Below are 57,671 nucleotides of genomic sequence, written 5' to 3'. Positions count from 1 at the left end.
GTTATTCGGCGACACAAGTAACGTCTCAAGCGTTAACAAGACACGTTTCACCATGGTTCGTTTCGGTAACGTTCTCGGTTCATCCGGATCCGTCATTCCACTCTTCCATAGGCAGATCAAAGCTGGGGGACCATTGACCGTTACGCATCCAAAAATCACACGCTACTTTATGACTATTCCCGAAGCGGCCCAACTGGTTATACAGGCAGGCTCTATGGGACTTGGCGGTGATGTTTTTGTTCTGGATATGGGGGAGCCCGTTAAAATCATCGAATTAGCACAAAAGATGATTCACTTGTCCGGTATGAGTATTCGCTCGGAAACCAATCCGCATGGGGACATTGCTATCGAATTCACCGGTCTGAGGCCAGGCGAAAAGCTCTACGAGGAACTGTTAATTGGTGATGATGTCGTGGCTACCGAACATCCGATGATCCTGAGTGCCAATGAGGACTATGTCGCTTGGGACCATCTCAAGGCTAAGCTTGTAGAGTTGAATTCAGCGGTTGTTGCGGATGACTATACTAGAGTTCGCCAACTGCTCCGTGAAACCGTAAGCGGTTATACCCCTGATGGGGAAATCGTAGACTGGATCTACCAGCAACGACGCCTGGATCCGTAATTACGTATCAATGATGCTCTGCGCGCTCGCTATGATGCGCGCCTTGAGCTCTTTCTATCATTAAATGAGTGTGTTCGCGAACAGAAACACCTGACTTCAGCGGATTACGGCCTCGAAATTCTCATAATACGGTGGGCCGTCGGGACATCATTCAATGATCCCGATCAAATTGATTTTACGATAAAAAAGACGAGAGATCGTACAGATGAAATCGTTCTGCATATTGTTTTTTACTTTTAATTTAACTTTTATTTTTTCATCGGTTTCGGCGGCGGAGCAGGAGCGTCCGGTGGGTATAGAAGGATCGGTCAAGCTGTTTAAGCTTGCGCCCGTCAAGGTGGACATTGGCGAGAGCAAAATCACTGTTGATTATGGAAAAGTATATTTTTCAAAGGTGACAATTACCCCCAACTCGGAGAATGTGGGTAAGACGATAACAATCAAGTTAAGAGAAAGCAGTCAGCCAGACCCGCTTCCGAGTACAGGTCAGGAAAAAATAGGCGTTCGCTATCTGGAAGAAAATATTACCTTGCGTAAAGGTCCACAGGAACTACCGCTTCCTGTCGCGGACAAGAGGTTGATGCCTGTCAGTATTGGGGCTGTAATGCCGTTTCGTTACGTCGATATTTATGGATGGAAGGGGGAGTTTTCGGAAAAATTCATCAGTGTCGAGTTTTCTCGTTCATCGAAATATGAGAACCGAGGCGTAATCAATTTCTCCGGTGGTCAAACGGCCAATGAGTTAAACAGAATCCTTGATTTGGCGAACCATACGATCGAAACCACCAGCTTTGCGGGTATATTCGTGGATGGTGACAGAGAGCGGCTGCCTTATGAGGCTGACGCTTACATCAACATGCTTGGCTGGTTTGCCAACGTGGGTGACGTTACCGTACCTCGAAGAACCTTCGAATACCTGGTTGATCATCCAAGTTGGCCCACGGAATGGCAGGCACACATGATATTCATGGCGTGGGCCGATTATTTACAGACCGGCGACTCCAAATTCTTGCGCAAGCATTATGACTGGCTCAAAACGATGAGCCTAGAGGAGGCTATCTCCGAAACCGGGATGGTGGATGTCACGAAAATTTCTCAGGAGTTCAAAGAAAAGCTCAAAGTAACCTACCCGCTAGGGGACATCGTTGATTGGCCACCCAATCAACGGGACGGTCACGAAATGCTTGCAAACAACACAGTTACCAACGCATTTGTCTACATGGGCTTCATGCGCATGGCTGATATCGCTCGTGTTTTGGGAGAGGAATCGGATCGTAGTAGATTCAGCGTTCTGGCCAGCAGTCTGAAAAATGTCATGGATGCTAAAGTGAGGGGGCAGGACGGGTTGTATGTCGATGGTATTGGCTCCACGCACACATCTGCCCACAGCTTGTTTATCCCCTTGGCGTTCGGCATGGTTGATAACAATCAGCGCAGCGGTGTCTTGAAGATGCTGGCCACGAAAGTCGGAAATTATGGTGGTGGTTTCCCTGGTTCGGTTTTCACGGCTCAGTATCTGTTGGAAGCGTTATTTGAATCGGGTGAAGACGATCTGGCTCTCGCGCTGATGTTGAACAAGACTGAGCGCGGCTGGATGAACATGTTAAACAAATATGATGCCACCATTACCCATGAGGCATGGGATGTTCAGTTTAAGGATAACGAAGACTGGACCCATCCTTGGGGAGCTGCTCCGGCTAATATCATTCCACGGTTCATCTTGGGTATTAATGCGACAGCGCCTGGCTGGAAAAATTGGGAAATAAAACCGTCTAAGGTATTGACATTTTCCGCGAAGGCGAAGATACCAACACCTCATGGATTGATCGATATCACATACGACTACCCAAAACGGAAAATAGTATTCAATGTGCCAGAAGGTACAGTGGCCAAATTAAACTTCAGCCAACGCTCGCTGCAATTCAAGCCCGGTCGGCACGAAGCCGTATGGGACGTCCAATGAGTAGATGACTCTTTGCGAGAAAAGCGCCGAAGCTGGTTTCGGCGCTTTTAAAGCTTCTGTATTGATCTTGTTACGGGTAGGATGGATACCAATCAAGGTTGAGAATACTGCGGTTTGGATGACAGGGACGCCCTAAGCTTAAGGGAACCATGGTGGAGTAAATTTTGTATCGGTACCTAGCACCTTCAGACGCCTAGTCATGACGATTGATGCAGTGATTCATCTCAGCCTGTTTTAACGCAGACTCAGAAACCAGATAAAGAACTTACCAGTGATAGATACCGATATAGTTTCTAAAGTGTTGGCAATAATATTCAGCTTCGGGATTTTTGGAGCCGCGCTGCTGTTCAAGTCATATACAAGATCTTGGTCGTCGCCACCTGTTATATTTGCATTGTTCTGGTTTTTGTTTACATTTTTCCCGCTGGTTGTAATGTTCTCGATACCGATCGACCCCTACTCAATACTGTTTATATTGTGCTGCGTAATACTTTTCGGAATTTCGTGTATGTTTTTTCCTTGGGGATTTGCTATAGCAGCAAATAAGTTGAAGCTTAAAGAATCCCCAACTCTTTACTCCGGAAAGCTTTTTTCATTGACCTTCTACTGCATGCAGACATCAGTTGTCGCCTGCATACTCGCCAACCTCTCCATACAAGGTTTTTCACCAGCTGACTTTTTTAGCGATCTGCTCGGGACAGCTAACAAATATCTTGTTGCAAGATACGATGGTAAAATAACTCCGAACATATACGCTCAGTTAGGTGTGGCTCTTAATTACACGGGCGTGTGTATTGGAGGGATGATAGTAGGCAATCGGAAAAATATTTTTAGAAAGCTGATTGTGTTTGCAATGAGCTTTATTCCGTCCGCTCTACACATGCTCATTTATGCCGACAAAGGAACGTTATTTTTATGTGCTGCACTATTCTATGGTGGAGTAATTATCGCAAGGACGCACGCGGGCGACACTGACCTAACAAACAAAAAAACCAACAGAATTGCACTTGTCTCAGTGTTAGTGCTGTTCCCGATTTTACTGGCATCCTTTATGGCAAGGGGGATTGGTGATGGAACCACAAGTCAGACCATAGAGCGACTACAGTATTATATGTCTTCCTATGCATTCGGTCATCTGTATGCATTTTCCGATTGGTTTTCAAGTATTACTTCGGGCGAATCGCGCAGCATTTTTTACAATTCAAGTGGCTATACGTATGGCCTGTATACTTTTATGGCGATTTTTAAGTTTTTCGGCGATACAACTTATATACCGGACGGTTATTATGAAGAGTACTATAACTTCAATGATTTAATTCAAACGAATATTTACACAATGTATCGTGGGCTAATTCAAGATTTTAGCTTTGTTGGGGCGCTCGTTTATATGGCGTGTAGTGGGATTTTATTTAATCTCGCATATTATCGACTGTTAACAAGTAAAAAGCCAGTGTTCTCTGCAGCGCTGTATATTTGTATGATTGGCTATATATACTCTACGTTTCTTATAAGTATCATGACTTGGAATAGTATTTTTGCGGTATTTGTTGTTCTGTCACTTATTTTTATGGCAAATTGCATTTTTAATGAACTAGGTAAAAGAAGTTCGATCGCAACATAAATATCATGACTCGGCCACTTATCATCGCAGTGTCAGCACTTTCAATAGTTGAAATTGGGCTGTCGACCATGAACAGGAGTCGGTAGAGGTAGCTTCTGGGCCAGTCTATCAAACAATTCGATCTGGCCCGATCTAGCCTTTTACATTCAGTAGTTGTAAAAGCCGGAACCTGTTTTCCGCCCAAGTCGATTAGCCCTAACCATTTTTCTTAGTAGTGGGTGAGCTCTGTATTTGGAGTCGCCGGTTTCGTTATGTAGTGTTTCCATGATCGATAGGTTGACGTCGTTGCCAATAAGGTCTGCCAGGGCTAGCGGTCCTATCGGATGGTTCGCTCCAAGCTTCATAGCCTTGTCTATTTCTTCCGCGCTGGCTACACCCTCTGCTAATATTCCGATGGCTTCATTGATCATCGGAATCAGCATTCTATTGACTATGAATCCCGGCGCCTCATTAACCAGTACCGGATCTTTACCTAATGACTTAGCAAGATTCATCGCCCAGATTTCGGTTTCTTTTGATGTTGAAAGCCCGACGATTACTTCAATCAGTTTCATTACTGGCGCGGGGTTGAAGAAATGCAAGCCAATAACGTTTTGTGGGTTTTTTGTCAGGCTTGCCAGTTCTGTTATCGAAAGAGAAGACGTGTTGGATGCTATTACTGCGTTAGGGTTTGCGGTCGTTGCAATTTCCTTGAATATGCAGTGCTTGATATTCATATCTTCAGACACAGCTTCTATGATTAAGCCGCAATCTGAGATTTCTTTATATTCGCTCGTGATAGAGATTTTTCTGGAGAAGTTAGATACGTCTTCTGATGATAGTTTTTTTTTGTTAACCATTCGGTCCCACTGAGTATTAAGATCCTCCAGTGGTAGAGCGCAAGCTAGCGCAGATCGGCCAACCCACACTATCGAAGAAACACATTTCGATTGTGCAAGGACCTGAACAATACCCTTTCCCATAGTTCCTGAACCAATAACAGCAACCTTGATTTTTTCCATTGCTAATTTAATCCTTTACTTCGAATCTTTGCGGAGTGGCTTTGCCGGGTTTCCAAAAACCGTTGTGTATGGAGCAACGCTTTTTGTAACTACGGAACCCATGCCGACAATAGCGCCCTTTCCTATAGTTATTGGTCTGTCCGGGGTGCCCTGTCTAATCATTGCGCCTGTCCCTATATAAGCGTGATCTTCAATCACTACACTTCCATTGCATTGAACGTTAGGGGCGAATGTGACAAAGTCACCAATTACACAGTCGTGCGCGACGTATGAATAAATATTTGCGTGAAAAAAATTACCAATTTTTGTATTTGCTGTGACCGTAGTGAATGGGCAAAAAACGGCACCAGCGCCTATTGAGTTATTAGTTAGGTTTACTGAGTTCATGGCTGATATAGAAAAAGGCTGTATGTTCAGTAGTATTAGTTTTTCAGAAATAGATTGTCGTAGCTGGCTGTTGGCTATCGTTATGTTGAAAAACTTATCGCCTTTCATTTCTATAAAGGATTCAGTGTTTATGACACTATATCCATTAATTGTTTTTTCTTGAGCGTTGTCATCCACGAAGACAATTTTAAACTCGTCCTGAGTGATCATGCCTAGCATTTCAGTTGCGAGAGGTGCTACTTCTCGCCCAAAACCACCAGCTCCAACAATTGCATAAATTTTCATTTTCAATCCTTAATTTCTATCTGGAGGCAGCTGTAACCTGAAAGATTTTGAGACGCGCAGGACCGCTGAGTTCATGGATGCGGCAGGATTCTACAGGCGAAAGAGTCTTGTGTCAGGGGCGGGAGATCGCTGCAGAGGTCGTGTTCGGTCGGCAGGTAATCACCAACGCGCTAGGCTATTAGAGGGGGGAGGCGCTGCTTGAGGTAATCGCTGGCAGTCTCAATGCCAGAAAGATCTTCGTCGAAGTGGAGGCGATCGCGGTATTTGGCTATGCCGTCACCCGCCTGCCGTTGAGCAGGATGACTATGCCCGGGTCCGTCAATTACTGCGCGCCACAGTCAGCGGCTATGCTCCAGACGGCGAGATCGTCGACTGGATCTACCAGCAACGCCGCCTCGAACCCTGATCTCACATATGTTGTAACTCAGCCATTTTTGACATACGCATGACATCGCCTAGGTTTGGAAGGCAGCTTCGGAAAAGCTGCTTCTCCCCTATCGATGTCATGGAGTGTGTCTCTTATGCGTACTACCTACCTCTCGTCCCTGGTCTTTGCTTTGCTGGCCAGTGCCTCTCTTGCCGTCAATGCCGCACCTGCCAAATCGGAACCCGCTGCGCCTGTCGCGGTGCAAGTGGCGTCTGCCGGGCAGGCCTCCAGAATTAATCTCAATGCGGCCGATGCCGCGACCTTGCAACGTGAACTCTCCGGGATCGGCGAGGCCAAGGCGAAGGCGATTGTGGCTTACCGTGAAAGCAACGGGCCATACACTTCGGTGGATGAGTTGTTGGAGGTTAAGGGGATCGGCAAGGCGATTCTGGACAAGAACCGCGACATGCTTGAAATCAAGTAAACACGATTCGTTCGTAGCAGCTAAGGCCGGTCATTGACCGGTCTTTTTTTTGGTGGGCTGGAGTCGTATCGAACGCCTGTGAGTACAGACGCACTATGCCCAGCCTCGGCCGAGAACGATCACGGGAGCAGATCGACCTCTTGCAGGGTTTTGCCTGCCTGGTCCTTGGTCGAGAGCTGTGGCGCTTCACTGAGCTGCCAGTCGATGGCCAGCGTCGGGTCGTTCCAGAGAATGCAGCGCTCAGCCTCTGGCGTGTAGTAGTTGGTGGTTTTGTAGAGAAATTCCGCGTAGTCGCTCAGCACTACGAAACCGTGGGCGAAGCCTTCCGGGACCCAGAGCTGGCGATGGTTTTCAGCCGACAAACGCACCGCAACCCAATGGCCGAAATTCGGCGAGCTGCGGCGGACGTCCACTGCTACGTCGAGTACTTCACCGGCGGTGACTCGCACCAGTTTTCCCTGAGTGTTTTCAAGCTGGTAGTGTAAACCGCGCAGCACACCTTTTTGCGAGCGGGAATGATTGTCCTGAACAAATTGCGTGTTCAGGCCGGTCGCCTCCGCGAAAGCCTTGGCATTGAAGCTTTCAAAGAAGAAGCCGCGCTCGTCACCAAATACCTTGGGTTCGATGATCAGAACACCGGGCAGGTCGGTGGTGACTACATTCATTGGTTTTCTCCAGCGATAGTGAACGGGTAATGGCCGTGGCCAGTATTGCCCAAAAAAAGGGCATATTAGAGCAATGGCTTGATCAGGCAAATCAGATCTTTGAAATCAGTGAATCCCAGGCGTTCGCCTTGATTGCTCCCTCCGGGACCAGTTGGCACCGCTCCAGGTTTTCCAGATGCCACTGCACGGTTTTGCGCAGCCTGCTCGATTCCGCTGGCAACGATGACGTGACGAAAAATCCGCGGACCAAGCCGATGTTTTGCTGCTCGTTATAGCCGTCGATGTTATAGGTCAAGCGACCTCACCTTCGGTCACCACTTCGACTCTGGATTCTACGAATGACGTTCAGGTCGCAGCACAAAGTCAGAAACCTACATTCTGCTCCCTCGCCCCTGTAGGTCGGCGCTCCGGGAGGGCAGAGGTCACCCCGCTTCCTACTGGATTTTTTCTCGCCTCGGGCATTCGTCCATACATCGCCGCTATGTTTGATAAGTCGCAAACCCACGCAGAACCGTGAGGAGCCGACCCATGGTGATTGTTCGAGCCATTAAATTATGGCTATCATATTAACTTGAAATTATGCCTATAATAAAACCCTCTCCGGTCTGAGCCTTCCCCACCGGACACTCAGGCTCCCCCAGCATTCCCCAGGAGTACAGCTATGAACCCTGTCCAATCCAAAGGTACGGCCCTCATCACCGGCGCTTCCTCCGGCATCGGAGCAATCTACGCCGAGCGGCTGGCAAAACGTGGTTACGACCTGCTGTTGGTGGCTCGCGACGAGCAGCGTCTAGAGTCGGCCGCGACTCGGTTGCGGGCTGAGTATGGTGTGCAGGTTGAGGTGTTGAAGGCGGATCTGACGCTCAAGTCGGATCTGTTGAACGTCGAACAGCGCTTACGCAGCGATTCCAACATCAGCCTGCTGATGAACAATGCCGGTATCGCCGCCGATGGTCCGTTGGCCAGTGCCGATATGGATCAGCTGGAGCGGATGATTCAGCTCAATGTGGTGGCGGTCACGCGTTTGGCTTCGGCTGGCGCGCAGAGTTTTTCGGCTGCCGGGCGGGGGGCGATTATCAACGTGGGGTCGGTGGTGGCGTTGATTCCGGAGCGATTCAATGCGACGTATGCGGCGACCAAGGCTTATGTGTTGAGTCTGACCCAGTCGTTGAACACCGAGCTGGAGGGTTCGGGTGTGCAGGTGCAGGCGGTGTTGCCGGGTGTGACGCGCACCGAGATCTGGGAGCGTTCGGGTATTGATGCCAATGCGATTCCGGCGCAGATGGTGATGGAGGCCGATGAGATGGTCAGTGCGGCGTTGGCCGGTTTTGATCAGGGTGAGTTGATCACTATTCCGTCGCTGCCGGATGCGGCGGATTGGCAGGCGATGACGGCTGCGCGGCATGCCCTGGGTCCAAATTTGTCGAAGAGCAGTGCGGCTGCCCGCTATAAGTAATGGGCGGGTCCATGAATGAATTTGAGGTGGTGAAGTTATGAGCGGACGTCGAGTGGTAGTGACCGGCATGGGTTTGGTGTCGCCGTTGGGTTGCGGTGTCGAGCCGGTCTGGGAGCGTTTGCTCGCCGGTCGTTCGGGCCTGCGCCAGTTGCCGGACGCGGTGGTGGCTGATTTGTCGGCCAGGGTTGGCGGTGTGGTGCCTACTCTGGCGGAGGATAGCGAGGCGGGGTTTGATCCGGATCGGGCGACGTCACCCAAAGAGCAGAAGAAGATGGACCGCTTCATTCTGTTCGCCATGGCGGCTGCGCAGCAGGCGCTGGAGCAGGCGGGTTGGGTGGCGGGCGATGCTCGGGCGCAGGAGCGTACGGCGACGATCATTGGATCGGGGGTGGGTGGTTTCGGCGCGATTGCCGATGCGGTACGAACCACCGACAGCAAGGGCCCGCGACGTTTGTCGCCGTTCACCATTCCGTCATTCCTGGTCAATCTGGCGGCGGGTCATGTGTCGATCCAGCACGGTTTCAAAGGCCCGCTGGGTGCGCCGGTAACCGCTTGTGCCGCAGGCGTTCAGGCGATTGGTGATGCGGCACGCTTGATTCGGTGTGGCGAGGCGGATATTGCGGTCTGTGGTGGCGCGGAAGCGGCCATCGATCGAGTCAGTCTTGCCGGGTTCGCGGCGGCCAGGGCCTTGTCCAGTGGTTATAACGAGACGCCTGAGCGCGCTTCGCGGCCGTTCGACAGTGGCCGCGATGGCTTTGTCATGGGCGAGGGCGCGGGGCTTCTGGTGATTGAGGAGCTGGAGCACGCATTGGCCCGTGGCGCTCAGCCGTTGGCGGAGCTGGTCGGTTATGGCACCAGTGCCGATGCCTATCATCTGACCGCCGGCCCGGAGGATGGCAGCGGTGCGCGGCGTTCCATGGCGCTGGCATTGGCCCAGGCCGGGATCAGCGCGGGCCAGGTGCAGCATCTCAACGCTCACGCGACTTCTACGCCGGTGGGTGATCTGGCTGAAATCGCCGCTATCAAGTCGTTATTCGGTGAGCACCCGGAGGTTGCGGTGACTTCGACCAAGTCCGCCACCGGGCACCTGTTGGGCGCTGCTGGCGGGATTGAGGCGATCTTTACCATTCTGGCGATCCGCGATCAGATCGCGCCGGCCACGCTGAATCTGGATAACCCGGATGCGGCAGTCGCAGGTCTGGACATCGTCCATGGCCAGGCGCGGCCGATGGCGATCGAGTATGCGTTGTCCAATGGCTTCGGCTTTGGCGGGGTGAACGCCAGTGTGTTGTTCAAGCGCTGGCAGGGTTGACGCTTAGTCAATCTGCTGTTTCAAGAAGTCGCGGGTGATATCGAGAATCCGCGTGGCCAGTTCCGGGTTCTCGACACTGCGCGACAGCATCAGCGCCCCCACCAGGGTCGACATCACGATGATGCTCTGATCGGCGGCATTCGGGCCGCCGAGGGCGGTTTCCACTTGCTTGAGTCTTGAGTCGAGGATGGCATCGCTGGTCGGGCTGGGTTGCCCGCGCTGGCCGAGTTCCGAAGACATGGTGGGCAGCGGGCAGCCCTGATCGGGGGAGGTCTGGTGCCATTCGGAAAGGTAGGTGTCGATGAACGCTTCCAGCGGGCGTTCCTGGGCGAAGAGTTCGGCGCAGCGAACGTCGACTTGTTCGCCGGCGGCCTGGAGAGCTTTTTCCACCAGTTCGTCTTTGGATTTGAAGTGGGAATAAAAACCCCCGTGGGTCAGGCCCAGGGCTTTCATCAGCGGTTGCAGACCGGTAGCGCCGATACCGTCTCGGCGAAAACGCACTGAAGCTTCCTTGATGATGCGCTGATGGGTCCGGGCTTTATGGTCTTGCGAGTAACGCATCTAAGAGTCTCCACAACAATCGCGCATATTAACCAAGGTAAATTGGATGGTGACCGTACTTCTATTTCTGCATGCGCTGATTCTGGGAACTGGTTGGCACCAATAGTGGTTATGGATTGGCTGAGGACTGTTGAGCACTCATAAGGCAATCACCATGAGCCGCCGCAGTGCATCGGGCGTTGGGCCACCTGCACCAGTTCCTGCATAGAGCGGGGCTGGTGACAGGCTGCGATAGGTTCCTTTTGGTTTGGTCAGCGGGTTTTCTGATCGATGCCGCTGGCCAGGGTCTGGCTTTCATTATGTCCGCCGCCGCGCAGCAGACCGATATTGAACAACTCGTCCTCCTTGGTTTTTGAGTCGCGTTTTTTCAGCAGTTCCTTGACTATTTCAGTACCGCTCTGCGTGACAGAAGTCGACGAATTCAGGCCGACATCGGCCCGGTAGTCACGGCCATTCAGGTCCTTGGCGTTGACCGATGCGCCGCCCAAGTCAACCGAACCTCGGGTGGAGCTGATCCGCGCGCCAATCAGATTGACCTTGCCGCCAACCTGCAAGTCCACGCTGTCGATGCCCTTGATGCTTGAAGCCTGGGCGACGCTGTCCTTGCTGGCATGGCTGACATCCACCAGCAAGGTTGGTGTGATATCGCGGTTTCGCGGATTTTTGAAGAACAGGTCCTTGAGCCGTGAGTGGGCGATTTCGGCGCTGCTGGCGTTGGCGCTGAAACCTTCCTGCACTGGCGACGAGGCCGGCGCAGCAGTACGTGCCTTGTCCAGATCGTAGCTATCACTGCGGGTCAACTTGTTACCGAGTTTTTCCCTGGCGTCACCGACCTTGGCAACCAGGTTGTCCTTGAGGTCCTTGGCCTTGTCGGCGGCTTTCTCGTAGAAGCCCTTGGTCTTGTCTTTGAGGGTATCGGCGGCAGGACCGCCGAGCGCCCCCACTTTGTCGACTACGCCGTTGGGGTTCTTTTCGGTCGTCAGTTGCGCATCCACTTTCACAGTTACCCCCTTCACTTGATCCTGGCGGCTCGCAACCAGCAAATCGCCATCGATCTGGCCGCGGACGTGTTTGGCGTTGATGGTCGCCCCCGCCAATCGAGTGTCACCGCGGCTGTCGAGCTGGACCCGGTCGGCGTTCAGTCGGGTGTTGTCATGGGTCAGGCTATCGAGCTTGTCGATTTCCAGCTTCACCCGGCCAAACAGTCCGGAGGCGTTGTTGGCGTTGTCCGAGCTACCGGTGGCATTGATGCCCAGGCCTAGGCCAATGGATTTGTTATCGCGCTTTTGCGTGGAAGTCGCCGACTCGAGAATCAGGTCGCCGTTATTGGCCGCCAGTTCGAATGCTTGAGCCTTGCCCTGAAGCCCTTGCAGGCGGCCGTTTTCAGCTTCGATATGAACCTTGCCCGCGCTGTCGATACTGCCACCACGCTGGATCTGGCTGCTTTCGTCGGTTTTGCCCAGGCTGAACTGTGCACCGATTCCACCGCCTTTCGTGCTGCTCTCGGCGGTCTGAGTAGCTTTTAAACTCAGCCGGGCGCCGCCTCCGATCTTGCTGCCCTGGGCCTCATGGGTATCGACACCAGCGAGGTATTCAAGGGTATTGCCAGCGTGCAGATTGACCTCGCCATTTTTGTTTTTTGCGTCACCGATCTGCGCGCCATGCACAGTCAGGTCCTGCCCGGCGACGATGTCGGTAAGACCCTTGGCGTGCAGCATGGCGCCGCGGCCCTGAGTGTCCTCGGTACGCAGGCCGGATTTGTCGAGCTGGAAGCCACCGTTGGCTTTTTTCCCGCTGGTCGGGCTGGTGCCGCCTTCCAGCCAGGCGAAGCCGCCGAGGGTGTTTTCCTTGGAAGTTTGGCGGTCGCGGGCTTCGTCGAAGGTCAATGAACCAGGCGTATGAATGCTCAGAACGCCCTGTTGCGCGTCGAAACGAGTGCCTTCGTAGCGGCCGTCGGCGCCCAGCTGGATCTGGATACCCTGCTTGCCTGACAGGCTACCGGGCAGCGCAGTGCTAGTGGTTCTGGCCAGGTCAAAGCTGCCGCCGGAACCCGCCGCCCGGGCGTTGATGTCGCTGCCGGTGCTGGTATAGACCCGCAGGCTGGCGTCGACGTCGGTGCCTTTGGTGTGTGTGCTGGAGGTGTCTTCGGCGGCGAGGAACTCATGGGTATCGGCCGTGATTGCGACCTGTCCCTCAGTAGCGGTGTAGCGGGTGCCGGTGTCGGTCAGTGCACCTTCGACCGCGACCTTCACCGCTGCGCCTTCGAACTCGCTGACCACGGCTTTGGTGGAGTCTGTGCCGGTCTTGGTGTCGAGCAGATTGAAGGCCAGGTCGGCTCCGACGTTAGGCGTTTCGATCGCATCGATCGCCAAGGGTTGGTAGAACTTGCTCTGCCCGGTGTCCTCGATCATTTTCTGTATGGGCCGGGTCACGTCCTTATACTCGAGGCTGGCGCCAAGACTGGCGGTCCATGTGTTGACGTCGCGAATCTCGGACTTGCTGTCATGGGCTTCACGGTTTTCCATGCTGCCGGCGCTGACAACCAGGTCCTTACCGGCCTTGACCCTGGCCGCTTCGGTGATGATGGTTCCCTGGCCGTTATCGGCGATCAGTTTCAGGTTATCACGGGCGCTGAGCTGGCTTGACTTGACGGTGGATGCTTGAGCGTTGGTGTCGATGCTCTCTTTACCGACCTGGTAGCCGGTCCCGGCGCGGTCCATGCCGCCGGTGCCGAATGCACCCAGGTTGAGGTTCTTCTCCTGGGTACGGTCGGTGGTTTTGTCCGCTTCGCTCAACAGCTCGATGGATTTTGCCTTGAGCTGCAGATCTCCGGCCGTGGCCTCGACTTGTGAACCTTTGACCTGCAGGTTATTGCCGGCCAGCAGTTCCACTGTGCCGCCACTCAGTTGGCTGCGCTCGTGGGTGAGGGTATCCAGGGTGTTTTTGGTTTCCTTCTGGTTATAGCCGACCTCGGCCTTGTATTGCTTCGAACCTTTGATTCCGTCGGCGGCTTTTTTGGTTTCCCCGGCTGAGGCCGAAAAACTGTGGGTGTCGGTTTCGCGGATGGTTTTCCCACTGCTGTTGGCTGCCCGCAGGTTAATGTCGTTGTTCGCCGTGAGTTCGAGCTTGCCTTGGGCCTTGACCTCGGCGCCGATCACGTTCAAGTCGCTGGCGCTTTGCAGGCGCAGATTGCTCTGCGATTGCACCTGGCTACCGACGTGAGTGCCGGTGTCGTTCTGTGTGCGTGTTTGATCCTTGATCAGGCCGAAGAGCTTGCTGTCTTTATCTGATTTGTCGGAGTGTTCAAGGTTTTGCGCACCATCGACGGTCAACGCGCCGCTGTTGCTGATCAACAGTGCGTCCTGTTTACCCAGCACCCGGCTGCCGCTGATGGTGACGTCCTCGGAGATCACCCGCAGCTTGCCTTGGGCCTCGACCCGGCTGCCAACCGCCAGATCCTTACTCTGATCGTCCTTGCCGTTCTCGCCGAAAAAGCTACCGGAGACCAGGTCGCCTTCATAATTCTTCTGGTAGCTCGATTGTGCGACTCGGGAAGCGTCAATCTGGACTTTTCCGCCGGCCTGAATCGTCATGTCGCCGTTGCTTTCGACTTGGCTGCCCCGTACCTGCACATTGCCTTTGGCGGTGAGATTCATCGCGGCACCGCTTTGCAGATGGCTGCCTTGGGCTTTTTCGCTGTGCTCGTTTGTTTCATAGTCACCGCGCCAGAGGTTTTTGCGGTGATTGACCTTCTCTTTGATATCGGTCGAGTCGTTCAGCGCAGTGACTAGCAAGTCCTTGCCGGCATCGACCTGTAACTGGCCGCCGGCCTTGGCGGTAGAGGCTTTGAACTCGACGTTTTCACCAGCCTTCAGGCGCAAGTCGGCGTTGGCGTTCAGGTTGCTGGCGTGCTGCCGACGGCGGGTTTCAGTGCGGTTTTTGTCGTAGGTTTCGGTGGTGATGAACCAGAATTTCTTTTCCCAGTCTTCATGAGTCTCGGTTTTTTGTTCGGCGCTCAGGGCATCGAGTCGCAGGTTGCGGCCTGCTACAGCATCGATATTGCGCCCGTTAACGTCGGCGGCCTTGAGGGTCAAGTCGCCCTTGGCAGACAGACGGGCATCGCCCTCGGTGCTGCTCAGAACCGTGCGTTGCACATTCAGGTTGTTGGGTCGGGTTTTGCCGGTGATCTCCAGATCACCGGCTGACTCGATCTTCAGGTCTGCCCTCGAAGTGATGGGCGCGGCAATCCTGACCCCGGCGCCATCGGCGGTGCTGACGATATTGATTCGTCCCGCACGCATGGCGCCGAACAGTTGTGCGTCGACCCGTCGCTGGCTGCCCGGCGAGTTGCGGCTCTGCTCGACGTTTCCACTGGCGTAGTTCACCTGGTTGCGCCCGGCCGTCAGGTTCAAGGTGGTCTGCGCGCTGATGTCGCCGTCGGTGGTCACGCGCGGTGCGAGCAAGTCGATGGCGCCGCCGTTGTTGTGCAGGCCAAGCTGTCCGACCTGCAAATCACCGCTGGCGTTGAAGGTGTTCAGGCGGGTCAGGCGACCGTCTTCGAGTTCCGGGCTGCCAACCACGAAACTGGCCCGGGGGGTGTTGATGAAGCTCGCACCATTGACGTTGATGCCGTTGGGATTGGCCAGTACATAGTCCGCAGCCCGGCCGAAAATTTCCTGTGCCCCGGCGATGCTCGAGGCATTGCGACTGATGACTTCGTTGAGAATCAGGCTGGCGTCGCGTCCGTTGAACTGCGAGTTGGCACCGAGCTGACCGGCCAATTGGGACGTCCCGGGCACCAGTGAGTTGTTCAGCACCAGACCCTGGCGTTCGACGTTGTAGTCGTAAAACTGGTTGTGCGAAACACCCGCGCCATTGGGCGCGACAATGCCGACCACCGGAACGCCTTGTTCACGGGAAACCAGGGCGCCGCCGGGTACCGGGGTCAGGTTTTCGGCCAGTGCCGGTTGTATGTAAGGGACGAATACCAGTCCGGAAATGACCCAGCGCAATGTCTGGCAGGGTCTCAGTCGCAGGGGCGGGAGTGTTGTTTTTGTTTTCATGACGAAACCTTTTGATTGTTGTTATGGGTTTGCGTGCAATGTCCTTATCGTCCTTGCGGGCACGATTGATCGCTCCTTGGGAAATCTTCCAGGATTTCCTTTGTTTCAAATCCAGAGGTTCACCTCCATTAGCCAGAAACCCGGCTCCGGGTTTAAAGGTCGCGAGCTGTACAGCCGGCGTTGGTAGTCGACATCGACTTGAAAGTTTTTTCCGCTGAAACCGAGGCCAACGCTCGCGCCCGCCAACCGCTGGCTTCTGGCGCCCTGGGTATATTTCCCCCAGCCACTGTCGAGCCCCACGCGCGGAGTGATGCGTAGCTGTGGGCTGAATGTTCGCGGCAGACTCAGGGTATTGCGCCATACGGCGCCCTTGGCGGCGGACAGCGAGCCAAGACGAAAACCCCGGACCGCGTAGTCATCGGTCAACAGCATTTGCTCGAGGCTCGGCAGCAGGTCGGGGCTGTATTGCAGGGCCAGTTGACTGTCCCAGTTCCACAGGGCGTCGCGGCTTTGGCGCCAGTAGCTGATGTCGGCGCGGTACTTGCGAAATTGCGCTTGTGGCAAGCGCTGGGTAAGCCGCTCGCTATCGCGGTCGGCGCCCAGCCAGTCCAGCCCTTGGGCGTAACTGAGGGTGCTGCTCCAGATTCCGTCCGAGACCTTGAGCAGGTTGAGACTGGCCTCGGCCACTGTCAGACGCGGGCTCTGGATGCGCAGGTGCTGCCCGGCAAAGTAGCTGTCCGAGCGCTTGGAGCTCAGGCGCAGCGTGCCGTTCAGCAATGTGCCCTGATCGCGCCAAAGCATGCGGTTGAGGCTCAGAGCGTACTGGTCGGTCTGACCGTTGCTGACCACGACCTGGTGCTTGAGCTGAATCGGATAACGGTACTCGGCGCGGCTCAGGCTCAGGCCAAGGGTCCAGAAACCATAAGGAATGTTGTAGTACAGGCTTTGGCTGCGGCTGTAGGCGTCTTGCCGATTCAGCGATGTGCTGCCATTGAGGCTGACGAAGTCGTTCAGCCCCAATGGGCTATCGAGGCTCAGGCTCAACGCGGCACGGTTGCGCCCGGTTTGCTGGTTGCCTCGGTTGTTGGCGTTCAACGCTGCGGCCCATGGCGCCGCTTGGGTGCGCGAACGAATGATCAGCCGCGAGCCGCCGGCCAATGCGCCAGGCGCGATGTCAGCGGTCAGGTCCAGAGAGCGCAGGCGGTTCAACTGGTCGAGGCCCTGCTCCAGATCGCGCAACTGCAAGGGTTTGCCAAGCATCCCGGGGAACGCGCCCTGGAGTGACACAGCTTGGGTCGGATCTTCCAGTTCGATGGATTCGACGAAGCCTTCCTCGATGATGATGTCCAGGCTCTGTGCATCTTGCGGTGGGCTCGCCAGATAGGGGCGGCTGGCGATATAGCCGGCATCGACATACAGCTGGGTGAGGGCTGCCAACAGCTGATTGATCTGTTGGGCATTCATGCAGGGCGTGATCAGCGTGTCGAGTCGGGCGATGATCTGCTGCTGAGTGATCAAGGTATTGCCGGCCAGTCGCAGTCCTTGAAAACTCCAGCAGCTTTCGCTGCCAGGCGAAGCCGACTCGGGGGTCGTGTGTTCCGGTTGCGCGGGGCCGGAGCGTTCCAGCAGACGCAGACGCTGGTCGAGCTCCAGTTGCTCGCGGGTTCGCCGTTCACGGTCTTGCGAGCGCAGGTTCAGATCGCTGATCGATGGATCGTCACCCCAGGCAGAGGGTACATACATCAGTCCAATCGACAGGATGATCGCCAACCAGAAGTCGGAGGTGCGGAGTGCGAACCGGAAATGGACATTCGGCATAAGCCCGATACTCGTAATTGCCAATGGCTGTAACACAAAGTCTAAAGCGCTTTGGGCCAGCAAATACGGGGGCGTGCGTCTGGATTTGGTGTGGGATCCGTCCTGCGAATGTAGGACTTGGAGGGGGAATATGTAGGACGAGGCGCCGCACCCCGTAGCAGCTGCCGAAGGCTGCGTTCGGACCGGGGTCGCGCTCGACCGCAGCAGTCGCAAATCCTGCTTGCACGGATTGTCTGGAATACCGCAGTGCCTGATTTTACGACCGCTGCGTCCGGATGCGGCCCAGACCGAACGCAGCCTTCGGCAGCTGCTACGGGGCCAGTGCGGGGCAAGCCCTCTCGCCACAAGTTCTGTGCATGGCGATAGATATGAAAAACCCCGTCATTGGTTCTCAATGACGGGGTTTCAGTCAACGATCCTGCGCATCCTTGGCGTCCGCTTCCGCATTGCGTTCTGCCACGCGTTTACGTTGTTCTTCGGTCAGCTCCACCTTGTTGGCGGTGTCGCGCAGCATCATCAAGCCGCCGACGATCGAGCCGATTGCAACTATCAGAATCAACCAGGCATACCAGGGCATAGGGCTCTCCTTCAAGGCAGCCACGGGGCGAAGGATTTCGCCCGATGGTTGTGCATATACCACTTTGAGTAATCGCGTTTCTCAGTGGTTTCATTGTAGGCCTGTTACTCCTCGCAGGAGCTGCCGAAGGCTGCGATCTTTTGATCTTTGGCGATGCGACTGACCTCTAAAATCAAAAGATCGCAGCCTTCGGCAGCTCCTACAGGAGGTTGTATTGCCGCCCGGTCAGCATCGCATTTGATCGGGGCATTTCCCCACTTTTTACACATTCTTTATGCCTCGCCTCACCCCTCGATCTCGCTCCTTTACAGCCTCCCTGCCGACAATGAATGCACACGCGGCAATCGCCGTATGACGGAGAAATTCCATGAGCGTTCTGGACGGAGTGTCACTGCTGCTGGCAATGGGGCTGTTCATTTATCTACTGGTTGCGCTGGTGCGCGCGGATCGGAACTAGGAGCGGTTATGCACAGTTATGACTATGGACTGATCCTCGCCTTCTTCGCCCTGGTGTTGATACCGGCGCCGTTTCTCGGGCGCTTCTACTACAAGGTGATGGAAGGCCAGCGCACCTGGCTGACGCCGGTCCTCGGGCCAGTGGAGCGCGGCTGTTATCGAGTGGCCGGGGTCGATCCGCAGGCCGAACAGAGCTGGCAGAAATACACCCTGGCCTTGCTCGCCTTTAACCTCGCGGGTTTTGTGCTGCTGTTTCTGATCCTGTTGTTGCAGGGTTATTTGCCGCTCAACCCGCAGCACCTGCCGGGTCAGGAGTGGACGCTGGCGTTCAACACCGCCATCAGTTTCATGACCAACACCAACTGGCAGGCCTACAGTGGTGAAGCCTCGCTGAGCTATCTTAGCCAGATGGTCGGCCTGACCGTGCAGAACTTCGTCAGCGCCGCCACCGGCCTCGCGGTGCTGGTGGCCCTGTGTCGCGGCATCGGCCGGCGTTCGGCGCAAACCCTGGGTAATTTCTGGGTCGACATGACCCGCGCCACCCTCTACGGCCTGTTGCCGTTGTGCCTGTTGCTGGCGCTGTTCCTGGTCTGGCAGGGCGTACCACAAACCTTCGGCCACTACGTGAATGCGCTGACCCTGCAAGGGGTGGATCAAGTGATTGCGCTGGGCCCGGCAGCCAGCCAGATTGCGATCAAGCAACTGGGTACCAACGGTGGTGGCTTCTTCGGCGTCAACTCGGCCCATCCGTTCGAGAACCCGACGGCCTGGAGCAACCTGTTCGAAGTCGCGTCGATCATTCTGATCCCGGTGGCGCTGGTGTTCACCTTCGGCCATTACGTCAAGGACCTGCGTCAGAGCCGGGCGATCATCGCCTGCATGCTGGCGCTGTTCCTGATCGGCGGTGCCACTTCGCTGTGGGCCGAGTACCAGCCGAATCCGAGCCTGGACCACGTTGCGGTCGAACACACCGCGCCGCTGGAAGGCAAGGAAACGCGCTTCGGCACTACCGCCACGGTGCTGTGGTCGGTGACTACCACCGCGGCGTCCAATGGTTCGGTGAATGGCATGCACGACAGCCTCAACCCACTGAGCGGGATGGTCGCGCTGGTCAATATGATGGTCGGCGAGGTGATCTTCGGCGGCGTCGGTGCCGGGCTCTACGGCATGCTGCTCAACGTGCTGATCGCGGTGTTCCTCGCCGGCTTGATGATCGGCCGCAGCCCGGAATACCTCGGCAAGAAACTCCAGGCCAGGGAAGTCCAGTTGCTGGTGGTGACTCTGCTGGTGATGCCGGTGGGCGTGCTGGTGCTCGGTGCGATCGCCGCCAGCTTGCCCGGCCCGGCGGCGGCCATCACTAACCCAGGTCCCCATGGTTTCAGCCAGTTGCTCTATGCCTATACCTCGGCCAGTGCCAACAACGGTTCGGCCTTCGCCGGGCTGGGCGCCAACACGCCGTTCCATAACCTGATGCTCGGCCTGGGCATGTTGATCGGTCGCTTCGGTTACATCCTCCCGGTGCTGGCCCTGGCCGGCAGCCTGGCCATGAAGAAAACCGCGCCGATCGGCCAGAACAGCTTCCCGACCCATGGTCCGCTATTCGTGACCTTGCTGGCCGTGACCATTTTGCTGGTGGGCGGCCTGACGTTCCTGCCGACCCTGGCGTTGGGGCCTGTTGCTGAACACCTGGGCCAAGCCGCTTTTGGACTGAAGAGCTGAGGGATCCGATGATGAATATGCCCGCAACCAAAGCCGCCGTCGTCAAGGCGCCGGCACCACCAAAAACTGCGATCTCGGCCCTCTGGCGGCCGGCGCTGCTGCAAGCTTTCATCAAGCTCGACCCGCGCCAACTCAAGCGCGCGCCGGTGATGCTGGTGGTCGAACTGACGGCGATCCTCACCAGCGTCCTGTGCCTGGTGCCGGACCCGGCGGTGCCGACTTTCGTCGCCGCGCAAATCGCCCTGTGGCTGTGGTTTACCGTGTTGTTCGCCAACTTCGCTGAAGCCCTCGCTGAAGGCCGCGGCAAGGCCCGCGCCGACAGTCTCAAGGCCGGCAGCGAAGGCTTGAGTGCCCGGCGCAAGAGCGCTGATGGAAGCTATCAGGTGGTGCCCGCCACCCGCCTGCGCAAAGGCGATATCGTCCGGGTCGAAGCCTTGGAGATGATCCCCGGTGACGGCGAAGTGATCGAAGGCATCGCGGCGGTCAACGAGTCGGCGATTACCGGCGAGTCGGCGCCGGTGATCCGCGAGTCCGGCGGCGACCGCTCGGCCGTCACCGGCAACACCCGGCTGGTCTCCGACTGGCTGCTGGTGCGGATTACCGCCAACCCCGGCGAGTCGACCCTCGACCGGATGATCGCGCTGGTGGAAGGTGCCAAACGTCAGAAAACCCCCAACGAAGTGGCGTTGGATATCCTGCTGATCGGCCTGACCCTGATCTTTCTGTTGGTGGTGGTGACGCTTCAGCCATTCGCCCATTTCGCCAACGGCAGCCTGCCGCTGGTATTTCTGGTGGCGCTGTTGGTGACCCTGATTCCGACCACCATCGGCGGCCTGCTCTCGGCCATTGGTATCGCCGGGATGGATCGTCTGGTGCGGCTCAACGTCATCGCCAAATCCGGGCGCGCCGTGGAGGCGGCGGGTGACGTGCATGTGTTGCTGCTGGACAAGACCGGCACCATCACCTTCGGTAATCGCCGCTGCACAGCGATTCACCCCGCACCCGGGGTCAGCGCCAAAGAGTTGGCCGAAGGAGCATTGCTGGCTTCGCTGGCCGATGACACCGCGGAAGGTAAATCCATCGTCGAGTACCTGCGTGAACTTTATCCACAGGTTGAACCGGCTGCCGAGGTGCTGACTGCGGTGCCATTCAGTGCCGAGACCCGCTTGTCCGGAGTCGACTGCCAGGGTCGGATTTACCGCAAGGGCGCGGTGGATTCGCTGCTGACTTTCGTCGGTCTGCAACGTCGCGATCTGCAGCCGGCGCTGGCCCGGGAAATCGACCGGGTCGCCCAGAGCGGCGGCACGCCGTTGCTGGTCTGCGCCGAGGGCAAGTTGCTCGGCGCCATCCACCTCAAGGACGTGGTCAAGCCCGGCATTCGCGAGCGTTTCGCCGAGCTGCGCAAGCTGGGTATTCGCACCGTCATGGTGACTGGCGACAACCCGCTGACCGCCGCCGCCATTGCCGCTGAGGCCGGTGTGGATGACGTGCTGGCCGAAGCGACTCCGGAGAAGAAGCTGGCGCGTATTCGGCATGAACAGAATGACGGGCGCCTGGTGGCGATGTGCGGCGATGGTGCCAATGATGCGCCGGCGCTGGCCCAGGCCGACGTCGGCATGGCGATGAACGATGGCACCCAGGCTGCGCGTGAAGCGGCGAATATGGTCGACCTCGACAGCGATCCGACCAAGCTGCTGGACGTGGTGCAGATCGGCAAGGAATTGCTGGTGACCCGTGGTGCGCTGACCACCTTTTCCATCGCCAACGACGTGGCCAAGTACTTCGCAATCCTGCCGGCGCTATTCGCCTCGATTTATCCACAGCTTGGCGTGCTCAACATCATGCACCTGAGCAGCCCGCAGAGCGCGATCCTCTCGGCGATTGTCTTCAACGCCCTGATCATCGTGGTGCTGATCCCGCTGGCCTTGCGCGGAGTACGAGTCCAGGCAGCGAGCGCGGCGGCATTGCTGCGGCGCAATCTGCTGATCTACGGCGTCGGCGGGATCCTGGTGCCGTTTGTGGGGATCAAGGCGATCGACATGGTGTTGACGGGGTTGCAGTTGGTTTAGTGGTGGGGTGCCTCTAGCTTTTGGTTTGAAATGAGATCCAACCCTCTCCCCTAGGGGCACAACATTGAAATACGGACTCAGTCCTTCACCGTATTTCAAAGTTGTGTAGATATTTATGTCGTACGGGGAAAGGGAGCCGATCTTTGTGCTGTTCAAAACCTGAGTTCGACTCGAAGTTTCAGGTCGCAGTACTTCTAAAAAACACCGCGGTCAGTCCCCTCGCCCCTTTGGGGAGAGGGTTAGGGTGAGGGGTGGATTCCCCTGACACACCACAATTCTTCCGAATCGAGGATTCTGAAATGTCCACAATGATACGTCCGGCCCTGAGCCTGCTGGTCCTGATGACCCTGATCACCGGCATCGCCTACCCATTGGTGGTCACCGGGATAGCCCAGCTGGCATTCCCGGATCAGGCCAATGGCAGCCTGGTACGCGATGCCGACGGCAAGGTCCGCGGCTCGGCGCTGATCGCCCAGGATTTCAGCGGTGATGCCTGGTTCCATCCGCGGCCATCGGCGGGTGCCTTTGCCACGGTATCGAGCAGCGCCAGCAACCTGGCGCCGAGCAATCCGGCGCTGGCTACCCGGGTAATTGAGGAGGCCAACAAGCAGTTGGTGCCGGGGCAGGGGGCGGTGCCGTTGGCGTTGCTCACTACCTCCGGCAGCGGCCTTGATCCACACTTGCCACCGGCGGCGATTGCCTATCAACTGGCGCGGGTCGCGGCCGCCCGCAACCTGCCGGTTGCCACTGTGCAACAGCTGGTCGATGCCCATGTCGAGCGGCCTCTGGTGGGGCCGCCGGTGGTGAATGTGCTGGCCTTGAATATCGCGCTGCAACAGCTGTAGATCAAAAGATCGCAGCCTGCGGCAGCTCCTACAATGACCGCGTACACCCGGTTGATAAGGGTGACGCCGATCATGGACCGCTACACCCGGTTGATAAGGGTGACGCCGATCATGGACCGCTACACCCGGTTGATAAGGGTGACGCCGATCATGGACCGCTACACCCGGTTGATAAGGGTGACGCCGATCCTGTAGGAGCTGCCGCAGGCTGCGATCTTTTCGGGCATAAACCAATCTCAAGACGTACAAGGCGAAACCAGCATGAGTGACTCCGGCCGCGCCGACGCGCTGTTAGCAGACTTGCCCCGCGACGGTCGTGGCCGGCTCAAGGTCTTCCTCGGCGCCGCCCCTGGGGTCGGCAAGACCTACGCCATGCTGCAGGCAGCCCACACCCAATTACGTCAGGGGGTGAAACTCCTGGTCGGTGTGGTGGAAACCCACGGTCGCGCGGAAACCGAGGCGCTGCTCGGTGGTTTGCCGCAGCAGCCGTTGCTGCGCTCGGAATACCGCGGGGTGATGCTCGAAGAGATGGACCTCGATGGCCTGCTCAAGGCCAGGCCAACGCTGGCACTGGTGGACGAACTGGCACATACCAATGCACCCGGCAGCCGCCACGCCAAGCGCTGGCAAGACATCCAGGAACTGTTGGCCGCCGGCATCGATGTGTTCACCACGGTCAACGTCCAGCATCTGGAAAGCCTTAACGATCAGGTACGCGGCATTACTGGGGTGCAGGTCCGCGAAACCTTGCCCGACTGGGTACTCCAGGAAGCCTACGAACTGCTGCTGATCGACCTGCCACCCCGGGAACTGCTGGAGCGTTTGCGCGAGGGCAAGGTCTACGTGCCGGAACAGGCGCGGGCGGCGATCGACGCGTTCTTCACCCAGACCAACCTCACCGCCTTGCGTGAGCTGGCGATGCAGACCGCCGCGGCCCAGGTAGATGATGATTTGACCCAGGGTTACCGCCAATTGGGCCAGGCGGCACCAGCGGTGCGCGGACGCCTGTTGGTGGGGATCGATGGCGATGCCCAGGCCGAACGCCTGGTGCGCCACGCCAGTCGGGTCGCCCAGCGCCGGCATTTGCCCTGGAGCCTGGTGCATGTGGATAACGGCAGCGTGCGCGACGAGCAGTCGCGTTTACGCTTGCAAAGTGCCCAGCAACTGGCCGAACGTCTGGGCGGTGAAGTGGTGTTGTTGCGGGCCGGCGAGGTCGCGAAAACCTTGATCCAACACGCCGCCGAACGCCGTGCCAGCCTGCTGCTGGTCGGGCAGTCGCGGCCGCGTTTGCGCCGTCGGCTGTTCGGCGGCGGTTTGGCCTCACGGCTGTTGCGCGATGCGCGAGGGCTGGAAATCAACGTCCTCGACAGTGAAGCCGACCAACCGGTGCCGCGCATGCGTGCGGCGCATTCGCTGGTCTGGTTCGACTATGGGCTGGCGGTGCTGGCGACGGTACTGGCCAGCGCCCTGGCCTGGGCGGTGGTCAGTGTGTTGCCGCTGCCGAACATCTCGCTGGTATTCCTCGCCGCAGTGCTGCTGGTGGCGGTGCGCAGCAGTCCCGGCCCGGCCCTGGCCTGTGCGGCGTTGTCGTTCCTGACCTACGATTTTTTGTTCATTTCGCCGAATTTCTCCTTAAGCATCCAGCGCGAAGAAGACGTCCTGACCTTGCTGTTTTTCCTGCTGATGGCGGCCCTCACCGGCAACCTCGCGGCGCGCCAGCGTCGGCAGTTGCAGGCCCTGCGCGATACCCAGGAAGAGACCAGCGAACTGCTCGACCTGTCGCGCAAACTGACCGCGGCCACCGACCGCCAGGCAGTGGTCAGCGCCGCCGCCCAGCACCTCAATGGCTGGAACGATCTGCAACTGTGCCTGCTCAATCGCGACGGACCGAGCAGCTGGAAGGTCGAAACCGGCGGCCCGCAGCAGTTTTCCGAAACCGAGCGCGCCGCCGCCGACTGGGCCTGGCAACACGATCAACCGGCGGGCAGGGGCACCGGCACCTTGCCGTTCGGGCGCTGGTGGTGGTGGCCGTTGTCGGTGGAAGAGGGCCCGCTGGGGTTGCTCGGCGTGTGCAGCAAAGACGGCCAGCCACTCAGCGGTCAGCGCCGTCGTTTGTTGACCGCCTTGAGCCAGCCGTTGGCTCAGGCCCTGGCCCGGGCGCAATTGGCCGAGGATCTGGAGGCGGCACGCCTGCATGGCGAGACCGAGCAATTGCGCAGCGCCTTGCTGGCTTCGGTGTCCCACGATTTGCGCACGCCGCTGACGTCCATGCGCGGCAGCATCGACAGCTTGCTGGCCCTGGGCGAAGCGATCCCGCTGGAGGACCGCCGTGAACTGCTCGAAGGCACTCGCGATGAAGCCGAGCGGCTGGATCGCTATATCCAGAACCTGCTGGACATGACTCGTCTGGGCCACGGTGGCATGAAGCTGGCGCGGGACTGGGTGTCGCCGGCAGATATCGTCGGCAGTGCGCTGAACCGCTTGCGCGCGGTGCTGGCGCCGTTGCAGGTCAGCACCGAGGTGCCGGGGGAATTGCCGTTGCTCTACGTTCACGCCGCGCTGATCGAACAGGCTTTGGTCAACGTGCTGGAAAACGCTGCGCGCTTTTCACCGCCTCAGGGGCGTGTGCAATTGAGTGCCGGTGCGACTGACAGTGAGCTGTTTTTTTCCGTGAGCGACGAAGGCCCCGGCATTCCGCAAGCGGAGCGGGCAAAGATTTTCGACATGTTCTACACCGCCGCTCGCGGTGACCGGGGCGGGCAGGGCACGGGGCTGGGGCTGGCGATCTGTCAGGGCATGGTCGGCGCCCATGGCGGGCGAATCAGCGTCGCCGACGGCATCGACGGCCGCGGCACCTGCATCACTCTGCATCTACCCTTGCAGGAACAGCCGGGTTTTGAAAGTGAAGCCTGATACCCTTGGGATCTTTCCCTGCCGCGACCGGAATTAATGAGCCAGACCGCGACCATTTTGGTCATCGACGACGAACCGCAGATCCGCAAATTCCTGCGCATCAGCCTGGTCTCCCAAGGCTACAAAGTCCTTGAAGCCGGCAGCGGCAGCGAAGGCCTGGCCCAGGCCGCACTGAACAAACCGGACCTGCTAGTGCTTGACCTCGGCCTGCCGGACATGGACGGGCAACAGGTGCTGCGTGAGTTTCGCGAATGGTCGACGGTGCCGGTGCTGGTACTGTCGGTGCGCGCGAACGAAGGGCAGAAAGTCGAAGCACTGGATGGCGGTGCCAACGACTACGTGACCAAGCCGTTCGGCATTCAGGAATTCCTCGCCCGGGTGCGCGCCTTGCTGCGTCAGGCCCCGACGGGCGAAGCCCGGGAAGCGGCGCTCAATTTCGGCCCGCTGACCGTCGACCTGGCCTATCGCCGGGTACTGCTGGATGGCCACGAAGTGGCCCTGACCCGCAAGGAATACGCAGTGCTGGCGCAACTGGCGCGGCATCCGGGACGGGTCATCACCCAACAGCAATTGCTCAAGGACATCTGGGGCCCGACCCATACCGAGGACAGCCATTACCTGCGGATTGTGGTCGGACATTTGCGGCAGAAACTGGCGGACGACCCGACACAACCGAGGTTTATCGTGACCGAGGCGGGGGTGGGGTATCGGTTGTTGGATGTCTTGAGTTAGGTGTCGATCCTGAAAAGATCGCAGCCTGCGGCAGCTCCTATGGTTTTGTGTTCGCCTCGATATCTGCAGTATGCGCGGTCGGCGTAGGAGCTGCCGCAGGCTGCGATCTTTTGATCTTTAATTTTTCTCATTCTCATACCGTTCCAGCGTATCCCGGGCGATCTCGCGGCCGAGGGCGATCAGCTCCGGGGCCTTGTAGAACTCGAAGAACCGGCACACCCGCTTCGGCACGTTGATCAGGATATCCGGCGGATAACCGGCGATTTTGTACTGCGCCAGGGAGGTCTGCATCACCTCGAAACTCTGGTTGATCAGATCCAGCAGCGACGCTGGGCCGACGTTGTCGATGATGAACGAACCGGTGGCCGACCTCGGCGCTCCTGCACCTTCGATTTCCGGGGCGGCAGCCGGTTGCTGGGCTTGCGGTTCGGCGGACTCGATCCACGGGTTGCTCAGGTCGGCAGCCTCGCTGCGCATGGCCTCCTGTTCGAGCAGCAACAACTGCTCGGCTGGCTTGCGTCGAAAGGGCAAATGCGAACCGAGGGAGTTGATCAGACTGTCGAACCGGCTCTTGAACGCGGCGGGGCGCTGAATCACCGGCAATTGATAGTGGCGCTGGTTGGTTGAGTTAAGGTTGACCGCGATAATCAGGTCGCAGTGGCTGGAGACCACCGGGACGATCGGCAGCGGGTTGAGCAGGCCGCCGTCAACCAGCATCCGATTGCCTTGCATCACCGGGGTGAACAGGCTGGGAATCGCCGCCGAGGCGCGCATGGCCTGATGCAGGCAGCCTTCCTGGAACCAGATTTCCTGCTGGTTGGTCAGGTCCGTGCACACCGCCGTGTAGGGGATGCGCAGGTCTTCGATATTGATTTCGCCGACGATCTTGCGGATCTGCCCGAATACCTTCTCCCCACGGATCGCCCCGAGACGAAAGCTGACGTCCACCAGGCGCAATACGTCGAGGTAGTCCAGGCTTTCAATCCAGTCCCGATAGTCATTGAGCTTGCCGGCGGCATAGATTCCGCCCACCACTGCCCCCATGGAACATCCGGCGATGCAGGCGATGTCATAACCGCGTCTTTCGATCTCTTCGATCACCCCGATATGGGCATACCCCCTGGCTCCACCCGAGCCCAGTACCAATGCGACGCGCTTCTTCATGACTGGCCCCTTCTCGAACATGCGTCAACAATGCACCCATCAAGGGTACCGCTTCAATCATTGTGGCTGGCTGGTGGCGGCCCAGGGTCGTTTTTTCGACACTCACTGACGGCAGGCGAGTATTCTCGCGCCAGCTACATTCTTCAGCGGTGGGCAAGGCACTTTTCGCGCGGCCTACCGTCTTACGTGCACGAATATTTTTTTATGTTGAGGTGTCATTGATGAAAGCCTGGATCTGTCTGCCTTTGATTGCGCTGGCTCTGGCCGGTTGTGCCGGTAAAACGGCGTACCGTGACAGTTGCGCCAGTCAGCTTGATACGGCCTGGCGTGAACTGGACCTGGCCAAGGTCGAAGGATTCGCGGGCACCGTCAGTTACTCCAAGGCACTATCCTTGTTGACCGGGGCCAAGACTCAGCAGCAGTTCGAAGCGTACGAAGGCTGTACCAAAAAGGCCGAGAAAGCCCGCTTCTACATCCGCGAGTCCCGCGCGGGGCGGTGATGCAGAGGAGCAGTTGCAAGTTGCAAGCCGCAAGCCGCAAGCTCGATGCACGCCGGCTGTTAGCTTGAAGCTTGCCGCTTGAACCTTGCGGCTGCCTCTATGGAGTAAACCTATGATTGACCGGTTGGTGGCTCGGTTGTTCGGCCTGGAAGTTCGCTTGCTGGCCTGCCAGGCGCGCTTGAATGCGCTGACCGATGCTGAAGCGCTGCACGACCTGCGTACCACGGTTCGCCGTCTGCGCAGCCTGTTGCGCCCTCTGCGCGGTTTGCCCGGTGTCGAGCAACTGGAGGCCGCGGCGGCTGCGGTTGGCGACTTGACCACACCCTTGCGCGACCGCGAAGTCCTGGCCGCGTACCTGCACAGCCACGGTCAGCCTGAAGCGGCCGAGCGCCGTATGCTGCAAATGGCCAAAGCCTATCCCGACGTGGCGAACAGCCCGCAGCTGGCGCAACTGTTCCTGATCCTCGACGCCTTTCCGCGCTTTCTGCGCGCTTCCCAGCGTCAGGGCTTGCTCAAAAGTTTGCGTCAGCGCATCGAAAAGCGTCTGGCCAAGCAATGGAAGAAACTGGATAAGGCGTTGCACGATCCGGCCCATGATCGGCATCGCTTGCGCCTGCTGATCAAGCGTGTGCGTTACGCCATCGAAGCCTATCCGGAACTGGATCGCCTGCCCAAACAGGCCATGCCACGGCTGAAAGCCGCTCAAGACTCGCTCGGCAACTGGCATGATTGCTTGCAATGGCTGGCCAAAGCCGAGCAAGAGCCCGATTTACTGCCGTGTGTGGCGGTCTGGCAAACCACCATGGCCAAGGCCGAAGAGCGCGCCGATCGCGTGCTGGACAAGTTGAGCGCGACTTGCTTCAAATCCTGACGCGCTCTTCGTACACCATGGCCCAGGCCGAAAGCCGCGCTCAACTCCTGACGCACTCCTCGTAGCAGCTGCCGCAGGCTGCGTTCGGCCGCGAAGCGGTCGTAAAACCTGCCGACGCGGTTCACCTGTTAAATCGCGACAACCGAACTCACGACTCGTAGCAGCTGCCAAAGGCTGCGTTCGGCCGCGAAGCGGTCGTAAAACCTGCCGACGCGGTTCACCTGTTAAATCGCGACAACCGAACTCACGACTCGTAGCAGCCGCCGAAGGCTGCGTTCGGCCGCGAAGCGGTCGTAAAACCTGCCGACGCGGTTCACCTGTTAAATCGCGACAACCGAACTCACGACTCGTAGCAGCTGCCGCAGGCTGCGTTCGGCCGCGAAGCGGTCGTAAGACCTGCCGACGCGGTTCACCTGTTGAATCGCGATAACCGAACTCACGACTCGTAGCAGCTGCCGCAGGCTGCGTTCGGCCGCGAAGCGGTCGTAAAACCTGCCGACGCGGTTCACCTGTTGAATCGCGATAACCGAACTCACGACTCGTAGCAGCTGCCGCAGGCTGCGTTCGGCCGCGAAGCGGTCGTAAAACCTGCCGACGGGGTTTTCCTGTTAAAACGCGATAACCGAACTCACGACTGCTGCGCAGCCTTCGGCAGCTGCTACGGGAGTGTGTGCACGGCGGAAGCGTGCGGCTTATCTGTCAGTCTTTTTGGCTGGAATAGGTGCTGTGCAGTCAGCGACGGGTGGTTAAGATCCTTGAGTCTTTTTCCTGGCTTGAGGTTTTCATGCGCTTTTCCGATTTGGTCGATGCTGTCCGCAGCCATCCGCTCGAGCTGTCTATCCCGGCGCAATGGGCTCAGGGGCGTGCCAGTTTTGGTGGGTTGATGGCCGCCCTGCAGTACGAAGCCATGCGCGCCAAAGTCCCGGCCGATCGTCCGGTGCGCTCGTTGGCCATTACTTTTGTCGGGCCGGCCGAGCCCGATGTACCCATCAGCTTTGAAGTGGATGTGCTGCGCGAAGGCAAGGCGGTCAGCCAGGTGCTGGGCCGGGCCATGCAGAACGGTCAGGTGGTGACCCTGGTCCAGGGCAGTTTTGGCGCCTCGCGTCCATCCGAAATCGACGTTGCGGCCGAACCGGCACCGGCCATGAAACACTGGGACGAGTGCCAGGAACTGCCTTACATCCAAGGCGTGACCCCGGAATTCATGCGCCATCTGGCGATGCGCTGGAGCCTCGGTGGTTTGCCGTTCACCGGTAACAAGTCGCGGGAAATGGGCGGCTGGGTGCGCTTGCGCGGGGATGTGAAGGAAGAACCGTTGAGCGAGGCGCATATTCTGGCACTGGTGGATGCCTGGCCTCCGGCCCTGTTGCCGCACCTGAGCAAACCGGCGGCAGGCAGTACCCTGACCTGGACCATCGAATTCGTCCAGCCCTTGCTGAAATTGAGCACTCTGGACTGGTGCAAGTACCTGGTGGTGATCGAGCATGCCCGCGACGGTTATGGGCACGCGGCGGCAGCATTGTGGAGTGCTGAAGGACAGTTGATCGCCATGAGCCGGCAGACGGTTACCGTCTTTGGTTAAACCCACTCAGTAAACGGCCCGCAGGCTTACGCCTCGAGGCTGTGACCGTGGCGTTGCAGGACTAATGCGGCGAGCAGCCCGACGATACCAATGGCAACGCTCGAAAAACTCATCCCGAACACCCCCGTAACAATCAACAGGAACCCCAGGACAAACAGTTGCAGGGCAATCAGCTGCAACACCCGATTGGTCGGATTGCGCGGGTGGCCTGGATGAACACGCCATTGCCAGGCGGGGAAGTGGGGGTGACGTTTGCCCATAATCGCGGTCCTCGATCCGTTGCAACCTATAGATAAAGAATAGGCCCGCCAGAGGGCTTGGGCGAATCGAGGCTGGCTATGGGGGTGATAGATGGGGACGGGAGATTAAGAGTGTCAGTCAAGCTTTAGTCTGGAGGGCATTTGTGGCGAGGGGGCTTGCCCCGCTCGGCTGCGAAGCAGTCGTAAACCCGGTATATGTGGTGTGCCTGGAAGGAATGAGTTTTCAGGTTTTGGGGCTGCTTCGCAGCCCAACGGGGGCAAGCCCCCTCGCCACAAGGTCTGCGCTCGGCGCCTCTTTCTTGTTTGACCGCGTCGTCACAACTTGAGCTGACCTATGGCCTTGCTCAATTCACCGGCCAACGTCGCCAGTTCGTGACTGGTAGTGGCCGAGTCGACGGTCTGTTGCACGGTGTTTTCGGTCACGTCGCGAATGCTCACCACCGCGCGATTCATTTCTTCGGCAACCTGACTTTGCTGCTCGGCCGCAACGGCAATCTGCGTATTGCTTTCGCGCATCTGCGCCACCGCGCTGGTGATTTCGGCAAGCGCCGCGCCGGCTTCCTGGGCCTGTTGCACACAATCGTCGGCCTTGAACGAGCTTTCCTGCATGAAGTCCACGGCGTCCCGGGTCCCGGCTTGCAGGGTGGAGACCATCAGGGTGATTTCGTCGGTGGAGGCCTGGACCCGTTTGGCCAGGTTACGCACTTCGTCGGCGACCACCGCAAAACCGCGGCCCATTTCACCGGCCCGAGCTGCCTCGATCGCAGCGTTGAGCGCGAGCAGGTTGGTCTGTTCGGCGATGCTGTGAATCACCCCGACCACGCCGTTGATCTTCTGGCTGTCTTCGGCCAGGCGCTGAATCATCTCGGCGGTTTGCTGGACGCCGCTGGACAGCCCGGCAATCGATTTCTGCACGCGGCTGACCACTTCCTGCCCGCTGCCGGCCAGGGTGTCGGCGGTCTGCGACAAGTCACGGGTCGCTCCAGCGTGCTGGGCAATGTGATAAACCGTGGCCGACATCTGGTTGATTGCGGTGGCGGCCTGGTCGGTCTCGCTTTGCTGACCGAGCATGCCTTGGTGTACCTCGTTCATGCTCGACGCCAGACGCGCGGCACCAACATCCAGTTGTTTGGCGGTGTTCGCCACGGTGTTGACCACCCGTTGGTAGCCGGCCTGCATGGCATTGAACGCGCTGGCCATCTGCCCGACTTCATCGGTGCACGCCAAGGGCACGCGGGCCGACAGGTCGCCGGTCTTCTCCACATGCAACATCACGTCTTTCAAGGTATTGAGCTGGCTGAGCAAAAACCGGATCAGCAGCTGCGAGGCACCGAGCATCGCCAGCATCAGGATGAATACCGCCACCGCGTAATTGGGCAGACGCTCGCCGAACACCTGGCTCAGGCTCGGGCCGTAGGCGAGTATCGCAACCTGCTGACCGTCTGCTCGGGACACCACCTGGGCACCCATCAGCGGGTTGTTGCCGAACAGCGGCATAACGTTGAAATCGACCCAGCCGCTGGCGCTTTTCAACTCGGTCAAGGGCTGTCCGTTCAAGGAGGGCGTTTCACCACGGCTGAAGCTCAACAGGTGCCCGGCCTTGGGCAAGGCTTGTCCCTCGGGCCAGGCATCGAGCAAACGCGCCTGGGCCAGGGCCGAGGCTTGCGAAGCCTGGCTGCGGGCTTGCTGCTCGAGCTGTACGGCATACAGCACCAACAACAGGGTAGTGATAAACGCGACCGCGTTGACGGCCCAGAATTTGTACTTCAGTGAGATATTGCTAAGCCAGGCACCCATGGAAGGTCTTCTCTGATAGCGGAAACAGTTTTGGCAAGGTGCCATTATTGTGCCGGTACGCAGGGGAAGGGGTGTTGATGTGGGTCAATGGCGGGGATGGCCCCCTGTGGGAGCGAGCTTGCTCGCGATGGACTCAAGGGCGGCGCGTTTATTCAGCAAACATGCGTTATCGTTAACGTCCATCGCGAGCAAGCTCGCTCCCACAATTAATCTGGCTGCTTCACTCTATCGAAGGCAGCCCGAAAAACGCCCGCGCACACGCGCTGCTATTCGCCGCCACGTCCTCCAGACTCTCACCCCGATGCAACGCCACTTCGCGCAGCACTTCGGTCAGGTACGCCGGTTCGTTGCGGCCGTTTTTCGGTTTCGGTCGCAGGCTGCGCGGCAGCAGATAGGGCGCATCGCTTTCCAGCATCAAGCGATTGGCGGAAATCTCGCGAACCAGCGGGTGCAGGTGAGTGCCACGGCGCTCGTCGCAGATCCAGCCGGTAATGCCGATATGCAAATCGAGGTCGAGGTAGCTGAACAGCGCGCGTTTCTCGCCGGTAAAACAATGCACCACCGCGGCGGGCAAGCGATCACGGAAGTCGCGCAGGATCTCCAGCAGTCGCTGACTGGCGTCACGCTCGTGGAGGAATACCGGCAGTTGCAGCTCGACGGCCATCGCCAGATGTTCTTCGAGGACCTTTTCCTGTTGCGGACGTGGCGAAAAATCACGATTGAAATCCAGCCCGCATTCCCCCACGGCACGCACGCTCGATTCCTTGAGCAGACCGCGCAAGCGTTGGGCGCTGTCGGCGTTCCAGTCGCTGGCAGAGTGGGGGTGAATCCCGGCAGTGGAGAATAGCCGCTGCCCGCTTTCGTCCAGGTGTTGGCACAGTTCAAACGCCTGCTCACTGCCCTCGACACTGGTGCCGGTCAGCACCAGTTGGCAGATCCCGGCGGCATAAGCGCGGTCGAGTACTGCCTGGTGTTTGTCGGCGAAACTGGGGTTGGTCAGGTTGACGCCGATATCGATGAGTTGCATGGTGCTACCTCAGGCCAAGGCCGGAAAGCATATCAGAGCTGAAGATTTATAAGAAAAGCCCAGAACTACAATGAGTTAAAGCTGTCTCTTGATGCCAGAAGACAGCTTCGGCTGAAAAACCAGCCGTCGCGCAGCTCGTCTTCGCACCCATGTCTGCGCTCAGGCGCTCTGTTTCTGTCGCCCAACTTCCCCAAATAACGGGTGAAGCTGGACAGTATTCTTCCCGGAGAGCGGATGACGCGACCCTTGGTTTTGCTATTGCTGTGCTTGTCGATGCTGCTGCCCCTGCCGGCGGTTGCGCGTCTGGCCGGCCCGCTGGTGGCCGCAAAGGCGAGCAAGGTTCGCGACCTGGCGCAGATCCGCGGCAGCCAAGTCCTGCGGGTACTGGTCAACCAGAGCCGCAACAGTTCCGGCGAAGTCAAGGGCCAGGCCATTGGCGTCGAATACCATCGCCTGCGAGCCTTTGAGCAATACCTCAACGGCCGCGCCCGCGACGGTCAGGAAATCCGCCTCAAGATCATTCCCAAAGCCAAGGACCAACTGCTCGGCGCCCTGCGGCGCGACGAGGGTGATCTGGTGGCTCCCGGTGAATTGCTCGACCTGCAGTCCACTAAAGGAGTCAGCGCCAGTGACCCGATTGTCAGTAACGTGCCGTTATTGTTGGTCGGGATCAAAGGTGAGCGGCGCTTCACCCGCGTTGAGCAACTGTCCGGGCGTACGGTGGCGTTGACCACGGGCAGCGCGGCGGGCGATGCGATCAATGAGATCAATCAGAAACTGGCGTTGCACAAGTTAGCGCCGATCAAGATCGAATGGGTCGATCCAAGCCTGGCCGTCGAAGATGTGCTGGAAATGGTCCAGGGCAAGATTTTTCCCCTGACCATCGTCGAGCAACCGATTGCCGAGCGTTGGGGCAAGATTTTTCCCAAGCTGCGCTTCGACCGGCAGGTGGTCATCAGCGAACCGGGCGAAGAGTTCTGGTTTGTCCGGCGCGATGCCTCGATGCTGCGGGCGAGCATCGACCGTTTCCTGAAAACCTATAATGCCCCGTCGGATCAGGACGTCGCGTTGCAGCGCACCTACCGTCGCCTGTACAAGGTTCACTATCCCTTGGCCCGCGCCGATCGCCAGCGCCTGGAAAAACTGCGCCCGGTTCTGCAAAAGCATGCCCGCGAACAGGGCATGGACTGGCTGAACCTGGCGGCGCTGGCGTTCAAGGAATCCTCGCTGCAACCCAATGCCAGGAGTGGCAGCGGGCCGACCGGGTTGATGCAAATTACCCCCTCTGCGGCCCAGCGGGTGGGGGTCAAAAATATTCAGTCCCTCGACAGCAACGTACAGGCCGGGGCCAGGTACCTGGCGCTGATCCGCCGCAAGTTCTTTTCCAGCCCCAAGCTCAACGAGCGCGAACGCATGGCCTTTGTCCTGGCCGCCTACAACATGGGCCCGGAGCGGGTGCAGGGCATGCGCACCGAGGCCAAGCGTCGTGGTCTGAATCCCAACCAGTGGTTCTTCCAGGTGGAACGGATTGCCATGGAACAGGTGGGCATGGGCGCCGTCAGCTATGTGAACAGCGTCAACAAGTACTACCTGGCGTTCGATCGGGAGCGGGAATCGTTGGAGCCCGAGGCGCAAAAGGTCGCCTCGAGCCAATGATCGATATCAGCTCTTGCCGCGAATCAAGGTGCGCAAGGCAAAACGATTCGGATGACAGGCCTCGGCCACGCTTCTGGGCAGCGGCAGCGGTTCGTTCTCCAGCCAGGCGGCCAGCAGTTCGCCGGACAGCGGGGCGGTAATCAGGCCACGAGAGCCATGGCCGCTGTTGACGTACAAACCGTCCAGCCAAGGGCAGCGGTGGTCTGGCACTTGCCGGGCGTCCTTGGCCAGCGCGGCGTAGGTCTGGGCGAAAGCCTGGTGATCGGCCAAGGGGCCGACGATGGGCAGGTAATCGGGGCTGGTGCAGCGAAAGGCGGCGCGGCCTTGCAGTTGCTCGGGGTCCAGTTGTTCGGCGTGCAGGCGCTTGACCAGGTCGCTGGAGATTTCTTCCAGCAACTCCAGATTGCCGGCGTGCTCGGCGGCGGTCGGGGTCAGGTCGTCGCTCTTGAAGTCGAAGCTGGCGCCCAGGGTGTGTTCGCCCAACCGCGCCGGTGCGACATAACCTTCGGCGCAGACCACGGTGGCCAGACTCGCGCTTTCAGGGGTTTGTGCCAGGCGGGTGATCTGCCCGCGAATCCGTTTCAGTGGCAGCTGGCTGCTGGCCGGAAAGCGCTTGATCTCGGCGGCACCGGCCAAAATTACCACCGGAGCGCAGGCCAGCATCCTTGAGCCATCCCAGGCTTGCCATTGCTCATCGACCTTGCGCAACTCCAATGCATCGTGATGGCCCAGCACTTCAATCGCCGGATGCGCCGCCTGCCACCGACACAAGGCAGGGGGGTGAACCCAGCCGCCTTCGGGAAAGAACAAGCCGCCATGGGCCAGCGCGATACCCGCCCGGGCTTGTGCTTGCGACTGATCCAGCAGCTGCAACAGGTCCGGGGCAAAGGCTGCCGCAAGCTGTGCCTGACGCTCGGCTTCCTTGGCGTTGAAGGCCAGTTGCAGCACCCCGCAACCGTCCCAATCGACACCGCGCTGCAGCTGTTCGAGCAGGCGTCGGGTATGTCCGAAACCACTGACGATCAACTGCGACAGCGCCGTGCCGTGGGCCGACAGTTTGAGGTACAGCACGCCTTGCGGATTACCCGAAGCTTCCTCTGCGAGGGCGCCATGGCGTTCCAGCAGGCTGACCTGCCAGCCGCGTGCTGCAAGGCTCGCGGCACTGGCGCAACCGGCCAGTCCACCGCCGATCACCAGGCCCCGGCGTTCGCTGATCAACTGGTCAGGCCGGGCGAACCACGGCTTGCTCGCGACCGGCGCCGGCACGTCTTCGGGCCAGCCTAGGAATTCGCCACGCAGGATTTCCCATTTATGGCCGATGCCTGGGGTACGGCGCATCTTGAAACCCGCCGCATTCAGCAGGCGCCGGACCCAGCCGGTGCTGGTAAAGGTGCTGATGGTGGAGCCGGGGGCGGCCAGGCGGGCCAGTTCGGCAAACAGTTCGGCGGTCCACATTTCGGGATTTTTCGCCGGGGCGAAGCCGTCGAGAAACCAGGCATCGATCTGTGCGTCGAGTTGCGGCAGTTGCTCCAGCACGTCGCCGATCAGCAGGGTCAGGGTTACCCGTCCGCCATCGAGTACCAGGCGCTGGAAGCCCTGGTGGATGGCGACGTATTGCGCCAGCAGCTGATCGGCAAAGGGCTTCAAATCAGGCCAGAGGGCGAGGGCCCGTTGCAGGTCGGGCGGGCTCAGCGGGTATTTCTCCACGCTGACAAAATGCAGCCGCGCGCCGGCCACGGCCTGTTGCTCGAACAACTGCCAGGCGCAAAGAAAATTCAGCCCGGTGCCGAAGCCGGTTTCGCCGATGACCAGCCGCCCATTGGCCGGTAACGCGGCAAAGCGCTCGCTCAAGCGGTTCTGCTCGATGAACACGTAGCGGGTTTCTTCAAGGCCCGACTGGTCGGAAAAATACACATCGTCAAACACCCGCGAACGCGGGCGGCCTTGGTCGTCCCAGTCGAGCTGGGCGTGGGGCAGTTCAGTGATCATGGTCGGCTCGGCAGCGGCAAGGCAGCCATTCTAGCCGATCGCTGTCAGCGGGATTGATCTGTGGCAAGGTTGGGTGTTGATAGGGGGGTGAAAATCCCCGGCTGCCGAAATCTGTGGAGCCTGTAGCATCGCCAAAAGATCGCAGCCTGCGGCAGCTCCTACAGGTGTTGCGTACACCTGGTAATTCTCGGGTGAACTGGGTCGGCGTAGGAGCTGCCGCAGGCTGCGATCTTTTGATCTTTCTTTTATTCCTGATCATTCCGGTGCAGCCGAAAAGATCGCAGCCTGCGGCAGCTCCTACAGGATTTCTTACCACACAGAATTACCCAATCCGTTAGTCTTGCTCAATCTGGGAAGGGAGCCGCTCATGTTCGAATCCGCTGAAATCGGTCACGCCATCGACAAAGAAAGCTTTGAGGCCGAGGAGCCGGCCTTGCGTGAGGCCTTGCTCGAAGCGCAGTTCGAACTGCGTCAGCAAGGGCGATTTCCGGTCATCGTGCTGATCAATGGAGTAGAAGGCGCCGGCAAGGGCGAGACGGTCAAGTTGCTCAACGAATGGATGGACCCGCGGCTGATCGAAGTCCGCACCTTCGACCAGCAGACCGATGAAGAGCTGGCGCGGCCACCCGCCTGGCGCTACTGGCGGATGCTGCCGGCCAAGGGCCGGACCGGGATTTTTTTCGGCAATTGGTACAGCCAGATGCTGCAGGGCCGGGTTCATGGGCTGTTCAAGGACGCGGTGCTGGATCAAGCGATCAGTGGTGCCGAGCGCCTGGAAAAAATGCTCAGCGATGAAGGCGCACTGATCTTCAAGTTCTGGTTTCACCTGTCCAGGAAGCAGATGAAAAACCGCCTCAAGGTGTTGGCGGATGATCCGCTGCACAGCTGGCGTATCAGCCCGCTGGACTGGCAGCAATCGCAAACCTACGACAAGTTCGTCAAATACGGCGAGCGGGTGCTGCGCCGCACCAGCCGCGACTATGCACCCTGGCATGTGATCGAAGGCGTCGACCCGCATTACCGCAGCCTGACGGTGGGCAAGATTTTGCTCGACGGGCTGCAAGCCGCCCTGAACCGGCCCAGAATCAAACCCGTCTCGGTGACTGCCGCTCCGTTGCCCTCAAGTTTCAATCAACCGAGTCTGATCAGCAGCCTGGACCTGACCCGGAGCCTGGATAAAAACGACTACGAAGAGCAACTGATTACCGAGCAGGCGCGCTTATCCGGCCTGATGCGCGATAAACGCATGCGCAAGCACGCCCTGGTGGCGGTGTTCGAAGGCAATGACGCGGCCGGCAAGGGCGGGGCGATCCGTCGAGTGGCGGCGGCCCTCGATCCGCGGCAATACAGCATTGTGCCGATCGCCGCGCCGACCGAAGAAGAACGCGCCCACCCGTACCTCTGGCGGTTCTGGCGGCATATTCCGATGCGCGGCAAATTCACCGTGTTCGACCGCTCCTGGTATGGCCGGGTGCTGGTGGAGCGGGTCGAAGGCTATTGCAGTCGGGCCGACTGGATGCGTGCTTACGCCGAGATCAACGACTTCGAAGAGCAGATCAGCGAGGCTGGGCTGATTGTCGTCAAGTTCTGGCTGGCCATCGACAAACAAACCCAGATGGAACGTTTCCAGGCCCGCGAAGCGATTCCCTTCAAGCGTTTCAAGATCACCGAGGACGACTGGCGCAACCGCGAGAAGTGGGATGACTATCAAGCCGCTGTCTGCGACATGGTCGACCGCACCAGTACCGAGATTTCACTCTGGACCCTGGTGGAGGCCAACGACAAGCGCTGGGCCCGGGTCAAAGTGTTGCGCACCATCAATCAGGCACTGGAGGAGGCCTTCGAGAAGTCCGACAAACAGGCCAGGAAGGCGAAAGACAACAAGAAGTAAGCCGATGGTTATGCATACGCGGGGTGAATGATTGTCGCGGTCGGTAATAGGGTGGATTTATGCTCAGTCCACTTCCAACCCGACAACAACAATGAGGTATGCCATGCGTGAAGTGGTGATCGTCGATAGTGTGCGCACAGGTCTGGCCAAATCCTTTCGTGGCAAGTTCAACCGGACCCGTCCGGATGACATGGCTGCCCATTGCGTCAATGCACTGCTGACCCGCAACGGCATCGACCCGGCCAGCGTCGAGGATTGCATCGTCGGCGCCGGTTCCAATGAAGGCGCCCAGGGTTACAACATCGGCCGCAACGTCGCGGTGTTATCGAAACTGGGCACCGGCACCGCCGGCATGACCCTCAACCGTTTCTGCTCTTCGGGTTTGCAGGCGATTGCCATTGCCGCCAACCAGATCGCTTCCGGTTGCAGCGACATCATCATTGCCGGTGGCGTCGAGTCCATCAGCCTGACCATGAAGAGCGTCAACACCGACAACCTGATCAACCCGCTGCTCCAGGAGCAGGTGCCGGGCATTTACTTTCCCATGGGTCAGACCGCCGAAATAGTCGCCCGCCGCTATGGCGTCAGCCGCGAAGAGCAGGACCTGTACGCCCTGCAAAGTCAGCAGCGCACCGCCCAGGCCCAGGCCGCCGGGTTGTTCGATGATGAAATCGTGCCGATGGCGGTGAAATACGCAGTCGAAGACAAAACCACCGGTCAGGTGCAGATCGTCGACGGCGTCGTCGACCGTGATGACTGCAATCGCCCGGATACCACCCTGCAAAGCCTGGCCGGGTTGAAGCCAGTGTTTGCCCAAGACGGTTCGGTCACCGCGGGCAACTCCTCGCAGCTGTCCGATGGCGCGTCGATGACCCTGGTGATGAGCCTGGAAAAAGCCCTGGAACTGGGCCTCAAGCCCCGGGCATTTTTCCGTGGTTTCACTGTCGCCGGTTGCGAACCGGACGAGATGGGCATCGGTCCGGTGTTTTCGGTGCCCAAGCTGCTCAAGGCCAAGGGCTTGCAGGTGGCCGATATTGATCTCTGGGAACTCAACGAAGCCTTCGCCTCGCAGTGCCTGTACAGCCGTAATCGGCTGGAAATCGACAACCAGAAATACAACGTCAATGGCGGCTCGATTTCCATCGGTCACCCATTCGGCATGACCGGCTCGCGTCAGGTCGGGCATCTAGTGCGCGAACTGCAGCGGCGCAACCTGCGTTACGGCGTGGTGACCATGTGCGTGGGGGGCGGGATGGGGGCTACGGGGTTGTTTGAGGCGGTGCGATAATCTGCGCCAGGCGGTTAGTGTTGTAGCGCTCTTCTAATCGAGTAATCGAGTCTGGTGCGCGGCCGAAAAGATCGCAGCCTTCGGCAGCTCCTACGGGCTGCGGAACGGCATGACACCCCGCCGTCTGTAGGAGCTGCCGAAGGCTGCGATCTTTTATGTCACCACGGTCATTCGTCGGTACGCGCCTGCACCCGCTCGATATAAGCCCGGATCTCCTGTTCGGCATGATCCTGGTCATTGAACGGGCCTTCCAGGGTGTTTTCTCGGGTGCTGAAATACAACTCCCCATTGACGCGACAGATCCGACCACAACGAAAGTGAATGGAGGGGGCAGGGTCTTGTGCGCGCATGCTGAACATAGCGGGATCTCCTGAAAAGGTTGTGGTACCTCGATCTCAGACTATGTCCGAATTCCCGGAGGCGCCTGGCCTTCCGATCAGTGGCTCATCGCTAATATCACCTTGCGACCAGCACAGTCTTGTTAGCGGCTGGTCCCAAACTGTAACTGTGTAGAGGGACCGTCCAGGCCTAGAATGATTTTCTCGTCGTCTGGCTTTGGGGTTTGCATGCATATTTCGTCCGGTCGCTGGGTTTATGGCTTGTTCCTGGCCTTGCTGACCGCGCTGCTGTGGGGGATCTTGCCGATCAAACTCAAGCAGGTGTTGCTGGTGATGGACCCGGTCACGGTGACCTGGTATCGACTGACAGTGTCCGGTGGGTTGCTGTTCATTTACCTGGCGACGGTCAAGCGCTTGCCGAGTTGGCGAGTGCTCGGCCCGAAGGGTGGCTGGCTGGTGTTGATAGCAGTCCTGGGGCTGGTGGGCAACTACGTGCTGTACCTGATGGGCCTGAACCTGCTCAGCGCAGGCACCGCGCAGTTGGTGGTGCAAGTGGGGCCGGTCCTGTTGCTGATTGCCAGTCTGTTTGTGTTCAAGGAACGCTTCAGCCTGGGCCAGGGCATGGGTTTGCTGGTGCTGTTGATCGGCTTCGGGCTATTTTTCAATCAGCGCCTGATTGAACTGTTGACCTCGCTGAGCGATTACACCGCTGGCGTCTTGCTGGTGCTGGCGGCGTCGACGGTCTGGACCTTTTATGCCCTGGGGCAGAAGCAATTGCTCACGGTGTGGAATTCATTTCAGGTGATGATGGTGATCTACCTGTTTTGCGCGCTGCTGCTGACCCCTTGGGTGCATCCCCTGGAGGCGTTGCAACTGAGTCCGCTGCAAGGCTGGCTGCTGCTCGCTTGCTGTTTGAATACCCTGATCGCCTACGGCGCCTTTGCCGAAGCCCTGGCGCATTGGGAGGCCTCGCGGGTCAGCGCGACCCTGGCCATCACGCCGCTGGTGACCTTCGGCGCGGTGGCGCTGGCCGCCTGGCTCTGGCCTGAGTACGTGCAGGCTGAGCAGATCAATGGCCTGGGTTATGGCGGTGCGGTACTGGTGGTGCTCGGCTCGGCACTGGTCGCCCTGGGGCCATCGCTGATGGCCGGGTTGAGGGCTCGGCGGGTGCGGGTCGCGGCGGGTTGAGGTTATCAACAGATTTGCTGTGCAAGGGAGATTGCCAAGATCGCAGCCTGCGGCAGCTCCTACGGGTTTTGCGTACATCCATAACGGGTGTATGCGATCGGCGTAGGAGCTGCCGCAGGCTGCGATCTTTCAAGGACCTACCGGGCAACCACCTTCGATACCTTCGCCACCGTCGGTTTGAGCACCAACCACAACGCTCCGGCGATCAACACTCCGCCATACACATGAGCCATGGACAAGGGTTCATCGAGAAACAACGCGCCCCAGAGCACGCCGAACGGCGGGATCATGAAGGTCACGGTCATCGATTTGACCGGGCCGATCGAGCTGAGCAAACGGAAGAACAGGATGTACGCAAAGGCGGTGCACACGGTCTAACCGCCGCCGAAAAGATCGCAGCCTGCGGCAGCTCCTACGGGCTGCGGAATGACATGACACCCCGCCGTCTGTAGGAGCTGCCGCAGGCTGCGATCTTTTCGTAACCGAACAGCGGCAACAGAAACAGCGTCGCGCCGAGCATGCTGCCCAGCGCCGACAGGCGACTGTCGAGCCCGCCTTGCTGATCGAGCCAGCGGCGGGCGAGGAAACCGGCGAAGCCGTAACAGGTGGTCGCGAGCAGGCAGGCGAGGGCGCCCATCAGCAGCTCCAGGTTGAAGGCCATGGGACCGGCGCGGGTCAGAATGCCAACCCCGAACAATCCAAGGCACACCCCATCTTCGCCGGAGAAAGTTTTTCGCTGAAGAACACCCCGCCAATCAACACCCCCATCAGCGGCATCGTCGCGTTGAAGATCGCCGAGTAGCCGGCGGGCAATACCTGGGCCGCCACCGAATACATAGTCGCCGGAATCCCCGAGTTGATTACCCCGAGCAGTAGCACCGTCTTGAACTTGCGGCGAAAATCCCAGCTGATACGCATCAGCGCGAGGATCACCAGCAATCCGCTGGCGGCAATCGATACCCGAAAGAAGGCGATGGGGATAGTGCCAATCACTGGGGCGATGATGCGCATGAACAGGAAGCTCGCGCCCCAGATGGCGGCCAATGACAGCAGGCGCAGGATATCGACGGGGTTCACGGCTGTTCCTTCCTTGATTGGCGCGCAAGTGTGACGCATGGCAATGGTTGCGTTGCGTAACACTAGCCCTCTAAGCTCAGCCCTCAAATGCCAAGAACCATCCCTCAGAGGTTTTTCTATGCCGCAGCAATGGCCAGCCGCCGATATCGCCCGAATGATCCTCGATGGCTTCGACAATTACCGCGAGCATTTCCGTCAGATCACCGACGGCGCCCGGGCGCGGTTCGAGCAGGCGCAGTGGCAGGAGGCGCAGGTCGCCTCGGCGGCGCGGATCAACCTCTATGAAGAAAAAGTCAGTGAAGTGGTCGCTCGACTGCACCAGGCCTTTGACGGCGAGGCCATGCTGGACGTTACCTACTGGCCGCTGGTGAAAAGCGCCTACATCAGCCTGATCGACCTGCGGTTCGACGATGAACTGTCCGAGACCTGGTACAACTCGGCGTTCTGCGGGCTGTTCCGCCACGACCTGATCAGCGACGGCTGCATGTTTATCCACACCACTCGGCCAAGCCTGCGTCGGGCCCGTGCGGCGCAAACCCGTATCTATAAGCCCGAGGGCGAACTGTCGAGCATGCTCGAGCAGATCTTCGTCGACTACAGCTTCAGCGAGCCCTATGCCGATTTGCCTGGCGACCTGCGCCGGCTCGAAGCGCAGTTGCGCGAGAACCTGCCGGATTGGGTCTGCAAGGACCCGGAGCTGGCGGTCGAGCTGTTTTCCTCGGTGCTCTACCGCAACAAGGGCGCCTACCTGGTGGGACGCATCTATACCCACGACGAGCAATGGCCATTGGTGATTCCCTTTCTGCACCGAGAAGGCCGCGGGATTCAGATCGATGCGTTGATCACCGATGAGGCGGATGTGTCGATCATCTTCTCCTTCACCCGTTCGTATTTCATGGTCGATGTGCCGGTGCCGGCCGAGTTTATCGGCTTTCTCAAGCGTATCCTGCCGGGCAAGCACATCGCCGAGCTGTACACCTCGATCGGTTTCTACAAGCACGGCAAGTCCGAGTTCTACCGCTCGTTGATCAATCACCTGGCCAACACCGACGACCAGTTCATCATGGCCCCGGGTGTGCGTGGCATGGTCATGAGCGTGTTCACCTTGCCAGGCTTCAACACCGTATTCAAAATCATCAAGGACCGATTTGCGCCGTCGAAAAACGTCGACCGCGCGACGGTAATCGAAAAGTATCGCCTGGTAAAAAGCGTCGACCGGGTCGGGCGCATGGCCGATACCCAGGAGTTCGCCGACTTCCGTTTCCCCCTGAGCAAGTTCGAACCGGCGTGCCTGGCCGAGCTGCTGGAAGTGGCGGCGAAAACGGTGGAGGTCGAAGGCGACACGGTGCTGATCCGCCACTGCTGGACCGAGCGCCGGATGACGCCGTTGAACATGTACCTGGAAAACGCCAACGACGCGCAGGTGCGTGAAGCGCTGGAGGATTACGGCCTGGCGATCAAGCAACTGGCGGCGGCGAACATCTTCCCCGGCGACATGCTGCTGAAGAACTTCGGCGTTACCCGGCACGGCCGGGTGGTGTTCTATGACTACGACGAAATCTGCTTCCTGACCGAAGCCAACTTCCGCCACATCCCGGCCCCGCGTACCCCGGAAGATGAGATGTCTTCGGAGCCGTGGTACTCGATCGGGCCGCATGATGTGTTCCCCGAGGAGTTCCCGCCCTTCCTGTTCGCCGACGCAGGGCAGCGGCGGCTGTTCGATGAACTGCACGGCGAGCTGTACAACGCCGATTACTGGAAAGGCCTGCAAGCAGCGATTCGCGCTGGCAAGGTGATCGATGTGTTCCCGTATCGGCGCAAGGGGTTGGATAACGAGTAGTTCTCTGCGATTGCTGCGCAATCGATCGCGAGCAAGCTCGCTCCCACATTGGATGTGTGTCGGTCGCAAAATTTGATCTCGACGCAATCAAGTGTGGGAGCGAGCTTGCTCGCGATCGGCCGCGCAGAGGTCGTAAAATCTGCGACAATCCGCCCCCTGCACCACTAGACGACTTTTGCGTACCTGATGACTGACCAACCGCCTGCTATCGATCAACTGCTGAAAAACCTCGATCACGCCATGCTTGCCGACCGCCACCGGTTGCGGCGGCAGTTGCTCGAGCTGCGCAAGAAACCCGACGAGGCCAAGCTGGCGCAGTGGGTCGAGCGCGCGCAGGCGTCCTGTGATCGGGTGGTGGCGCGGCGTGCCAGCCTGCCGCTGATTCGTTATGACGACAGCCTGCCGATCGCCGCCAAGCGCGACGAAATCAAGGCGGCGCTGCTCAAGCATCAGGTTCTGATCATTGCCGGTGAAACCGGTTCGGGTAAAACCACCCAATTGCCGAAAATCTGCCTGGAAATCGGTCGCGGCCAGTACGGCCTGATCGGCCACACCCAGCCGCGCCGTATCGCTGCGCGGAGTGTCGCGAGCCGGGTCGCGGAAGAACTGGCGACGCCACTGGGCGCGCTGGTCGGCTATCAGGTGCGTTTCGAGGATCAGAGCGATTCCAACACCCTGATCAAACTGATGACCGACGGCATTCTGCTGGCGGAAACCCAGAACGACCGCTACCTCGAACGCTACGACACGATCATCGTCGACGAAGCCCACGAACGCAGCCTGAACATCGACTTCCTGCTCGGCTACCTGAAAACCCTGCTGCCGCGTCGCCCGGACCTGAAGGTCATCATCACCTCGGCAACCATCGACCTGGAACGCTTCTCCAAGCACTTCAACGATGCGCCGATCGTCGAAGTCTCGGGCCGGACCTTTGCGGTGGACACCTGGTATCGACCGCTGACCCTGGAGCAGGACGAAGAGGGCAACCGGGTCGAAGACGACTTGACCGTGGATCAGGCGATCCTCGCCACCCTCGACGAAATTGCCGCTTTTGAACGCAGCGAACGTCGCAGCCCCGGTGATGTGCTGGTGTTCCTGCCCGGCGAACGAGAGATACGCGACGCCGCCGACATGCTGCGCAAAGCCCAGCTCAAGCACACCGAAATCCTGCCGCTGTACGCACGGCTGTCGCCGGCCGAGCAGCAGCGGATTTTCCAGTCTCACCCGGGGCGCCGCGTAGTGCTGGCGACCAACGTCGCGGAAACCTCGCTGACGGTGCCGGGCATTCGTTACGTGATCGACAGCGGCACCGCGCGGATCAGCCGCTACAGCTACCGCGCCAAGGTCCAGCGCCTGCCGATCGAAGCCATTTCCCAGGCCAGCGCCAACCAGCGCAAGGGCCGTTGCGGGCGGGTCGAGCCAGGTATCTGTATTCGCCTGTACGCAGAAGAGGATTTTATCGGCCGGCCGGAATTCACCGATCCGGAAATTCTGCGCACCAACCTGGCAGCCGTAATCCTCCAGATGTTGCATCTGCGCCTGGGCGAGATCACCGATTTCCCGTTTATCGAGCCACCGGACGGCAAGGCCATCAGCGATGGTTTCAACCTGCTGCAAGAGCTCTCGGCGGTGGATCGCGAGAGTCAGTTGACCCCCTTGGGTCGGCAACTGGCGCGGCTGCCGGTGGACCCGCGCATGGGCCGCATGTTGCTCGAAGCCGCGAACCTCGGCAGCCTGCAGGAAGTCTTGATCGTCGCCAGTGCCATGTCGATCCAGGACCCGCGCGAGCGTCCGCCGGAGCGTCAGCAGGCCGCCGATCAGGCCCATGCCCAGTGGAAGGACGTCGACTCGGACTTCGCCGGGCTGGTCAATCTGTGGCGCGGTTTTGAAGAACAACGCCAGGCCCTGACTGCCAGCCCGCTGCGCAACTGGTGCCGGAAGCATTTCCTCAACTACCTGCGCTTGCGCGAGTGGCGTGATTCCCATCGGCAGTTGAGCCTGATCTGCCGCGACATGCAGCTGAGCCTCAATAAAGAACCGGCGGACTACCCGAAACTGCACAAAGCCGTGCTCTCCGGTCTGCTCAGCCAGATCGGCCAGAAGACCGAAGACGGCGACTACCTCGGTGCCCGGCAACGACGCTTCTGGATTCACCCGTCATCGGGGCTGGGTAAAAAGCGTCCGCAATGGCTGATGGCCGCCGAACTGGTGGAAACCACCAAGCTCTATGCGCGGATGGTAGCGAAGATCGAGCCGGACTGGATCGAGCCGCTGGCCGGGCATTTGATCAAGAAAAACCACTTCGAACCCCATTGGGAGAAGAAGCGCGGCCAGGTTGTGGCCTTTGAGCAGATCACCTTGTTCGGGCTGATCGTGGTCGGTCGCCGGCCGGTGCATTACGGCCCGATCGACCCGGTGCTGTCCCGTGAGATGTTTATTCGTGAAGGCCTGGTGCGCGGGGAAATCCAGTCCCGGGCCAAGTGCCTGACCGCCAATGCACAACTGCTGGAACAACTCGACGAACTGGAAGCCAAGGCTCGCCGCCGCGACATCCTCGCCGACGAAGAAACCCTGTTCGCTTTCTATGACGCCCGCTTGCCGGCCGATATTCACCAGACCGCGACCTTCGACAGCTGGTACCGCATCCACAGCCAGAAAGACCCGCAACTGCTGGTGATGCGCGAAGAAGACGTGCTGGCTCGCGAAGCCAGTGAAGTCACCGCCGCGCATTACCCGGATACCTTGCACCTGGGCGATCTGGCGCTGGCCTTGAGTTATCACTTCGAGCCCAATCACCCACGCGATGGCGTGACCTTGCGGGTGCCGGCGCCGTTGCTGCCGGCGCTACCGTCCGAGCGTCTGGAATGGCTGGTGCCGGGGGTAATCGAGGCCAAATGCATCGCCTTGGTGCGCAACCTGCCCAAGGCCCTGCGCAAGAACTTCGTACCGGTGCCGGACTTTGTCAAAGCCGCATTGCAGCGCATGACCTTTGCCGAGGGTTCGTTGCCTCAGGCCCTGGGCCGTGAGTTGCTGCGCATGACCGGTGCCCGGGTCAGTGACGAAGCCTGGGCCGAAGCGGCTCAGCAGGTCGATGGGCATTTGCGGATGAACCTGGAAATCGTCGACGGCGACGGCAAGTTCCTTGGCGAAGGCCGCGACCTGGCCGAACTGACCGCGCGTTTCGCCGAGGCCAGCCAGGCCGCGTTGGCCGTGCCGCAAACCGCGAAAAGCCAGCAGCCGGTAGAGGCCAAAGTCTTCGCCGCGGTGGCCGAAAAGACCCAGCAGAAGATCGCCGGGCTGTCGATGACGGTTTATCCGGCACTGGTGGAAGAGAACGGCACGGTCAAGGAAGGACGCTTCTCCACCGCCGCCGAGGCCGAGTTCCAGCATCGTCGGGCCTTGCAGCGTTTGCTGATGCAGCAACTGGCCGAGCCGGCGAAATTCCTCCGTGGCAAGCTGCCCGGGCTGACCGAGCTGGGGCTGATGTACCGCGAGCTGGGGCGTATCGACAGCCTGGTGGAAGACATTCTGCTGGCCAGCCTCGACAGTTGCATTCTCGATGGCGAAGCCACTCTGCCGCGCGATGGCGCCGGCCTGGCTGCGTTGGCCGAGCGCAAGCGGGGCGGCTGGACCGAGCACGCCGAGCGCCTGGCGAAATTGACCCTGGAGACGCTCAAGCTCTGGCACGGTCTGCAAAAACGCTTCAAGGGCAAGATCGACCTGGCCCAGGCCGTGGCCCTCAATGACATCAAGCAACAATTGAGTCAGCTGGTGTATCCGGGATTTGTCCGCGAAACCCCGGCGGTCTGGTTCAAGGAACTGCCGCGTTTCCTCAAGGCCATCGAGTTGCGTCTGGAGAAACTGCCAAGCCAGGTACAGAAGGACCGGGTCTGGAGCACCGAACTGGCGGGGTTATGGGCGCAGTATCAGGCGCGGGCCAGCAAACACGCCCAGGAAGGCAAGCGCGATCCGCAGCTGGAACTGTATCGCTGGTGGCTCGAGGAATACCGGGTTTCACTGTTTGCCCAGCAGCTAGGGACCAAGGTGCCGATCTCCGATAAACGTTTGAGCAAGCAATGGACCCAGGTCGACGCCTAAACCCCCTGTAGGAGCTGCCGCAGGCTGCGATCTTTTGATTTTGATTTTGATTTTGATCTTCGGCGGTCTCCTGGACTCGAAAAAGCCGAGATCAAAAGATCGCAGCCTGCGGCAGCTCCTACAGTTAATACGTTACGTGGCTTCCTCTCGCGACAGGGGCCAAATGCCAGGGTTTATGGCAAACTTCGCGGTTATAAACACCGGCCCGTGGATTTGAGCCTTCAAGGCGGCAGCGGATCGGAATAAAGCGACGCAAGGTTGATTCCTGCGAGTGGGATCGGACCCTTTATGTATTGGTACGTCGGTGCCAATGCTTTCTGCCTGAACGGATTAGAGAAACGACCATGCATAACGTCGTCATCAGCGGCACCGGCCTATACACCCCGGCCAACAGCATCTCCAACGAAGAGCTGGTGCAGTCTTTCAATGCCTATGTGCAGCAGTTCAACACGGATAACGCTCAAGCCATCGAGCGCGGTGAAGTTCAGGCGTTGACCGAATCCAGTGCCGCCTTCATTGAAAAGGCCTCGGGGATCAAAAGCCGGTTTGTCATGGACAAAGAAGGCATCCTCGATCCGCAGCGCATGACCCCGCGCTTGCCCGAGCGCTCCAATGATGAATGGTCGGTGCTTTGCCAAATGGCCATCGGCGCTGCCGAGCAAGCCTTGCAGCGCGCCGGCAAAACCGCCGCCGATATCGACGGCGTCATCGTCGCCTGCTCCAACCTGCAACGGGCTTACCCGGCCATTGCCATCGAAGTCCAGGAAGCACTGGGCATCCAGGGGTTCGGCTTCGACATGAATGTGGCCTGCTCCTCGGCGACTTTCGGTATCCAGGCCGCTACCAATAGCGTCCAGCTTGGCCAGGCCCGGGCGATTCTGATGGTCAACCCGGAAGTCTGCACCGGTCACCTGAACTTCCGCGACCGCGACAGCCACTTCATTTTCGGCGATGCGGCGACGGCCGTGATCATCGAACGTGCCGATCTGGCGACCTCCACCTACCAGTTCGATATCGTCAGCACCAAACTGCTGACCAAGTTCTCCAACAACATCCGCAACAACTTCGGCTTCCTCAACCGCGCAGCTGAAGAGGGTGTCGGTGCACCGGACAAACTGTTCGTGCAGGAAGGTCGCAAGGTCTTCCGTGACGTCTGCCCGATGGTGGCTGAACTGATTGCCGCCCACCTGGAAGAGAACGCGCTCAACATCAGCGACGTGAAGCGTTTCTGGCTGCACCAGGCCAACCTCAGCATGAACCACCTGATCGTCAAAAAACTCCTCGGCCGCGAAGCCACGGAAGAAGAAGCGCCAGTCATTCTCGACACCTATGCCAACACCAGTTCGGCCGGTTCGGTGATCGCGTTTCACACGCACCAGGATGACCTGCCGAGCGGCTCGCTGGCGGTGCTCAGCTCCTTCGGTGCCGGTTATTCGATTGGTAGTGTGATTCTGCGCAAGCGTTGAGTTCACAGCGGGTTGAGGGTGCGCCCGAAAAGATCGCAGCCTGCGGCAGCTCCTACGGGATTGATGTACAAACGTTATATCGCGGTTGAATGCGGTCGACGTAGGAGCTGCCGCAGGCTGCGATCTTTTGATCTGTAGGAGCTGCCGTAGGCTGCGATCTTTTGATCCTTCATCACTCTAGCCCGCGGCTTTCAGCTCATAGCTTTCCACTACTCCTCCCTTATTTCCATTCGAAGTAAAAAAGTTCCACTGTCATCAAATCTTTATATATCAGCAACCCTTCTGAAATATTCCATCGCCAAGATTCCCTCCCAACACCAGCGGGCCAGATCCCGCGTGTTTTTCAGGTTAAAGACCATTAATTAGGGGAATTCTTCGATGATCCGTAAGCACTTCGCCGGTTTCGCTGCCAGCGCTCTGGCCCTGGCTGTTACCGCCCAGGCTTTCGCTGGCACCGTCACTACTGACGGCGCCGATATCGTTGTCAAGACGAAGGGCGGCCTTGAGGTCGCAACGGCCGATAAAGAGTTCAGCTTCAAGCTGGGCGGACGCATTCAGGCAGACTACAGCCAGTTCGACGGTGTCTACACCAAGAATGGTGACACCGCCGACGCCGCTTACTTCCGTCGCGCGTTCCTGGAGCTGTCCGGCGTGCTATACACGGATTGGGCGTACACCATCAACTACGACTTCTCCCACAATACCGGCGACACCGACAACGGCTACTTCGACGAAGCTTCCCTGGCCTACAACGGCTTCAAGCCAGTGTCGATCAAGGTCGGTCGTTTCGACCCGGACTTCGGCCTGGAAAAAGCCACCAGCTCCAAGTGGGTCACCGCGCCAGAGCGTAACGTGGCGTATGACATGATCGACTGGGCGAACGGTCATCAGAATGGTCTGGGCCTGCAAGTCTCCAGCACCTTCGCTGATTCGTTCTACGCCTCCGCCGGCATCTTCAGCAAGGACACCGACGATACCGATGGCGACAGCATCAAGCAGGCCAACGGTCGTTTCGTCTTCGCTCCGATGCATGAAGCGGGCAGCGTGGTGCACTTCGGCGTGAACGTCGCGTCCCGCGATGTTTCCGACACCGCCTTCGATTCGCGTTATCGCACCCGCATGGGCATGCGTGGCGTCGAAACCCTCGGCGGCAACGATGCCGGCACCAACGGCAACCGTCCGGTGCTGGGCGGCAGTTCCGCCTCGCCTGCCGGTTCCTATGACCGCGACGATGCTGTCGGCCTGGAAGCCGCCTTCGCCTTTGGCCCGGCTTCGCTCCAGGGTGAATACATCGCCCGCAAAACCAGGGCTGATTCCAGCGCCTTTGAAGATGTCGAGGGCCGTGGTTTCTATGCACAGGCGGCCTACACCCTCACCGGTGAATCGCGTGGCTATAAAGTCGGCAAGTTCGACGCCATCAAGCCGGCCAACAAGTCCATCGGCGCCTGGGAGCTGTTCTATCGCTACGACAGCCTGACCGTCGAAGACGACAACATCACCACTGCCAGCCTGACCCGTGATGTCGGCGATGCCGAAGTCAAAGTCCACAACCTGGGTGTCAACTGGTACGCCAACGAAGCAGTGAAAATCTCTGCGACTTACCTCAAGGCCAAGACCGACAACGTGACCAACGCGACCGCCGCCAGCAATGGTACTCCGGCTCAGCGTACCGGCGACGACAGCGGTGACGGTTTCGTCGTCCGTGCCCAGTACGTGTTCTAAGTAACAAAAGCTTAACGAGCTTTTCCTTCATCCGTTAAAGCTCCTCTGGTTTTGACCCCGCCTCGGCGGGGTTTTTTGTTTCGGCAAGGGCTGCAGATGGGCGATACTCGGCGGGTCTGAGAGTCATGATCGTCGGGGAATGCGATGCCGCTACAACGTTTGGAGAGTCTGTCCGCCATCGCGCCTCAAGCATGGGATGCCCTGGTGCCCGACGCTCAGCCATTCCTGCGCCACGCCTTCCTCGGTGCCCTGGAAGACAGCGGCAGCCTTGGCCCGCATTCCGGCTGGCGGCCCGAGCATCTGTTGCACGTCGAAGGCGATCAGCTGATTGCCGCACTGCCCAGCTACCGCAAATGGCATTCCTATGGCGAATACGTGTTCGACCACGCCTGGGCCGATGCCTGTGAACGAGCCGGCATCGAGTATTACCCGAAACTCTTGACCGCCGTGCCGTTCAGTCCGGTGAGCGGCCCACGGCTGCTGGCCGCCAAGCTGCAGGACGGCTTCGAGTTGCTGAAAAGCCTGCCGGGCTATCTGGAAATCGAAGGACTCTCCAGTGCTAACATCAATTTCACCGACCCCTTCACCGATGCGGCGCTGGCCGAGCAGCCCGGCTGGCTGCAACGGGTGGGTTGCCAGTACCACTGGCAGAACCGGGGGTATCGGGACTTTCAGGACTTTCTCGACGCCCTGAGTTCGCGCAAGCGCAAGCAGATGCGCAAGGAGCGTGAGCAGGTAGCGGGGCAGGGCATCGAGTTCGAATGGCTCGAGGGCCGGCAACTCGATCAGGTGCAATGGGACTTCGTCTACGCCTGCTACGCCAACACCTACGCCATACGCCGGCAGGCGCCGTATCTGACCCGGGAATTCTTCAGTCTGTTGGCCGAGCGCATGCCCGAAGCGATTCGCGTGGTGTTGGCCAAACAGGGTTCACGGCCAGTGGCCATGGCCTTCAGCCTGGTGGGTGGCGACAGTTTCTACGGCCGCTATTGGGGTTGCCTGGCGGAGTTCGACCGCCTGCATTTCGAGACCTGCTTCTATCAAGGCATGGACTACGCGATCGCCAACGGTTTCCAGCGTTTCGATGCCGGCGCTCAGGGCGAGCACAAACTGATACGCGGATTCGAGCCGGTCATTACCCATTCCTGGCATTACTTGCGCCATCCCGGGTTGAAGGCAGCGGTGAAAGACTTTCTGCAACAGGAACGGCTCGGCGTTCTGGCCTATGCCGAAGAAGCGAAGACCGCCTTGCCCTATCGGCAAGACTGATCCTCATTGTGATCCGGTAGATCAAAGATCGCAGCCTGCGGCAGCTCCTACGCCGATCCCGTACACCGTGAATTATCGTGTGTACGCACCACCTGTAGGAGCTGCCGCAGGCTGCGATCTTTTGATCCTGGGCGCTCAATCAATCCCGACAAACCCACCGGTCTGGTGCTGCCACAACCTTGCATACAACCCGCCATGGGCGAGCAATTCGGCGTGGCTGCCGGTTTCGGCGATCCGGCCTTTTTCCAGGACCACCAGGCGGTCCATGCGGGCGATGGTCGAGAGCCGGTGAGCGATGGCGATCACGGTTTTGCCTTGCATCAGGGTTTCCAGGCTTTCCTGGATTGCCGCTTCGACCTCCGAGTCCAGTGCCGAGGTGGCTTCGTCCATGATCAGGATCGGCGCATCTTTGAGCAAGACCCGGGCAATGGCGATCCGTTGCCGCTGGCCGCCGGAGAGTTTCACCCCGCGCTCACCCACGTGGGCGTCGAAGCCGGTACGGCCCTGGGCATCGGAAAGATGCGGGATAAACTCGTCGGCCCGGGCTTTGCGCGCCGCTTCCCAGAGCTCTTCGTCGGTGGCATCGGGTTTGCCGTAAAGCAGGTTGTCGCGGATCGAACGGTGCAGCAGCGAGGTGTCCTGGGTGATCATGCCGATCCGCTCGCGCAGGCTTTCCTGGGCGACTTCGGCGATGTTCTGGCCGTCGATCAGGATCCGTCCGCCTTGCACGTCATACAGACGCAGCAGCAGGTTGACCAGGGTTGATTTGCCGGCACCGGACGGGCCGATCAGGCCGATTTTTCCCCCGGGTTTGATGGTCAGATTGAGGTCGCCGATGATTCCGCTTTTTTTTCCATAGTGGAAATCGACATGTTCAAACCGCACTTCGCCGCAGGCCACGGCCAGGGGTTGTGCCTGGTCGCGGTCTGTTACGCTGACCGGCTGGGCGATGGTTTGCAGACCGTCCTGGACCATGCCGATGTTTTCGAAGATGCCGTTGACCACCCACATGATCCAGCCCGACATGTTGACGATGCGGATCACCAGCCCGGTGGCCAGGGCGATGGCGCCGACCGAAATCAGCGACTGGCTCCACAGCCACAAGGCCAGGCCGGTGGTACTGACGATCAGCAGGCCGTTCATGCTGGTGATGACCACGTCCATGCTGGTGACCACGCGGCCGGCCAGTTGGGATTTCCGGGTTTGTTCTTCGATGGCCTCGCGGGCGTACTGCTGTTCGAAGTTGGTGTGGGCGAACAACTTGAGGGTAGTGATGTTGGTGTAGCCGTCGACGATTCGTCCCATCAGTTTCGAACGGGCGTCGGAGGAAACCACCGAACGCTCTTTGACCCGTGGCACGAAAAAGCACAGGGCGCCGATGAAGCAAGCGATCCAGGTCAGCAGTGGAATCATCAGCCGCCAGTCGGCCTCGGCGAACAGCACCAGCGAGCTGATGGCATAGATCAGCACGTGCCATAACGCGTCGACGGCCTGCACGGCCGAGTCACGCAGGGAGTTGCCGGTCTGCATGATGCGCTGGGCGATGCGCCCGGCGAAATCGTTCTGAAAGAAGTTCAGGCTTTGTTTGAGTACGTAACTGTGGTTCTGCCAGCGAATCATGCTGGTCATGCCCGGGCTGATGGTCTGGTGCACCAGCAGATCATGCAAGCCGACAAAGATCGGACGCAGGACCAGCGCGACCACCGTCATCCAGATCAGCTCGGTGCCGTGAATCTTGAAGAAGTCGACATTTGGTGTGCCCTGGGTCAGATCGATGATCCGGCTCAGGTAACTGAACAGCGCGACCTCGATCAGCGCACCGATCAGACCGACCACCAGCAATGCGGCAAAACTTGGCCAGACCTGACGCAGGTAATACAGGTAGAAGGGGAGAACCCGGCTCGGCGGAGCGGCCGTCGGCGCATCGCGGAAGATATCGATCAGTTTTTCAAAACGACGATAGAGCATTGGTTCGACGCCCGCGGGGCGGGCTCTCCTTATCAAGTGTGAGCGACCTCAGTCGCTCGGAACTCCTTTCTCGCGTCAGTCGATGCGCTTGGCTGACTTTATCAGCACCGGGTCGATTGGCACATTCTGCATGCCGCCTTTGGTGGTGGTCTGGGAGTTGACGATGATGTCCACCACGTCCATGCCCTTGACCACTTTGGCGAATACCGCGTAACCGGCATCACGACCCGGGTCGAGGAAGGCGTTGTCGGCGACGTTGATAAAGAACTGGCTGGTGGCCGAATCCGGGTTCGAGGTACGCGCCATTGACAGCGTGCCACGGACGTTATGCAGGCCGTTGCTGGCTTCGTTCTTGATCGGTGCCTTGGTGTCTTTTTGCTGCATTTGCGTGGTGAAACCACCGCCCTGGACCATAAAGCCCGGAATCACCCGGTGGAAAATCGTGTTGTTGTAGAAGCCGCTGTCGACGTATTCAAGGAAGTTCTTGGTACTGATCGGCGCCTTGACCGGGTCCAGTTCGATTTCGATCTGGCCGTTGGTGGTGTCCAGCAACACGTGCGGCGCCTTGGCCGGTGTCGCGGCCATCAGGTTAGCGGCGAACAGAACAGAGCCAGCGACGAGGGCGATTTTTTTAAACATGGGTCAGTGTTCCTGATTTAGTGGTATCGACTGCGGTAAGAAACTCGAGCAGGGTTTGGTTGAAGGCTTGCGGTTGGTCCAGTGGCGTAGCGTGGCGGGAATCGGCGATCACCGCCAGCCGCGCATTGGGCAGCAGTTTTATATAGGCCTCTTTGACCGCGACCGGTGTGTAGTCACGGTCGGCGCTGACAATCAGGGTTGGACAGGTGACACGGGAAAGTCGTTCCTGCACGCCCCAACCGATGATGGCATCGAAGCTGGCGAGATAAGCACGTTTGTCGTTTTTTGCCCAGCGCCGGGCAATTTTACTGCGCAGCTCGGCTTGCTGCGGTTCGGGGAAAAGCTTGGCGCCCAGCGCCGCGCCGATCGCGCTCATACTGAAGAGCTGCATCAGGCTCCAGCGCTTGAACCACTGCCAATACTCAGTTGGTGTCCGTAATTTGACCTGGGGTCCGCTGTTGACGATGCACAGGCTTTTGAGCAAGTGCGGCTGATCCACTGCCAGCTGAAAGCCAATCATGCCGCCCATGGACAGCCCGACCACATGGGCCGGTCCCAGGTTCAGGTGCTCGATCAGCGCGATCAGGTCGGCGCTGAAGCCGGCAATGCTGTAGCGCTCGCGGGGTTTGTCGGAGCGGCCATGACCACGCGTATCCGGGACGATCACCCGGTAGCGGGCTGCCAGCTCGGGGACCTGATACTCCCAGTCCAGAGAACTGGAGCCCAGTCCGTGGAGCAGCAGCACGGGTTCGCCGTGGCCATATTCTTCGTAGTGCAGGGTGCAACCTTCATGTTCGAAATAGGCCATGGCGCAACTCCTTGTCTGGTTTAGCGGGATTCAGGCTTGCTGTGGGGCGGCGAAAGGGGCATCCAGCGGCGCGGTGTCAAAGGTGCGCAGCAATTCGATGAGAATCTGCGTGGCCGGGCCCAGTGGTTTGTCCTTGTTCGAATACAGATAGAACGACGGATTGCGACTGCCGCCCTGGTCCAACGGTAGCAGCTTGAGCAGGCCTTCCTTGAGTTCGCGTTCAATCATGTGCCGTGGCAACCAGGCAAAACCCAGGCCGCTGCCGACGAAGGTCGCGGCGGTGGCCAGGCTGCCGACGGTCCAGCGTTGTTCGGCGC

General features: G+C 59.1%; 43 protein-coding genes and 4 pseudogenes (1 of these 47 running past the window's edge). 26 read left to right on the top strand and 21 right to left on the bottom strand.

Going from position 1 to position 57,671, the window contains the following annotated elements; genetic code table 11:
- The 3 genes from F8N21_RS00220 to F8N21_RS00210 form a co-directional block, all read left to right on the top strand.
- Positions 1-622, top strand: the final stretch of a protein-coding gene (locus F8N21_RS00220) for a polysaccharide biosynthesis protein (RefSeq protein ID WP_412071615.1). The gene continues 1,364 nt to the left of window position 1, outside the view; only the last 622 of its 1,986 coding nucleotides appear in the window; the start codon falls outside the window, past its left edge; its stop codon occupies positions 620-622.
- Between the two features lie 205 nt (positions 623-827).
- Positions 828-2,585: an alpha-L-rhamnosidase C-terminal domain-containing protein gene (locus F8N21_RS00215; protein ID WP_150640180.1), complete on the top strand. Its 1,758-nt coding sequence runs from the start codon at positions 828-830 to the stop codon at positions 2,583-2,585.
- 271 nt (positions 2,586-2,856) lie between these two features.
- Complete coding sequence (locus F8N21_RS00210; protein ID WP_191624140.1) at positions 2,857-4,206, top strand: O-antigen polymerase; 1,350 nt, start codon at positions 2,857-2,859, stop codon at positions 4,204-4,206.
- A gap of 146 nt (positions 4,207-4,352) precedes the next feature.
- Here the strand turns inward: F8N21_RS00210 and F8N21_RS00205 are convergent, their stop codons facing one another.
- Both F8N21_RS00205 and F8N21_RS00200 read right to left on the bottom strand, forming a co-directional pair.
- On the bottom strand, positions 4,353-5,207 hold the full coding sequence (locus F8N21_RS00205; RefSeq protein WP_224788141.1) for a 3-hydroxyacyl-CoA dehydrogenase family protein: 855 nt from the start codon (positions 5,205-5,207) through the stop codon (positions 4,353-4,355).
- A gap of 15 nt (positions 5,208-5,222) precedes the next feature.
- The gene (locus F8N21_RS00200) at positions 5,223-5,879 is read right to left on the bottom strand and encodes an acetyltransferase (RefSeq protein WP_150640178.1); all 657 of its coding nucleotides are present in this window, start codon (positions 5,877-5,879) and stop codon (positions 5,223-5,225) included.
- Positions 5,880-6,165: 286 nt separating this feature from the next.
- On the opposite strand from F8N21_RS00200, the pseudogene F8N21_RS30700 reads away from it, so the two are divergent.
- Positions 6,166-6,285: pseudogene (locus F8N21_RS30700) on the top strand (hypothetical protein); the annotation flags it as partial.
- A 115-nt stretch (positions 6,286-6,400) separates the two neighbouring features.
- A complete protein-coding gene (locus tag F8N21_RS00195; RefSeq protein ID WP_150640177.1) occupies positions 6,401-6,730 on the top strand; it encodes a ComEA family DNA-binding protein in 330 nt (109 codons plus the stop codon).
- Positions 6,731-6,849: 119 nt separating this feature from the next.
- On the opposite strand, the gene rfbC is transcribed toward F8N21_RS00195, so the two are convergent.
- Positions 6,850-7,395 (bottom strand): dTDP-4-dehydrorhamnose 3,5-epimerase, encoded by a 546-nt coding sequence (gene rfbC / locus F8N21_RS00190; protein WP_150640176.1) that lies wholly within the window; start codon positions 7,393-7,395, stop codon positions 6,850-6,852.
- A gap of 91 nt (positions 7,396-7,486) precedes the next feature.
- On the bottom strand, positions 7,487-7,690 hold the full coding sequence (locus F8N21_RS00185; RefSeq protein ID WP_150640175.1) for a hypothetical protein: 204 nt from the start codon (positions 7,688-7,690) through the stop codon (positions 7,487-7,489).
- A 366-nt stretch (positions 7,691-8,056) separates the two neighbouring features.
- Between F8N21_RS00185 and F8N21_RS00180 the strand changes: the two genes are divergently transcribed.
- Positions 8,057-8,851, top strand: coding sequence for an SDR family NAD(P)-dependent oxidoreductase (locus F8N21_RS00180; RefSeq protein WP_150640174.1), 795 nt, complete (start codon positions 8,057-8,059; stop codon positions 8,849-8,851).
- Between the two features lie 37 nt (positions 8,852-8,888).
- The gene (fabF, locus tag F8N21_RS00175; protein ID WP_150640173.1) at positions 8,889-10,163 is read left to right on the top strand and encodes a beta-ketoacyl-ACP synthase II; all 1,275 of its coding nucleotides are present in this window, start codon (positions 8,889-8,891) and stop codon (positions 10,161-10,163) included.
- Between the two features lie 3 nt (positions 10,164-10,166).
- Here fabF and F8N21_RS00170 read toward each other — a convergent pair whose 3' ends face one another.
- From F8N21_RS00170 to F8N21_RS00155, 4 genes are all read right to left on the bottom strand, one after another.
- Positions 10,167-10,724, bottom strand: coding sequence for a TetR/AcrR family transcriptional regulator (locus F8N21_RS00170; RefSeq protein ID WP_150640172.1), 558 nt, complete (start codon positions 10,722-10,724; stop codon positions 10,167-10,169).
- 251 nt (positions 10,725-10,975) lie between these two features.
- Complete coding sequence (locus F8N21_RS00165) at positions 10,976-15,787, bottom strand: hemagglutinin repeat-containing protein (protein WP_150640171.1); 4,812 nt, start codon at positions 15,785-15,787, stop codon at positions 10,976-10,978.
- Between the two features lie 105 nt (positions 15,788-15,892).
- Positions 15,893-17,605: a ShlB/FhaC/HecB family hemolysin secretion/activation protein gene (locus F8N21_RS00160; protein WP_224788140.1), complete on the bottom strand. Its 1,713-nt coding sequence runs from the start codon at positions 17,603-17,605 to the stop codon at positions 15,893-15,895.
- 409 nt (positions 17,606-18,014) lie between these two features.
- Entirely contained in the window at positions 18,015-18,182 is a 168-nt protein-coding gene (locus tag F8N21_RS00155) for a DUF2897 family protein (protein WP_008006000.1), read from the bottom strand.
- Between the two features lie 367 nt (positions 18,183-18,549).
- Between F8N21_RS00155 and kdpF the strand changes: the two genes are divergently transcribed.
- The 7 genes from kdpF to F8N21_RS00125 all read left to right on the top strand — a co-directional run bounded on the left by kdpF (position 18,550) and on the right by F8N21_RS00125 (position 26,916).
- On the top strand, positions 18,550-18,639 hold the full coding sequence (kdpF, locus tag F8N21_RS00150) for a K(+)-transporting ATPase subunit F (RefSeq protein ID WP_150640170.1): 90 nt from the start codon (positions 18,550-18,552) through the stop codon (positions 18,637-18,639).
- A gap of 8 nt (positions 18,640-18,647) precedes the next feature.
- Positions 18,648-20,357, top strand: coding sequence for a potassium-transporting ATPase subunit KdpA (gene kdpA, locus F8N21_RS00145; RefSeq protein ID WP_150640169.1), 1,710 nt, complete (start codon positions 18,648-18,650; stop codon positions 20,355-20,357).
- 11 nt (positions 20,358-20,368) lie between these two features.
- Positions 20,369-22,426, top strand: coding sequence for a potassium-transporting ATPase subunit KdpB (kdpB, locus tag F8N21_RS00140; protein WP_150640168.1), 2,058 nt, complete (start codon positions 20,369-20,371; stop codon positions 22,424-22,426).
- Between the two features lie 299 nt (positions 22,427-22,725).
- On the top strand, positions 22,726-23,271 hold the full coding sequence (gene kdpC / locus F8N21_RS00135) for a potassium-transporting ATPase subunit KdpC (RefSeq protein ID WP_150640167.1): 546 nt from the start codon (positions 22,726-22,728) through the stop codon (positions 23,269-23,271).
- A gap of 72 nt (positions 23,272-23,343) precedes the next feature.
- The gene (locus F8N21_RS31245; protein ID WP_263597287.1) at positions 23,344-23,466 is read left to right on the top strand and encodes a hypothetical protein; all 123 of its coding nucleotides are present in this window, start codon (positions 23,344-23,346) and stop codon (positions 23,464-23,466) included.
- Positions 23,467-23,532: 66 nt separating this feature from the next.
- On the top strand, positions 23,533-26,184 hold the full coding sequence (locus F8N21_RS00130) for a sensor histidine kinase (RefSeq protein WP_150640166.1): 2,652 nt from the start codon (positions 23,533-23,535) through the stop codon (positions 26,182-26,184).
- A 36-nt stretch (positions 26,185-26,220) separates the two neighbouring features.
- Positions 26,221-26,916 carry a response regulator gene (locus tag F8N21_RS00125; RefSeq protein WP_150640165.1) on the top strand — a complete coding sequence of 232 codons (696 nt, stop codon included), beginning with the start codon at positions 26,221-26,223 and terminating at the stop codon, positions 26,914-26,916.
- Positions 26,917-27,033: 117 nt separating this feature from the next.
- Here F8N21_RS00125 and F8N21_RS00120 read toward each other — a convergent pair whose 3' ends face one another.
- Positions 27,034-28,080 carry a patatin-like phospholipase family protein gene (locus tag F8N21_RS00120; protein WP_150640164.1) on the bottom strand — a complete coding sequence of 349 codons (1,047 nt, stop codon included), beginning with the start codon at positions 28,078-28,080 and terminating at the stop codon, positions 27,034-27,036.
- A 221-nt stretch (positions 28,081-28,301) separates the two neighbouring features.
- Here F8N21_RS00120 and F8N21_RS00115 point away from each other — a divergent pair, with 221 nt between their 5' ends.
- Positions 28,302-28,580, top strand: a complete 279-nt coding sequence (locus tag F8N21_RS00115) for a hypothetical protein (protein WP_150640163.1) — start codon at positions 28,302-28,304, stop codon at positions 28,578-28,580.
- 112 nt (positions 28,581-28,692) lie between these two features.
- Complete coding sequence (locus tag F8N21_RS00110; RefSeq protein ID WP_150640162.1) at positions 28,693-29,451, top strand: CHAD domain-containing protein; 759 nt, start codon at positions 28,693-28,695, stop codon at positions 29,449-29,451.
- Between the two features lie 320 nt (positions 29,452-29,771).
- Here the strand turns inward: F8N21_RS00110 and F8N21_RS00105 are convergent, their stop codons facing one another.
- Positions 29,772-29,987: a hypothetical protein gene (locus F8N21_RS00105; RefSeq protein WP_150640161.1), complete on the bottom strand. Its 216-nt coding sequence runs from the start codon at positions 29,985-29,987 to the stop codon at positions 29,772-29,774.
- Between the two features lie 248 nt (positions 29,988-30,235).
- Between F8N21_RS00105 and F8N21_RS00100 the strand changes: the two genes are divergently transcribed.
- The gene (locus F8N21_RS00100; protein ID WP_150640160.1) at positions 30,236-31,033 is read left to right on the top strand and encodes an acyl-CoA thioesterase; all 798 of its coding nucleotides are present in this window, start codon (positions 30,236-30,238) and stop codon (positions 31,031-31,033) included.
- A 29-nt stretch (positions 31,034-31,062) separates the two neighbouring features.
- Here F8N21_RS00100 and F8N21_RS00095 read toward each other — a convergent pair.
- The 3 genes and pseudogenes from F8N21_RS00095 to F8N21_RS00085 form a co-directional block, all read right to left on the bottom strand.
- A pseudogene (locus F8N21_RS00095) lies at positions 31,063-31,293 on the bottom strand (terminase); the annotation flags it as partial.
- Between the two features lie 315 nt (positions 31,294-31,608).
- Positions 31,609-33,090: a methyl-accepting chemotaxis protein gene (locus F8N21_RS00090; protein WP_150640159.1), complete on the bottom strand. Its 1,482-nt coding sequence runs from the start codon at positions 33,088-33,090 to the stop codon at positions 31,609-31,611.
- A gap of 220 nt (positions 33,091-33,310) precedes the next feature.
- On the bottom strand, positions 33,311-34,117 hold the full coding sequence (locus tag F8N21_RS00085; RefSeq protein ID WP_150640158.1) for a TatD family hydrolase: 807 nt from the start codon (positions 34,115-34,117) through the stop codon (positions 33,311-33,313).
- Between the two features lie 234 nt (positions 34,118-34,351).
- Here F8N21_RS00085 and F8N21_RS00080 point away from each other — a divergent pair, with 234 nt between their 5' ends.
- The gene (locus F8N21_RS00080) at positions 34,352-35,773 is read left to right on the top strand and encodes a transglycosylase SLT domain-containing protein (RefSeq protein WP_150640157.1); all 1,422 of its coding nucleotides are present in this window, start codon (positions 34,352-34,354) and stop codon (positions 35,771-35,773) included.
- A gap of 6 nt (positions 35,774-35,779) precedes the next feature.
- Here F8N21_RS00080 and mnmC read toward each other — a convergent pair whose 3' ends face one another.
- On the bottom strand, positions 35,780-37,762 hold the full coding sequence (gene mnmC, locus F8N21_RS00075) for a bifunctional tRNA (5-methylaminomethyl-2-thiouridine)(34)-methyltransferase MnmD/FAD-dependent 5-carboxymethylaminomethyl-2-thiouridine(34) oxidoreductase MnmC (protein WP_150640156.1): 1,983 nt from the start codon (positions 37,760-37,762) through the stop codon (positions 35,780-35,782).
- Between the two features lie 367 nt (positions 37,763-38,129).
- On the opposite strand from mnmC, the gene pap reads away from it, so the two are divergent.
- Together pap and F8N21_RS00065 are read left to right on the top strand one after the other, a co-directional pair.
- Entirely contained in the window at positions 38,130-39,653 is a 1,524-nt protein-coding gene (pap, locus tag F8N21_RS00070; RefSeq protein WP_150640155.1) for a polyphosphate:AMP phosphotransferase, read from the top strand.
- A 103-nt stretch (positions 39,654-39,756) separates the two neighbouring features.
- Entirely contained in the window at positions 39,757-40,941 is a 1,185-nt protein-coding gene (locus F8N21_RS00065; RefSeq protein WP_150640154.1) for a thiolase family protein, read from the top strand.
- A gap of 167 nt (positions 40,942-41,108) precedes the next feature.
- Here the strand turns inward: F8N21_RS00065 and F8N21_RS00060 are convergent, their stop codons facing one another.
- Positions 41,109-41,300 (bottom strand): DUF6316 family protein, encoded by a 192-nt coding sequence (locus F8N21_RS00060; protein WP_150640153.1) that lies wholly within the window; start codon positions 41,298-41,300, stop codon positions 41,109-41,111.
- A 207-nt stretch (positions 41,301-41,507) separates the two neighbouring features.
- Between F8N21_RS00060 and F8N21_RS00055 the strand changes: the two genes are divergently transcribed.
- Positions 41,508-42,467: a DMT family transporter gene (locus tag F8N21_RS00055; protein WP_150640152.1), complete on the top strand. Its 960-nt coding sequence runs from the start codon at positions 41,508-41,510 to the stop codon at positions 42,465-42,467.
- Positions 42,468-42,604: 137 nt separating this feature from the next.
- Here the strand turns inward: F8N21_RS00055 and F8N21_RS31390 are convergent.
- Together F8N21_RS31390 and F8N21_RS00050 are read right to left on the bottom strand one after the other, a co-directional pair.
- Positions 42,605-42,845, bottom strand: a pseudogene (locus F8N21_RS31390) (EamA family transporter); the annotation flags it as partial.
- 83 nt (positions 42,846-42,928) lie between these two features.
- A pseudogene (locus F8N21_RS00050) lies at positions 42,929-43,544 on the bottom strand (DMT family transporter); the annotation flags it as partial.
- 118 nt (positions 43,545-43,662) lie between these two features.
- Between F8N21_RS00050 and aceK the strand changes: the two are divergent.
- The 5 genes from aceK to F8N21_RS00025 all read left to right on the top strand — a co-directional run bounded on the left by aceK (position 43,663) and on the right by F8N21_RS00025 (position 53,939).
- Positions 43,663-45,384: a bifunctional isocitrate dehydrogenase kinase/phosphatase gene (gene aceK / locus F8N21_RS00045; RefSeq protein WP_150640151.1), complete on the top strand. Its 1,722-nt coding sequence runs from the start codon at positions 43,663-43,665 to the stop codon at positions 45,382-45,384.
- Positions 45,385-45,570: 186 nt separating this feature from the next.
- Entirely contained in the window at positions 45,571-49,482 is a 3,912-nt protein-coding gene (gene hrpA, locus F8N21_RS00040; RefSeq protein WP_150640150.1) for an ATP-dependent RNA helicase HrpA, read from the top strand.
- Between the two features lie 344 nt (positions 49,483-49,826).
- Complete coding sequence (locus F8N21_RS00035; RefSeq protein WP_150640149.1) at positions 49,827-50,948, top strand: beta-ketoacyl-ACP synthase III; 1,122 nt, start codon at positions 49,827-49,829, stop codon at positions 50,946-50,948.
- 378 nt (positions 50,949-51,326) lie between these two features.
- Positions 51,327-52,670, top strand: coding sequence for an OprO/OprP family phosphate-selective porin (locus F8N21_RS00030; protein ID WP_150640148.1), 1,344 nt, complete (start codon positions 51,327-51,329; stop codon positions 52,668-52,670).
- 144 nt (positions 52,671-52,814) lie between these two features.
- Entirely contained in the window at positions 52,815-53,939 is a 1,125-nt protein-coding gene (locus F8N21_RS00025; protein ID WP_150640147.1) for a GNAT family N-acetyltransferase, read from the top strand.
- A gap of 135 nt (positions 53,940-54,074) precedes the next feature.
- Here F8N21_RS00025 and F8N21_RS00020 read toward each other — a convergent pair whose 3' ends face one another.
- From F8N21_RS00020 to F8N21_RS00005, 4 genes are all read right to left on the bottom strand, one after another.
- Complete coding sequence (locus tag F8N21_RS00020) at positions 54,075-55,907, bottom strand: ABC transporter ATP-binding protein (protein WP_150640146.1); 1,833 nt, start codon at positions 55,905-55,907, stop codon at positions 54,075-54,077.
- A gap of 75 nt (positions 55,908-55,982) precedes the next feature.
- On the bottom strand, positions 55,983-56,546 hold the full coding sequence (locus F8N21_RS00015; protein ID WP_150640145.1) for a peptidylprolyl isomerase: 564 nt from the start codon (positions 56,544-56,546) through the stop codon (positions 55,983-55,985).
- Complete coding sequence (locus tag F8N21_RS00010; protein WP_150640144.1) at positions 56,539-57,354, bottom strand: alpha/beta fold hydrolase; 816 nt, start codon at positions 57,352-57,354, stop codon at positions 56,539-56,541. Before F8N21_RS00010 ends, F8N21_RS00015 begins: the two co-directional genes overlap by 8 nt.
- A 30-nt stretch (positions 57,355-57,384) precedes the next feature.
- On the bottom strand, positions 57,385-57,671 hold a 287-nt coding region (locus F8N21_RS00005; protein ID WP_224788139.1), incomplete at its 5' end, for a LysR substrate-binding domain-containing protein.

It is taken from the genome of Pseudomonas fluorescens (genome assembly GCF_902497895.1).
GTDB lineage: Bacteria > Pseudomonadota > Gammaproteobacteria > Pseudomonadales > Pseudomonadaceae > Aquipseudomonas > Aquipseudomonas fluorescens_BP.
The sequence above is the reverse complement of the archived record's forward strand: the minus strand, read 5'-3'. Positions and strand labels throughout refer to the sequence as shown.

Coding starts and splice junctions, on each gene's coding strand:
- mnmC (WP_150640156.1), bottom strand. CDS start 37,762: ATGATCACTGAACTGCCCCACGCCCAGCTCGACTGGGACGACCAAGGC.
- F8N21_RS00060 (WP_150640153.1), bottom strand. CDS start 41,300: ATGTTCAGCATGCGCGCACAAGACCCTGCCCCCTCCATTCACTTTCGT.
- kdpC (WP_150640167.1), top strand. CDS start 22,726: ATGTCCACAATGATACGTCCGGCCCTGAGCCTGCTGGTCCTGATGACC.
- F8N21_RS00120 (WP_150640164.1), bottom strand. CDS start 28,080: ATGAAGAAGCGCGTCGCATTGGTACTGGGCTCGGGTGGAGCCAGGGGG.
- F8N21_RS00055 (WP_150640152.1), top strand. CDS start 41,508: ATGCATATTTCGTCCGGTCGCTGGGTTTATGGCTTGTTCCTGGCCTTG.
- kdpA (WP_150640169.1), top strand. CDS start 18,648: ATGCACAGTTATGACTATGGACTGATCCTCGCCTTCTTCGCCCTGGTG.
- F8N21_RS00085 (WP_150640158.1), bottom strand. CDS start 34,117: ATGCAACTCATCGATATCGGCGTCAACCTGACCAACCCCAGTTTCGCC.
- F8N21_RS00010 (WP_150640144.1), bottom strand. CDS start 57,354: ATGGCCTATTTCGAACATGAAGGTTGCACCCTGCACTACGAAGAATAT.
- F8N21_RS00155 (WP_008006000.1), bottom strand. CDS start 18,182: ATGCCCTGGTATGCCTGGTTGATTCTGATAGTTGCAATCGGCTCGATC.
- F8N21_RS00110 (WP_150640162.1), top strand. CDS start 28,693: ATGATTGACCGGTTGGTGGCTCGGTTGTTCGGCCTGGAAGTTCGCTTG.
- F8N21_RS00205 (WP_224788141.1), bottom strand. CDS start 5,207: ATGGAAAAAATCAAGGTTGCTGTTATTGGTTCAGGAACTATGGGAAAG.
- F8N21_RS00170 (WP_150640172.1), bottom strand. CDS start 10,724: ATGCGTTACTCGCAAGACCATAAAGCCCGGACCCATCAGCGCATCATC.
- F8N21_RS00020 (WP_150640146.1), bottom strand. CDS start 55,907: ATGCTCTATCGTCGTTTTGAAAAACTGATCGATATCTTCCGCGATGCG.
- F8N21_RS00035 (WP_150640149.1), top strand. CDS start 49,827: ATGCATAACGTCGTCATCAGCGGCACCGGCCTATACACCCCGGCCAAC.
- hrpA (WP_150640150.1), top strand. CDS start 45,571: ATGACTGACCAACCGCCTGCTATCGATCAACTGCTGAAAAACCTCGAT.
- F8N21_RS00115 (WP_150640163.1), top strand. CDS start 28,302: ATGAAAGCCTGGATCTGTCTGCCTTTGATTGCGCTGGCTCTGGCCGGT.
- F8N21_RS00090 (WP_150640159.1), bottom strand. CDS start 33,090: ATGGGTGCCTGGCTTAGCAATATCTCACTGAAGTACAAATTCTGGGCC.
- F8N21_RS00160 (WP_224788140.1), bottom strand. CDS start 17,605: ATGCCGAATGTCCATTTCCGGTTCGCACTCCGCACCTCCGACTTCTGG.
- F8N21_RS00030 (WP_150640148.1), top strand. CDS start 51,327: ATGATCCGTAAGCACTTCGCCGGTTTCGCTGCCAGCGCTCTGGCCCTG.
- F8N21_RS00025 (WP_150640147.1), top strand. CDS start 52,815: ATGCCGCTACAACGTTTGGAGAGTCTGTCCGCCATCGCGCCTCAAGCA.
- F8N21_RS00215 (WP_150640180.1), top strand. CDS start 828: ATGAAATCGTTCTGCATATTGTTTTTTACTTTTAATTTAACTTTTATT.
- F8N21_RS00200 (WP_150640178.1), bottom strand. CDS start 5,879: ATGAAAATTTATGCAATTGTTGGAGCTGGTGGTTTTGGGCGAGAAGTA.
- F8N21_RS00065 (WP_150640154.1), top strand. CDS start 39,757: ATGCGTGAAGTGGTGATCGTCGATAGTGTGCGCACAGGTCTGGCCAAA.
- F8N21_RS00195 (WP_150640177.1), top strand. CDS start 6,401: ATGCGTACTACCTACCTCTCGTCCCTGGTCTTTGCTTTGCTGGCCAGT.
- rfbC (WP_150640176.1), bottom strand. CDS start 7,395: ATGAATGTAGTCACCACCGACCTGCCCGGTGTTCTGATCATCGAACCC.
- pap (WP_150640155.1), top strand. CDS start 38,130: ATGTTCGAATCCGCTGAAATCGGTCACGCCATCGACAAAGAAAGCTTT.
- F8N21_RS31245 (WP_263597287.1), top strand. CDS start 23,344: ATGGACCGCTACACCCGGTTGATAAGGGTGACGCCGATCATGGACCGC.
- F8N21_RS00100 (WP_150640160.1), top strand. CDS start 30,236: ATGCGCTTTTCCGATTTGGTCGATGCTGTCCGCAGCCATCCGCTCGAG.
- F8N21_RS00015 (WP_150640145.1), bottom strand. CDS start 56,546: ATGTTTAAAAAAATCGCCCTCGTCGCTGGCTCTGTTCTGTTCGCCGCT.
- F8N21_RS00130 (WP_150640166.1), top strand. CDS start 23,533: ATGAGTGACTCCGGCCGCGCCGACGCGCTGTTAGCAGACTTGCCCCGC.
- F8N21_RS00180 (WP_150640174.1), top strand. CDS start 8,057: ATGAACCCTGTCCAATCCAAAGGTACGGCCCTCATCACCGGCGCTTCC.
- aceK (WP_150640151.1), top strand. CDS start 43,663: ATGCCGCAGCAATGGCCAGCCGCCGATATCGCCCGAATGATCCTCGAT.
- kdpF (WP_150640170.1), top strand. CDS start 18,550: ATGAGCGTTCTGGACGGAGTGTCACTGCTGCTGGCAATGGGGCTGTTC.
- F8N21_RS00165 (WP_150640171.1), bottom strand. CDS start 15,787: ATGAAAACAAAAACAACACTCCCGCCCCTGCGACTGAGACCCTGCCAG.
- kdpB (WP_150640168.1), top strand. CDS start 20,369: ATGAATATGCCCGCAACCAAAGCCGCCGTCGTCAAGGCGCCGGCACCA.
- F8N21_RS00125 (WP_150640165.1), top strand. CDS start 26,221: ATGAGCCAGACCGCGACCATTTTGGTCATCGACGACGAACCGCAGATC.
- fabF (WP_150640173.1), top strand. CDS start 8,889: ATGAGCGGACGTCGAGTGGTAGTGACCGGCATGGGTTTGGTGTCGCCG.
- F8N21_RS00080 (WP_150640157.1), top strand. CDS start 34,352: ATGACGCGACCCTTGGTTTTGCTATTGCTGTGCTTGTCGATGCTGCTG.